Annotated in this window: 53 protein-coding genes and 1 pseudogene (2 of these 54 running past the window's edge); 25 read left to right on the plus strand and 29 right to left on the minus strand. The window is 71.9% G+C overall.

The features are described from left to right. The 3 genes from PKF00_RS11250 to PKF00_RS11260 form a co-directional block, all read left to right on the plus strand. On the plus strand, positions 1–97 hold the end of the coding sequence (locus tag PKF00_RS11250) for a DUF397 domain-containing protein (protein ID WP_271217374.1). It extends 134 nt beyond the left edge of the window; the window shows 97 of its 231 coding nt (coding positions 135–231); its start codon lies off the left edge, out of view; it ends in the stop codon at positions 95–97. A gap of 312 nt (positions 98–409) precedes the next feature. Continuing rightward, on the plus strand, positions 410–550 hold the full coding sequence (locus PKF00_RS11255; protein ID WP_271217375.1) for a hypothetical protein: 141 nt from the start codon (positions 410–412) through the stop codon (positions 548–550). Positions 551–1,073: 523 nt separating this feature from the next. Next, positions 1,074–1,541, plus strand: a complete 468-nt coding sequence (locus PKF00_RS11260) for an NUDIX hydrolase (RefSeq protein WP_271217376.1) — start codon at positions 1,074–1,076, stop codon at positions 1,539–1,541. A 38-nt stretch (positions 1,542–1,579) separates the two neighbouring features. On the opposite strand, the pseudogene PKF00_RS44650 reads toward PKF00_RS11260, so the two are convergent. Further along, positions 1,580–1,666 (minus strand): annotated as a pseudogene (locus tag PKF00_RS44650) (hypothetical protein); the annotation flags it as partial. Positions 1,667–2,312: 646 nt separating this feature from the next. Here PKF00_RS44650 and PKF00_RS11265 point away from each other — a divergent pair. After that, entirely contained in the window at positions 2,313–2,636 is a 324-nt protein-coding gene (locus tag PKF00_RS11265) for a hypothetical protein (RefSeq protein ID WP_271217377.1), read from the plus strand. A gap of 257 nt (positions 2,637–2,893) precedes the next feature. Here the strand turns inward: PKF00_RS11265 and PKF00_RS11270 are convergent, their stop codons facing one another. From PKF00_RS11270 to PKF00_RS11280, 3 genes are all read right to left on the minus strand, one after another. Then, on the minus strand, positions 2,894–3,847 hold the full coding sequence (locus tag PKF00_RS11270) for a nitroreductase/quinone reductase family protein (RefSeq protein ID WP_271217378.1): 954 nt from the start codon (positions 3,845–3,847) through the stop codon (positions 2,894–2,896). Positions 3,848–4,191: 344 nt separating this feature from the next. Further along, positions 4,192–4,986, minus strand: coding sequence for a S1 family peptidase (locus PKF00_RS11275; protein ID WP_271217379.1), 795 nt, complete (start codon positions 4,984–4,986; stop codon positions 4,192–4,194). 115 nt (positions 4,987–5,101) lie between these two features. Beyond that, the gene (locus PKF00_RS11280) at positions 5,102–5,248 is read right to left on the minus strand and encodes a hypothetical protein (protein ID WP_271217380.1); all 147 of its coding nucleotides are present in this window, start codon (positions 5,246–5,248) and stop codon (positions 5,102–5,104) included. A 181-nt stretch (positions 5,249–5,429) separates the two neighbouring features. Between PKF00_RS11280 and PKF00_RS11285 the strand changes: the two genes are divergently transcribed. Continuing rightward, positions 5,430–6,707, plus strand: coding sequence for a M20/M25/M40 family metallo-hydrolase (locus PKF00_RS11285; RefSeq protein ID WP_271217381.1), 1,278 nt, complete (start codon positions 5,430–5,432; stop codon positions 6,705–6,707). 28 nt (positions 6,708–6,735) lie between these two features. On the opposite strand, the gene PKF00_RS11290 is transcribed toward PKF00_RS11285, so the two are convergent. The 3 genes from PKF00_RS11290 to PKF00_RS11300 form a co-directional block, all read right to left on the minus strand. Further along, on the minus strand, positions 6,736–7,173 hold the full coding sequence (locus PKF00_RS11290) for an ATP-binding protein (RefSeq protein WP_271217382.1): 438 nt from the start codon (positions 7,171–7,173) through the stop codon (positions 6,736–6,738). Between the two features lie 164 nt (positions 7,174–7,337). Beyond that, positions 7,338–8,150, minus strand: a complete 813-nt coding sequence (locus PKF00_RS11295; protein WP_271217383.1) for a DUF1206 domain-containing protein — start codon at positions 8,148–8,150, stop codon at positions 7,338–7,340. A 37-nt stretch (positions 8,151–8,187) separates the two neighbouring features. Continuing rightward, positions 8,188–9,069 carry a Ppx/GppA family phosphatase gene (locus tag PKF00_RS11300; RefSeq protein WP_271217384.1) on the minus strand — a complete coding sequence of 294 codons (882 nt, stop codon included), beginning with the start codon at positions 9,067–9,069 and terminating at the stop codon, positions 8,188–8,190. Between the two features lie 279 nt (positions 9,070–9,348). On the opposite strand from PKF00_RS11300, the gene PKF00_RS11305 reads away from it, so the two are divergent. Further along, the gene (locus tag PKF00_RS11305; protein ID WP_425582150.1) at positions 9,349–10,311 is read left to right on the plus strand and encodes an NADP-dependent oxidoreductase; all 963 of its coding nucleotides are present in this window, start codon (positions 9,349–9,351) and stop codon (positions 10,309–10,311) included. 93 nt (positions 10,312–10,404) lie between these two features. Here PKF00_RS11305 and PKF00_RS11310 read toward each other — a convergent pair whose 3' ends face one another. Continuing rightward, positions 10,405–11,130, minus strand: coding sequence for a TetR/AcrR family transcriptional regulator (locus tag PKF00_RS11310; protein ID WP_271217385.1), 726 nt, complete (start codon positions 11,128–11,130; stop codon positions 10,405–10,407). A 433-nt stretch (positions 11,131–11,563) separates the two neighbouring features. Here PKF00_RS11310 and PKF00_RS11315 point away from each other — a divergent pair, with 433 nt between their 5' ends. From PKF00_RS11315 to PKF00_RS11355, 9 genes are all read left to right on the plus strand, one after another. Then, complete coding sequence (locus tag PKF00_RS11315) at positions 11,564–11,884, plus strand: hypothetical protein (protein ID WP_271217386.1); 321 nt, start codon at positions 11,564–11,566, stop codon at positions 11,882–11,884. Between the two features lie 443 nt (positions 11,885–12,327). Beyond that, positions 12,328–12,675, plus strand: a complete 348-nt coding sequence (locus tag PKF00_RS11320; RefSeq protein ID WP_271217387.1) for an NADH-quinone oxidoreductase subunit A — start codon at positions 12,328–12,330, stop codon at positions 12,673–12,675. After that, entirely contained in the window at positions 12,666–14,027 is a 1,362-nt protein-coding gene (locus PKF00_RS11325) for a hypothetical protein (protein WP_271217388.1), read from the plus strand. The genes PKF00_RS11320 and PKF00_RS11325 overlap by 10 nt, the downstream gene beginning before the upstream one ends. A 267-nt stretch (positions 14,028–14,294) precedes the next feature. Then, on the plus strand, positions 14,295–15,251 hold the full coding sequence (locus PKF00_RS11330) for a complex I subunit 1 family protein (protein ID WP_271217389.1): 957 nt from the start codon (positions 14,295–14,297) through the stop codon (positions 15,249–15,251). 47 nt (positions 15,252–15,298) lie between these two features. Further along, positions 15,299–15,832 carry an NADH-quinone oxidoreductase subunit J gene (locus PKF00_RS11335; protein ID WP_271217390.1) on the plus strand — a complete coding sequence of 178 codons (534 nt, stop codon included), beginning with the start codon at positions 15,299–15,301 and terminating at the stop codon, positions 15,830–15,832. Between the two features lies 1 nt (position 15,833). Beyond that, on the plus strand, positions 15,834–16,139 hold the full coding sequence (gene nuoK / locus PKF00_RS11340) for an NADH-quinone oxidoreductase subunit NuoK (protein ID WP_271217391.1): 306 nt from the start codon (positions 15,834–15,836) through the stop codon (positions 16,137–16,139). Beyond that, positions 16,136–18,247 carry an NADH-quinone oxidoreductase subunit 5 family protein gene (locus PKF00_RS11345; RefSeq protein WP_271217392.1) on the plus strand — a complete coding sequence of 704 codons (2,112 nt, stop codon included), beginning with the start codon at positions 16,136–16,138 and terminating at the stop codon, positions 18,245–18,247. The genes nuoK and PKF00_RS11345 overlap by 4 nt, the downstream gene beginning before the upstream one ends. Further along, on the plus strand, positions 18,244–19,740 hold the full coding sequence (locus PKF00_RS11350) for a complex I subunit 4 family protein (RefSeq protein WP_271217393.1): 1,497 nt from the start codon (positions 18,244–18,246) through the stop codon (positions 19,738–19,740). The genes PKF00_RS11345 and PKF00_RS11350 overlap by 4 nt, the downstream gene beginning before the upstream one ends. A gap of 5 nt (positions 19,741–19,745) precedes the next feature. After that, the gene (locus tag PKF00_RS11355; RefSeq protein ID WP_271217439.1) at positions 19,746–21,260 is read left to right on the plus strand and encodes an NADH-quinone oxidoreductase subunit N; all 1,515 of its coding nucleotides are present in this window, start codon (positions 19,746–19,748) and stop codon (positions 21,258–21,260) included. 193 nt (positions 21,261–21,453) lie between these two features. Here the strand turns inward: PKF00_RS11355 and PKF00_RS11360 are convergent, their stop codons facing one another. Beyond that, complete coding sequence (locus tag PKF00_RS11360) at positions 21,454–21,951, minus strand: MarR family winged helix-turn-helix transcriptional regulator (protein ID WP_271217394.1); 498 nt, start codon at positions 21,949–21,951, stop codon at positions 21,454–21,456. Between the two features lie 76 nt (positions 21,952–22,027). On the opposite strand from PKF00_RS11360, the gene PKF00_RS11365 reads away from it, so the two are divergent. Then, on the plus strand, positions 22,028–22,963 hold the full coding sequence (locus tag PKF00_RS11365; RefSeq protein ID WP_271217395.1) for an EamA family transporter: 936 nt from the start codon (positions 22,028–22,030) through the stop codon (positions 22,961–22,963). Here the strand turns inward: PKF00_RS11365 and PKF00_RS11370 are convergent. Next, positions 22,845–23,288 carry a hypothetical protein gene (locus PKF00_RS11370; RefSeq protein WP_271217396.1) on the minus strand — a complete coding sequence of 148 codons (444 nt, stop codon included), beginning with the start codon at positions 23,286–23,288 and terminating at the stop codon, positions 22,845–22,847. The two genes, PKF00_RS11365 and PKF00_RS11370, sit on opposite strands and share 119 nt — an antisense overlap. Positions 23,289–23,671: 383 nt before the next feature. Here PKF00_RS11370 and ileS point away from each other — a divergent pair, with 383 nt between their 5' ends. After that, positions 23,672–26,875 (plus strand): isoleucine--tRNA ligase, encoded by a 3,204-nt coding sequence (gene ileS, locus PKF00_RS11375; RefSeq protein WP_271217397.1) that lies wholly within the window; start codon positions 23,672–23,674, stop codon positions 26,873–26,875. Positions 26,876–27,079: 204 nt separating this feature from the next. On the opposite strand, the gene PKF00_RS11380 is transcribed toward ileS, so the two are convergent. Further along, positions 27,080–28,090 carry a coiled-coil domain-containing protein gene (locus PKF00_RS11380; protein ID WP_271217398.1) on the minus strand — a complete coding sequence of 337 codons (1,011 nt, stop codon included), beginning with the start codon at positions 28,088–28,090 and terminating at the stop codon, positions 27,080–27,082. 401 nt (positions 28,091–28,491) lie between these two features. Between PKF00_RS11380 and PKF00_RS11385 the strand changes: the two genes are divergently transcribed. Continuing rightward, the gene (locus tag PKF00_RS11385; protein ID WP_271217399.1) at positions 28,492–29,037 is read left to right on the plus strand and encodes a hypothetical protein; all 546 of its coding nucleotides are present in this window, start codon (positions 28,492–28,494) and stop codon (positions 29,035–29,037) included. Between the two features lie 88 nt (positions 29,038–29,125). Then, the gene (locus tag PKF00_RS11390) at positions 29,126–29,755 is read left to right on the plus strand and encodes a DUF305 domain-containing protein (RefSeq protein WP_271217400.1); all 630 of its coding nucleotides are present in this window, start codon (positions 29,126–29,128) and stop codon (positions 29,753–29,755) included. 203 nt (positions 29,756–29,958) lie between these two features. On the opposite strand, the gene PKF00_RS11395 is transcribed toward PKF00_RS11390, so the two are convergent. After that, entirely contained in the window at positions 29,959–30,918 is a 960-nt protein-coding gene (locus PKF00_RS11395; RefSeq protein ID WP_271217401.1) for a M56 family metallopeptidase, read from the minus strand. Continuing rightward, a complete protein-coding gene (locus PKF00_RS11400) occupies positions 30,915–31,283 on the minus strand; it encodes a BlaI/MecI/CopY family transcriptional regulator (protein WP_271217402.1) in 369 nt (122 codons plus the stop codon). Before PKF00_RS11400 ends, PKF00_RS11395 begins: the two co-directional genes overlap by 4 nt. A 179-nt stretch (positions 31,284–31,462) precedes the next feature. Between PKF00_RS11400 and PKF00_RS11405 the strand changes: the two genes are divergently transcribed. The 5 genes from PKF00_RS11405 to PKF00_RS11425 all read left to right on the plus strand — a co-directional run bounded on the left by PKF00_RS11405 (position 31,463) and on the right by PKF00_RS11425 (position 36,792). Continuing rightward, positions 31,463–31,618: a hypothetical protein gene (locus PKF00_RS11405; RefSeq protein ID WP_271217403.1), complete on the plus strand. Its 156-nt coding sequence runs from the start codon at positions 31,463–31,465 to the stop codon at positions 31,616–31,618. A gap of 715 nt (positions 31,619–32,333) precedes the next feature. Further along, a complete protein-coding gene (locus PKF00_RS11410; RefSeq protein ID WP_271217404.1) occupies positions 32,334–33,533 on the plus strand; it encodes an ABC transporter substrate-binding protein in 1,200 nt (399 codons plus the stop codon). Continuing rightward, entirely contained in the window at positions 33,526–34,383 is an 858-nt protein-coding gene (locus PKF00_RS11415) for a branched-chain amino acid ABC transporter permease (RefSeq protein ID WP_271217405.1), read from the plus strand. Before PKF00_RS11410 ends, PKF00_RS11415 begins: the two co-directional genes overlap by 8 nt. Next, on the plus strand, positions 34,370–36,082 hold the full coding sequence (locus PKF00_RS11420) for a branched-chain amino acid ABC transporter ATP-binding protein/permease (protein ID WP_271217406.1): 1,713 nt from the start codon (positions 34,370–34,372) through the stop codon (positions 36,080–36,082). Before PKF00_RS11415 ends, PKF00_RS11420 begins: the two co-directional genes overlap by 14 nt. After that, a complete protein-coding gene (locus tag PKF00_RS11425; RefSeq protein WP_271217407.1) occupies positions 36,079–36,792 on the plus strand; it encodes an ABC transporter ATP-binding protein in 714 nt (237 codons plus the stop codon). Before PKF00_RS11420 ends, PKF00_RS11425 begins: the two co-directional genes overlap by 4 nt. Positions 36,793–37,055: 263 nt before the next feature. On the opposite strand, the gene PKF00_RS11430 is transcribed toward PKF00_RS11425, so the two are convergent. Further along, complete coding sequence (locus tag PKF00_RS11430; protein WP_271217408.1) at positions 37,056–37,562, minus strand: MarR family winged helix-turn-helix transcriptional regulator; 507 nt, start codon at positions 37,560–37,562, stop codon at positions 37,056–37,058. A 483-nt stretch (positions 37,563–38,045) separates the two neighbouring features. On the opposite strand from PKF00_RS11430, the gene PKF00_RS11435 reads away from it, so the two are divergent. Further along, on the plus strand, positions 38,046–38,753 hold the full coding sequence (locus PKF00_RS11435) for an SDR family NAD(P)-dependent oxidoreductase (protein WP_271217409.1): 708 nt from the start codon (positions 38,046–38,048) through the stop codon (positions 38,751–38,753). A gap of 166 nt (positions 38,754–38,919) precedes the next feature. Here PKF00_RS11435 and PKF00_RS11440 read toward each other — a convergent pair whose 3' ends face one another. From PKF00_RS11440 to PKF00_RS11510, 15 genes are all read right to left on the minus strand, one after another. Continuing rightward, positions 38,920–39,612 (minus strand): dienelactone hydrolase family protein, encoded by a 693-nt coding sequence (locus PKF00_RS11440; protein WP_271217410.1) that lies wholly within the window; start codon positions 39,610–39,612, stop codon positions 38,920–38,922. Between the two features lie 42 nt (positions 39,613–39,654). Next, on the minus strand, positions 39,655–40,329 hold the full coding sequence (locus PKF00_RS11445; RefSeq protein WP_271217411.1) for a phosphoribosyltransferase: 675 nt from the start codon (positions 40,327–40,329) through the stop codon (positions 39,655–39,657). Positions 40,330–40,560: 231 nt separating this feature from the next. Further along, on the minus strand, positions 40,561–40,983 hold the full coding sequence (locus PKF00_RS11450; RefSeq protein ID WP_271217412.1) for a YchJ family protein: 423 nt from the start codon (positions 40,981–40,983) through the stop codon (positions 40,561–40,563). A gap of 147 nt (positions 40,984–41,130) precedes the next feature. Further along, complete coding sequence (locus PKF00_RS11455) at positions 41,131–42,387, minus strand: phenylacetate--CoA ligase family protein (RefSeq protein WP_271217413.1); 1,257 nt, start codon at positions 42,385–42,387, stop codon at positions 41,131–41,133. 62 nt (positions 42,388–42,449) lie between these two features. Further along, positions 42,450–43,802, minus strand: a complete 1,353-nt coding sequence (locus PKF00_RS11460; RefSeq protein ID WP_271217414.1) for an MFS transporter — start codon at positions 43,800–43,802, stop codon at positions 42,450–42,452. Then, positions 43,799–45,301 carry an FAD-dependent oxidoreductase gene (locus tag PKF00_RS11465; RefSeq protein WP_271217415.1) on the minus strand — a complete coding sequence of 501 codons (1,503 nt, stop codon included), beginning with the start codon at positions 45,299–45,301 and terminating at the stop codon, positions 43,799–43,801. Before PKF00_RS11465 ends, PKF00_RS11460 begins: the two co-directional genes overlap by 4 nt. Next, positions 45,298–47,382 carry a molybdopterin oxidoreductase family protein gene (locus PKF00_RS11470; RefSeq protein ID WP_271217416.1) on the minus strand — a complete coding sequence of 695 codons (2,085 nt, stop codon included), beginning with the start codon at positions 47,380–47,382 and terminating at the stop codon, positions 45,298–45,300. Before PKF00_RS11470 ends, PKF00_RS11465 begins: the two co-directional genes overlap by 4 nt. Further along, positions 47,379–47,834 carry a hydroxyphenylacetyl-CoA thioesterase PaaI gene (gene paaI, locus PKF00_RS11475; protein ID WP_271217417.1) on the minus strand — a complete coding sequence of 152 codons (456 nt, stop codon included), beginning with the start codon at positions 47,832–47,834 and terminating at the stop codon, positions 47,379–47,381. Before paaI ends, PKF00_RS11470 begins: the two co-directional genes overlap by 4 nt. Next, on the minus strand, positions 47,831–48,706 hold the full coding sequence (locus PKF00_RS11480; protein WP_271217418.1) for an SDR family NAD(P)-dependent oxidoreductase: 876 nt from the start codon (positions 48,704–48,706) through the stop codon (positions 47,831–47,833). The genes paaI and PKF00_RS11480 overlap by 4 nt, the downstream gene beginning before the upstream one ends. Further along, positions 48,703–49,971, minus strand: a complete 1,269-nt coding sequence (locus tag PKF00_RS11485; RefSeq protein WP_271217419.1) for an MFS transporter — start codon at positions 49,969–49,971, stop codon at positions 48,703–48,705. Before PKF00_RS11485 ends, PKF00_RS11480 begins: the two co-directional genes overlap by 4 nt. Then, on the minus strand, positions 49,968–51,215 hold the full coding sequence (locus PKF00_RS11490) for an AMP-binding protein (RefSeq protein ID WP_271217420.1): 1,248 nt from the start codon (positions 51,213–51,215) through the stop codon (positions 49,968–49,970). Before PKF00_RS11490 ends, PKF00_RS11485 begins: the two co-directional genes overlap by 4 nt. A 4-nt stretch (positions 51,216–51,219) precedes the next feature. Beyond that, positions 51,220–52,272, minus strand: a complete 1,053-nt coding sequence (locus tag PKF00_RS11495) for an ATP-grasp domain-containing protein (protein WP_271217421.1) — start codon at positions 52,270–52,272, stop codon at positions 51,220–51,222. Next, positions 52,269–53,651, minus strand: a complete 1,383-nt coding sequence (locus PKF00_RS11500; RefSeq protein WP_271217422.1) for a KamA family radical SAM protein — start codon at positions 53,649–53,651, stop codon at positions 52,269–52,271. The genes PKF00_RS11495 and PKF00_RS11500 overlap by 4 nt, the downstream gene beginning before the upstream one ends. After that, complete coding sequence (locus PKF00_RS11505) at positions 53,648–55,351, minus strand: class I adenylate-forming enzyme family protein (protein WP_271217423.1); 1,704 nt, start codon at positions 55,349–55,351, stop codon at positions 53,648–53,650. Before PKF00_RS11505 ends, PKF00_RS11500 begins: the two co-directional genes overlap by 4 nt. After that, positions 55,344–55,670: the 3' portion of a flavin monoamine oxidase family protein gene (locus PKF00_RS11510; protein ID WP_271217424.1), read on the minus strand. It continues 1,047 nt past the right edge of the window; only the last 327 of its 1,374 coding nucleotides appear in the window; the start codon falls outside the window, past its right edge; its stop codon occupies positions 55,344–55,346. The genes PKF00_RS11505 and PKF00_RS11510 overlap by 8 nt, the downstream gene beginning before the upstream one ends.

Here is a 55,670-nt window from a genome sequence, read left to right on the forward strand (position 1 = left end):
CGACAGCAAGGACCCCTCCGGCCCGGTGCTGTTCTTCAACGACGCCGAATGGGCCGCCTTCCTCAACGGCGTCAAAGCCCGCGAGTTCGACCGCTGACAGGCGGTGCGGGAGCCCGCGTCCTCATCGCGTGAGGACGCGGGCTCCCGGCGCTCGACCACGACCCGCCGGGACCGGCCCGAAGAGGCCGCACGCCCGGCCGGACGGCGGCGGTCAGGCCGTCCCTGAAGACCTGGGTGTCAACGATGTCTGTCAGTTTCAGACGACCTGGCTCTACCGGATCGCGACGAACGCCTGCCTGACCGGCCTGGAGGTTCGCGGCCGCCGACCGCTGCCGTCAGGACCGGTGGCCGCCCGGACCCGCTCGGGCCACTCGTCCGGGGAGAGCACGTCGCCTGGGTCGAACGCTACATGAGGGCGTTCGAGCTCGCCGACGTCGAGGGCCTCAAGCGGCTGCTCACCGAGGACGTGCTCATGGAGATGCCGCCGATGCTCAACGGGTTCTCCGGCCGCGGCGACTACGGCCTGTTCATGGAATGGGTCTTCGCCTAGCCGAGCACGGTGGGAGGGCGATTCCCGCCTCGCCGTGCTCCGGGACCTCGGAAACCACGCCCGTGTCCTACTGGGTGATGACGAGCAGGCTGTAACGGCACGATCGGAACGCCAGGAGGTTCTCACCCGCGATTCCCCTCCGTCCCCGACGTTGCGCCGCCTCATTGTCAGCGATCGTCTAATCGAGCCGGGCAACGATCACGGAATTGAGCCACTGAAGACGCTGACTTGCTTGGAGCCGATGCCCAATATATTCCGTTGTAATGGTATTCCTGTGGGTTCGGCACTGTGCTTGGGGCTTCTGCTGCCTCGGCTTGATCAGGAGAGATGAAAAGGTAAACCGTTGCCGTGCGGCCGACGAAGGAGGTCGTGCGGCGTCGATCGCCCCCAGCCCTGTCGAGAGCTGTGCCATCGCAGGGCGATCGCCGGGCGGTGCTTCGCGTGTTGAACATGGCGATGCGGGATGAATTGCTAGTGCCGTGAACCGGAAACCTTCGCCGGGTTGGCGAGTACCCTCAGACAAATGATCACGAACCGCCCCACGGCGCGCGTCATCCTCGTCGATCCCGCCGACCGCGCGCTGATGTTCCGCTTCGTCCCGCCCGACCCCTGGCCGCGCGAGCCCGCATGGCACCTTCCCGGCGGCGGGATCGAACCGGGCGAATCAGCGGTGGAAGCGGCGTGTCGAGAGGTGCACGAAGAGACCGGCTTCAACCTCACGCCCCACGACCTGGGCGAACCGGTGGCAGTCAACGCGGGAGAGTGGTCCATCCAGGGAAGGCGCTACTACACCGTGCATACGTACTTCTTCGCCCGGGTCCCATTGGGGGAAGTCTCCGGATCTGGAGATGACGGATTCGGGCACCAATGGTGGACCGCGGCCGAGCTCGACTCGACCAAGGAGCGGGTCTTTCCCCCCGGGCTGGCCGTACTGCTGAAAGACCTGCTCCAAGGAGTACGGCACGAGCGGCTCGTCACTCTCGACTGGTGAAGCCACCTGGCCACGGTGTTACGTGCCACGCCCAGGCTGTTGGCGATCTCTCTGACGGAACGGCCGGCATGCCAATGCATCAGGATCTCTGCGATGTCGACCACGTGGAACGCCTTCCGCGCCATGATCGCCCCCCTTCGGCGAGTCCTTGATGGACCACCAAAAGGATCATGGACAGGACTGACCAAGTCCAGACGACACGCACACGTCCTGACCTGGCTCAATTACGCGATCGAAGCTCCCCTGCCCGGCTCAGATCAGTGAAGTCGATCATGCTCTTCTGGCTCGATAACGTGATCGCCGACACCTCATCGACGAGGCGGTCCCGCACCGCCCTGTCGGCGACGGAAAGGCCATGCACGACCAACTTCAAAAGCCGGTGTCGGTGACCGACTCCATTCTTCAACGACGCCGAATGGGCGGCCTTCCTCAACGGTGTCAAGGCCCACGAGTTCGACCGCTGACGTTTGTGGTTTTCGCGCCGCGGTGGGCGCCCCGTTCCGCCGCGGGGAACGTCGGCGCCCGCGTCCCCCCGCACTGCCGCCTTCTTCTGGACCACGGTCGAAGCCGCGGCCTGAAGCCAGACTCGAAACCCGTGCGTTTGCGGATCAAGCCGCCTCGGAACTCTGGAAACGAGACAATCGCAACCACATGTTTACTGCCAAAAGCCACATGTTTACCGCCAAAAGCCCACCGAGAGTGTACGTCTGATCTTTTACCTGGTTACGCTCCCAGAGCTTGGTAAAACCCTTTATGAACGGAGACGTGTCTATGTCAAGACGTTTTCTCGGCATGGGGATCGCCGCGCTCATCGCAACCGCGTCACTGGCCGCACCCAGCGCGGCCTCCGCTCACACAGCCGGTGCCCGGACGGCGAACTCAGCCAGCGCCGTGTGCGCTCAGGACACCAACTGGACGACGTACGCCCAGGTGTCATGCACCGGAACGAGCCTGTCCTATCGAGTAGAAGCCCAGTACTGCCGTCCCGGCAGCTGCACATGGCACAACGGCCCCTGGGTGAGCGGCGGCGCCTGGTCGACGGTGTCGGGGTTCTCCGGCGGAGGGTTCAACACGATCCAGTACCGATTCGCGTAGTCGCGCCTGTCAGGTCCCGTCCAGGCGATCAGCGAAGGCTGAGGTAGCGCCCCGGGTCGAAGCCCGGGGCTCGGCCACCCGCCGAGCCCCGGGCGCAGCCGATGGCCCGCTGATCGGTTCTCTCCCGGATGCAGGCCCGGATCTTGCGTTAGCGGAGATGGACGCGGGTCTCGCGGTTGGAGCACGCCCTGTCAGGGGGTCTCGCGGGAGGAGGGGGCGGTGAGGCCTGCGGCGATGAAGGCGATGCCGGTGGACGGTCAGCCGAAGTCGGGAGCCGGGGCCGTGGCGTTGAGTGCCGTCACGATCGTCTCCTCCTCGTATCTGAAGTGGGACTCCAGCTGGTTCGCCAGCCGCTCCAGGTCGGCGCGCAGTCGCACGGGGTCGGTTTCACCGGGTACGAAGCCGTCGACGAGCCGCTGGATGTCCTCCTGCAGCCGCGCCACCACCTTGTGCTCCTCGCCGAGCCGCGCCAGCGCCGGAGCGAGTGCGGGGAACCGCTCGGCCAGCATCGGGAACACGGCCATGTCCTCGCCGCCGTGATGCTTCTTCAGCGCCCCGCAGAAGTTGAGGCAGTGGGTGCGCATCTGCTGGGCGAGGTCCGGCCGAGTCCGCTCGATCGTGTCCGCGCCACCCTCGACCACCTGATCCGCCTGGGCGCGGAGCGTCTGGAGCTCCTTGCGCAGCCAGTCGTGCACCTCGACGATCCAGTCGCCCATGCCCTTGACCCGCTCCTCGCCAGGCCTGGGGCCGATTCGATGCAGTACCACGACCGGGATCTCCCGGGTCGTCCTGGCCTGGTGGTCGGCGTACCCCGGCGCCTCGGCGATCACGCGGTCGAAGAGCTTGTCACGCTCCTGGGTCGGCGGGATGGCGGCGATCGCCTGATAGGTGTCGGTACCCGTCTCGACCGTCACGATCGGGTTCCTGCGGAGGTTGTGATACCACCCGGGGTGCTTGTCGGCGCCGTTCGAGGACGCGACGACGATCCCTTTCCCGTCGAATTCGAGGTATCCCAGGATGCTCTCCCGGCGCAGGCCGCTCCTGGCTCCGACGGTCGTCAGCACGGCCAACGTCCAGCCCTCGAACATGCCGCTCATCTTCCCGCTGTTCGCACGAAACTCGGCGATGACCTGCCGCTGGAACTCGTTGACGTCGTGGCCGGCCCAGGTGTCGGCCGACGCTTCCCAGGCCTCGCTCTGTTCTTCGCTCATGTACTGCCTTTCCGTGTCGGTTGCTCACGGAGAAGGGCCACGCCACCGGAAATCGACACAGAAACACCCCGCATGCCTACGCAGTGAAGATGGGCGCAGCGATCCCAGGACAGGGATCGACGAGCTGCGAGAGACGGAACGTGCCGACCTCTGCAATGGCTGAGTAGCCGCTACCTCCATGCGTAGGCCCATACGGGGCTCAGCCGGAGCTTAACACCATCCCCGCTGATCGAGCCAGTCACCGCGGCACCCACTGTGTGCTCGTCTGACGTCCCCCGAGCCACCGGTCGTGCGAGTCGGATCGCCCACGCGACCGGCGGCCGGTCCGTTGACGCGGGGGGATGTCAGGGAAGCGGGCCTGTGACGCTCTCGATCCAGGTGCGGTGGGCGGCCACGTCGGTGTAGACGCCCTTGCCGTCCTGGCAGAAGAGGTCGTTCATCCGGCTGAACGCGCCGAGCAGCCGCCAGGTGTTGATCCCCGGCACCAGCAGCGGCCCGCCGGAGTCACCACGGCAGGGGCCCGCCTGGGTGGCCGGGTTGCCGGTGCAGACCTCGATGGCCGGATCGATCGGGGTACTGGCGGAGTCGCAGTCGGTCGCCGGCCGGAGCGTGGAGTTGAGCTGCTGGAGCACGTCGGGCGGGCTGCAGAACGCCCCGGGGGACGTGCATCCCCAGCCGATGAGTCTGGTCGTGGTCCCGTCGGCGGGCCGGGTGCCGATCCGGATCGGTGCGTTGAACACCGGCTGGTCGAGCTCGATCAGTGCCAGATCGTGCGCCTCCGGGGTGCCTCCCGGGTACAGGACGATCTGCTCGACCCCTCGCTCCTGTCCGCCGCTCTGCCAGCGCAGGGAGCCGATCCGCAGCTTGAGCTCTTCGGGGGTGTGGTTGACGACGCAGTGCAACGCGGTGACGACCCACGACGACGAGATGAGGCTGCCGCCGCAGAAGTGCGTCTCCGCGTCCTGGATCGAGACCATGAACGAATAGGCCCGCGTCGCCTCCACCCCTCCGATGATGGCGGGGGATACGGTGCCGTCGCCGTTCGACTGGCCGGGATCGGCCTGCGCCGAGGGGGCGCCGGTCAGGGCGAGGGCGAGCGCCACGCCCAAGACGGCCATGATCGACTGTAACCTGCGCATGCTGTCACTCCTTTCGTGCCGAGCAGTGGCGGGAACGGACCGACGAGTGCGCGGCGCGCACCGATCGATCCGCGCCCGGAGATCTTCACAACGAAGATCATTCGTTGCCCATTCTTCAGGCGCTCATGAGACGAATGATCATCCGGCCGGTGGCGTCCGGGCCAACAACACGTGAACCGATCACCTCTCCCGTCGCCGCGGCCGAGCCGCCGATCACCCGCCTCCAGCCGATCCGGTCCAGGTCATGGGCGGTGTCGGGCACGCCGGCCTGCCGCGGTCCCGCTCTCGGTCCTCAGCGGCGACGGTCTCGCTCCGGCAGTGCCGGGATCGGTCCCTCCCGCGATCCGAAGACTCGGAAGCCGCGGGCCCGGCGTGTCGAGGTGCCGGGCCCGATCACCGTGGGTAGGCACCGATGATCAGTCGTTTTCGGGGGTCGTTCTTCCATGGGCAACGAGGTCTCGCTGATCTGCTCGGACCTGATCAGGTTCGACACCACCAACCCGGGCTCCGGGGAGCGGCACGCGGCCGAGCACGTGGCCGGGCTGCTGGCCGAGGCGGGCGTCGAGCCTGTGGTCTTCGAGTCGGCGAGGCACCGCACCAGCGTGGTCGCCAGGATCCCCGGCGACTCGCCCGAGGCCCTGCTGATCCACGGCCATCTCGACGTCGTCCCGGCCGAACCGGCCGACTGGCGGGTCCACCCGTTCTCCGGGGAGATCGCCGACGGCTGTGTCTGGGGCAGGGGCGCGGTCGACATGAAGGGCACGCTGTCCATGACGCTCGCCCTGGTCCGCGACTGGGCCAGGCGCGGCGTGCGGCCGAGGCGGGACCTCGTGCTGGCCTTCCTCGCCGACGAGGAGGCCAGCGGCGAGTACGGCGCGCACTACGCGGTGCGGCGGCACCGGGAGCTGTTCGACGGCTGCACCGAGGCGATCGGCGAGTCCGGCGGCTACAGCGTCGAGGTCCGCGGCACGCGGATCTACCCGGTCGCGGTCGGCGAGCGCGGCACCGCGTGGATGAGGCTCACCGCCCGGGGCGTCGCGGGCCACGGCTCCCGCCCGCCGGTGGACAACGCGGTCGCCGAGCTCTGCCACGCGCTGTCCAGGCTCGCCTCCCACCGCTGGCCGGTACGGCTGACGCCCGGCGTCGCGGCCCTGATCACGAGCCTGGAGGAGATCCTGGGCGAGAGCATCGACCGCGACCGCCTGGAGCAGGAGGCCGAGCGGCTCGGCAGGGCGGGCACGCTGTTCGCGGCGCAGATCCGCAACTCAGCCAACCCGACGATGCTGGAGGCCGGATACAAGGTCAACGTCGTCCCCGGCACCGCGACCGCCCACGTGGACGGCCGTTTCCTGCCCGGCCACCGGGAGGAGTTCCTGGAGACGGTCGACCGCCTGCTGGGTCCGAAGGTGACCCGGGAGTTCGTCAACCTCGAGGACGCCCCCTGGGCCCCGCTGGACTCGCCCTTCTTCGAACGGCTCCGCGCGGCGATCGTCGCCGAGGACCCGGCCGCGCGGCCGGTGCCGTACGTGATGTCGGGCGGCACCGACGCCAAGGCCTTCGCCGCCCTCGGCATCAGGGGGTACGGTTTCGCCCCCCTGATGCTCACCCCGGACCTGGACTACTTCGGCATGTTCCACGGCGTCGACGAGCGCGTCCCCGTGGAGGGCCTGGAGTTCGGCGTGCGTGTGCTCGACCGGCTGCTGACCTCGCCGGGGGCCTGACCGCGGTCTCCGCGGCGCGTCGCGCGGTTCACCTGACGGTGGCCAGCCTGCCCCTGGACAGCAGAGCGGGCTCCAGGACGAGCTCGAACCAGACCCTGTTCGTCCCCGCCTCCCGTTCGAAGCCCCAGCGGTGCGCCAGCGCCTCGAGCAGCGGCAGGCCGCGGCCCCCTGTCGCGTCGACGGAGGTGTGACAGACGCAGGGGGCCTCGACCGAGCCCTCGTCCCGGACGCTGACCCGCACCACGCCCGCCGAGCCGGAGACGGTCACGCTGAACGTTCCGCCGTCCCCCGAGCGGGAGTGGATCACCGCGTTGGTCGCGATCTCGCTGGTCAGCAGCACGCAGTCGTCGTGGAGTGGGTGGTCCCTGCCCAGAGCCGTCGAGATCAGCCGCCTGGCTCTCGCCACCTGGTCGGGGGAACCCGCCAGATGGAGAACCCGTTCGCCGCCGTCGTACTCCGAGTCCATGGGCCCCTCCGATGTTGTTCGCACCCTTGGAAGGACGCGGGGCTCGGGGAGGTAGATGTCTCGAAAAAGTAGGAATGGGATGGCTTACCAGACAGATAGGTGGGGCTTGCCAGAACGGCTTTCAGCTGCGTGTCCGCATCAACCATCCCGGCTCGCCCCACTCGTCACAGACGATGCCAGCGTGCCTGGAAAAAACAGTAGACCGCGAACAGCAGCAGGCCGATGGCGACGACGCCGAGGAGCCACGGTCCGATCGGGGTGTCGGCCAGCGCGCGCAGCGTCGAGTCGACTCCCTTGGCCTTGTCGGGGTCGTAGGTGATCGCGGCCTGGATGACGAAGACTCCGGCGGCGGCCGCGATCACGCCGCGGGCGAGGTATCCGGCCATACCGAGCTTCTCGGCGAGCTGCCGCGCCTTCGGCGGCATCTCGCCGGTGCGCAGGTCCTCCAGGAACCTCTTCTTCCATCCCTTGTGGATCCAGTAGGCGCCCAGGGCGACCAGTCCCAGGCCGAGCAGGCCGACCAGGATCTGGCCACCGGGCAGGTCCATCACCTTGGCGGTGAGATCCTTGGAGCTCTCGTCGGTCGAGCTGCCCGCGTCGCCGCGCAGCAGCAGGCTCAGCAGCGTCGCCACGACCAGCGCGTAGGCGGCCGTGTGCGCCCCCGCCTCGACGCGCTTCTTGACCTCGCCGCGGCCGATGATCGCCTCCGACAGCTGCCAGAGGGTGAGGGCGATGAAACCGACGACCATCAACCAGAGCAGCACGGTGCCGAACGGCTGCTCGGCCACCATCTCGACCGCACCGGTCTTGTCGGCCTCCTTGCCCCCGCTCCCGCCGTCGAAGGCGATCTGCAGGGCCAGGAATCCGATGAGCCCGTAGAGGACACCACGGCACGCGAGTCCGAGACGGGCGAGTCTGTCCAGCGTCTGACTGTTCGCCGCTCTTCGCGCGGCGCCTTCCACCTGAGCGGTTCTCATGTCAACCCGCTCTTACCTATTAAAGAGGAGGTAAACGTCACCTCTCCGGCATCGCGTCGAGCCTGCGCAGGATGACGCCCTCCCGCAGCGCCCACGGGCACACTTCCAGCTCCCCCACCCCGAACAGGTCCATCGTGGCGTCCGCGACGATCGCCCCCGCGGGCAGCTGCGGCGCGCGCCCGTCGGAGACCCCGGGCAGCCCGGCCCGCTCACGCGCGTCCATCCTGGCCAGCCGGTCGGTCCACTCGACCAGGTCGGTGTGCCTGAGCACCCGGCGGACCCCGTTCCCCTCGCTCGACGGCGCCGCCCCCGCGATCCTCGCCAGCTGCCTGAACGTCTTGGACGTGGCGACCGCGTGGTCGGCCTGGCCGTACCTCGCCACGTCGCCGACCACCCGGGCGATCTCGGCGCGCACGTGCCTGCGCAGCGCCCGCACCTCCTCGACCGGGGGCGGGTCGGCGGTGAAACAGTCGCGGGTGAGCCTGCCCGCCCCGAGCGGCAGCGAGACGGCCACGTCCGGCTGCTCGTCGATGCCCGAGGCGATCTCCAGGGACCCGCCGCCGATGTCGAGCACCAGCAGCCGTCCCGAGGACCATCCGAACCAGCGCCGCACGGCCAGGAACGTCAGCCTCGCCTCGTCCTGCCCGGAGAGCACCTGGACGTCCACGTCGGTCGCGGAGTTGATCCCGGCGAGCACCTCCTCGCCGTTGACCGCCTCCCTGACCGCCGAGGTCGCGAACGCCATGAGGTCCTCGACGCCCTTGTCCTCCGCCAGCCGCAGCGCCTCCTCCACGAGCTCGCGCAGCCGCGCCGCCCCATGTTCGGAGAGGCGCTCGCCGTCCTCCATGTGCTCGGCGAGCCTCAGCTCCACCTTGTGGGAGTACGCGGGCAGCGGCCGAGCGCCCCGGTGCGCGTCCATCACCAGCAGATGAACCGTATTGGAACCAATGTCTAGAACGCCCAGTCGCATGGGTCGAAGTTACTACTGATCCACAACCCCGGGCCCCGTCGTCTCGAGGCTCGAGAGAACGCTCCCCTTCGCGGACTCTCCCCGCGGCGGGCACCGGCCGGCACGGGGTTCGGCATGAAGTTCGGCATGGAAAGGACAAGTCCGCCCGCCTGACCTGCACCGGAGGGATAACCTCTGCGCCGCCACCCGCGCTGGGCGGTGGCCACGACAGGCGAGGAGACGGATCTCATGACCGCCATGCGCGCGATCAGCCAGGATGCCTTCGGCGGCCCCGAGGTGCTGCACCCCGTCCGCGTGCCGAGACCCGAGCCGCTGCCGACCGAGGTGCTGGTGCGGGTCGTCTCCGCGGGAGTGAACCCCGTCGACGCCAAGACCAGGGCGGGCGCGGGCATGGCGGGGGTCCTCGGCGAGCCGCCCTTCGTCCTCGGCTGGGACGTCTCCGGGGTGGTCGAGGAGCTCGGGTTCGGCGTGCACACCCTCGACGTCGGCGACGAGGTGTACGGCATGCCGTGGTTCCCCCGCCAGGCGGGGGCCTACGCCGAGTACGTCACCGCCCCCTCCCGGCAGTTCGCCAGCAAACCCCGTTCCCTGGACCACGACGAGGCGGCCGCCGTACCGCTGGCCGTGCTGACCGCCTGGCAGGTCCTGGTCGACACCGCGGGCGTCAGGCCGAGGCAGCGCGTGCTCGTCCACGCGGCCTCGGGCGGGGTCGGCCACTTCGCCGTCCAGATCGCCAAGCATCTGGGGGCGTACGTCATCGGCACCGCGCGCGAGGCCAAGCACGACTGGCTGCGCGAGCTGGGAGCCGACGAGGTCGTCGACTACACGGCCGTGCGCTTCGAGGACGTGGTGGGCGACGTCGACCTGGTCGTCGACCTGGTGGGAGACGGGCACGACGCCACGAGCACCCGCTCCCTGGACGTCCTGCGTCCCGGCGGCCTGCTGGTCGCCGTGCCCTCGGGGGTCTCCCCCGACCTGGTCGGACGGGCCGCCGAGCGCGGCCTGCGCGCGACCGGGTTCCTGGTCGAGCCCGACGGCGCGGCGCTGACGCGCGTCGGCGAGCTGATCGACGGCGGTCACCTCACCGTGGAGGTCGAGGAGGTGTTCCCTCTGGAGCGGGCGGCCGAGGCGCACGAACGGCTCGGCGAAGGCCGTACCAGAGGGAAGCTGGTCCTGCGCGTCGCCTCCTGATCCGTCCGGTCCGCCGACGCCTCCTGAAGCAGCAGGCCGTGTCCCGGCGGGACGCCCCTGCCGGGACACGGCGGACGCCCTGCGGATGCCCGCCTACTCGGACGACGTCGCCCGTCCGCCGACGCTCCCGATGCCGGTGTGCAGGACGTCGAGTGCTCGGCCGAGCCTGTCGGTCAGGTCGGCGGTGATCTGCTCCGGCGACCGGCCCGCGCCCCGCAGCCGTGTCGCCTCCTCGATCATGGCGGTGACGGTGGTCAGGATGAAGGCGGCGATCGCCCGCGCCGCGACGGGCCCCAGATGCACGGGCACCCGGTCGGCCAGGATCGCCGCCAGGTCCTCCTGGTAACGAGCGCCGCGCAGCCGCAACGCGTCCTGCAGCGTGGGACTGTTCTGGATGACGGCGAAGACGCCGACGAGCCGCTCGTCGACCGCGGCCCGCGGGTCCTCGTGGTCCGGCGTCTCCGGCAGCTCCGGCAGGTCGGTGAACAGGCGCGGCAGCTCCTCCTTGAGGAACTCCGGCAGCGGGGTGCTCAGCGGAAGTTGGTCGATCATGTCGATCACATCGGCCTCGACCGGGCGGTGCCAGGCGAGGAGGAGGTCCTCCTTGGCCGGGAAGTGGTTGACGACGGTCTGTTTCGCGACGTCCGCGGCTTCGGCGATCTCGGCGATGGTCACGGCGTCGTAGCCCCGCTCGACGAACAGGGTCAGTGCGGTGTTGGCGATCCGCTCCCTGGTCTGACGTCGCCGCCGTTCGTGCCGGGATCGCGTGATCTCCTCTTGCGGCTGCGACGGCTTGGCGTCGTCTGTATCGGTACTCATAAAGGTATCGTGCCATAATTAGACTCATACCAATAGTGGTACCAGACTAACTGTGTAGGCCGCGTGGACCGCCGGCAGCCCCGACGATCTTTCGGGGTCCGGGACGACACCGTGAGACCGGCCTCGTTACGACCGCCCGCCAGGCCGGGAGCGCCGACACCGGCCGATGCGGGAGTTCAGGGCGACCGTGAGCGACCGGTCACCCGGGGAGGTGGCCGGTCGTCATGGCCCGCGCGCCGCGACCTCCCGGGAGAAGGCTTCGTGACCGCGCCTCCGAATGGACCACGCCGGTTTCCTCGACGCGGAGACAGCGCGAGTGAATGAATTCGTCAGTCATTCCGAGGCTGCGATGAAGCTGGCCTGAAGCCCCGGCGAAGGCGATGGACAATATCTTTTCAGTTGTCGAAGAAACCGATCGATCTGGAGACACACGATGCGCTCAGCATTTTCCGTCCGTCGCCTGGGCGCGGGCCTCGGCGTCGCGGCCGGCCTGCTCCTCACCACCCTCTCCCCTGTCGCGGCACATGCCGCAGCGCCTTCCTCGGTCTCGGCGTCAGAGGAGGTCACGCCGCTGGGCACATGGGCTCGTGAGGGAATATTCCATGACTACTACCTGTCGAACGGGACCCTGGTGACCGCCGAATACCAGTGCAGAAGCAACGGCGAGTCAGGCCTGAACAAGGGGTCATGGAGCAATTACCACTGCGACAAGCTGACTGAGACGGCGCGCGCGCTCTGGGTTTGGCGCGTTTAGTCGGTCACGTCAGCCAGTCGGTCACGTCAGCGAAGTGGCGAACAAGCCGACTTTCGCGTGGTTCTTTCATCGTTCTTTCTTCACGGGTCAAACGACGTATCGCCCGGGACCGCCCGCACCCGGGCCGTCCCGGGCGATACGCGTGTCGGGGTGGAGCAGCCGGACAGGCGCCCTCCTACCCCTCAGGCCGCGGATCGCGAGGCGGAGCGAGGTCGTGCGTCTACGAACCCGAGGGGACGGGACCACCGGGGTACGGTCCTGAGCGGCTTCGCGAAGACGACGCGCCAATATTTACTATCTCTCATAGGAGAAATGGCCATTTCCAGTGACAGGTCAATTGCCTGTCGCAAGATCTCCGACATGGGAGAACACGAATCCTGATCGCGGTTGACGGGCACCCCACTGGGAACTACGGATCTTAGTAAATTCGTTGGGAGAGATCCATGGAACCCTGGGCCGCCGTGCTCGGCCTGCTGGGCGTGCTCGCGGCAGGGGTGCTCGCCGTCTATGCGGCCTCGTTCCTTCTCGCGCCGTCGGACACCCTGGAGGCGGGGCCGTTCCTGTCCGGCGCCCGGCCGAGGGAGCACGCCCTGTCCCGCTTCCATGTGCGCTGGTACACCGTCACGCTGCTGTTTCTGGCCTTCGACATGGAGATGGTCTTCATGTACCCGTGGGCGCTGGTCGTCGCCGAGGTCGGCGTCAGCGCGGTGGTGGAGATGTTCGCCTTCCTCGGGCTGCTCATGGTGGGGGTCGTCCACGCCTGGCGTGAGGGGGCACTGCGATGGGCCTGAGCGCGTGGCTCACGCGGTACGCCGCCGCCCGCCCCCGGCCGCTCGTCGTCACGGCCCCCCACGCGACCCGCCTGCGGCTGCTCGCCGAGGCCGAACTGGCCCGGCGAGGCTGGCGCGGCGCGCGCTCCCCCGCGGGTGCCGACCTGCTCGTCGTCTGCGGCACGCCCGCGGCCGCCCTGTCCAGGGCCGTCGAGGTGGTCTGGACCGATGTCCCCGCCCCCAGGACACTGGTCGAGCTGCGTGGAGACCCGCGTCCCGAGCTGGTGACGACCGCGCTGGACGGCGCGGTCGACCGCCTGGCCGACGTGCGGTCGCAACGACTCGACGCGGCCGGACGCGCGGGCGCGCGGGACGGGCGGCACGGCCCGGCGCAGCCGTACGACGAACACGACGGCGAGCACGACGACGGCGAACACCACGCCGAGCACGGCAGGCACGGTGAACAGGGCGGGCAAGAACACCACGGCGGGCACGGCGGGCAGCACGATCAGCACAGCGAGCACGGCGGGCACGGCAGGCACGGTGAACAGGGCGGGCAAGAACACCACGGCGGGCACGGCGGGCAGCACGATCGACACGGCGGGCACGGGCATCACATGGGTAACCCCGGCGGGGTGCCGATGGCGGAAAGAGGCCGGGACCGCGACGGTCTCACCCTCGACCGGCTGCACGTCCCGCTGGGCCCCGTGCTCTCCGACTGGCCCGCCGGGCTCGTCGTGGAGACCGTCCTGCAAGGCGACGTGATCCAACAGGCCCGGGTCGAGGTCGCGGGCGGACTGGGCACGGAACGGTTCTGGGACGCCCCCTGGCTGGCGGCGCTCGAAGGGCGGCGTGTGACCCGGGGCGAGGCCGCCCGTCGCGGCGCGGCCTCCCGCCTGGACAGCGTCGGGCGGCTGCTGGCCGTCGCGGGGTGGGGCGGGGCCGCCACGGAGGCGCGGCGGCTGCGCGACCGTCTGCTCTGGGAGCGGCGGGACGAGGGGGTCCCCGAAGAGTTCGCCGGGTTCGCCCGCCGGGTGCGGCGCTCATGGCTGCTTCACTGGATGCTGCGCGGCCTGGGCACGCCGGGCCTCTCCCCCGGCCGCTCTCGCCCCGGTCGAGACGGTGTGGCCGCCAGGCTGGACGCATGGCTCGACGAGACGGGCCGCGCCCTGAACGCCTTGGACGACGGGTCGCCGCTCGACGACGACGCGGGCCCCCGCGGCCCTGTCGGCGACAGGCCGTCCGAGGCGCTGCTGTCCGCGCTTCCCGGGCTGCTCACCGGGACCGAGCTGGCGGCGGCACGACTCGTCGTCGCGGGCCTCGACCCCGACCTGGACCAGGTACGGCCCGCGCGCGAGGCCTCCCATGCCTGAGACGGAACCCGCGGACGTCCCGAGTCCGGAACGGCTCTCCCCGCCGCCCGGCCAGCGGGGAGCGGAGGGCGGAGATCGCTCCGGGCGGGAACCGGACGTCCAGGAGACCCGGCCCGGGACGGGGAAGGAGGCTCCGACGGCACGACGGCCACCCGGACCGGAGGTCCAGGAGACCCGGCATGGGTGAGGCGACGTCCCCGGGGGCTCCGATCGCGCTGCTCGGGGCGCTCTGCGCGCCGGCGCCGACCGCCGTCCAAGAGGCCCGGCATGGGTGAGGCGACGCCCCTGTGGGCTCCGATCGCGCTGCTCGGGGCGCTCTGCGCGCTGGGGCTGGCCGCCGCCGTCCTCGACGCGGTCCTGAGCGGGCTTCCCACGGCCTCGCATCCCGGCGACGCCGTGGAGAGCCCGCTCAGAAGCGGCCCGTTGAGTGCCGCGGGAGATCCGTTCAGGGAGGCGGCGCGGCTGCTGGTCCAGCAGAGACGGCGCACCTCTCTCGCGGACACCCTGCTGGTCCGCGTCGGTGTGTGCGGCCTCCTCGTCGTCGCGGTGCTGGCCGGGGTCGTGCTGCCGCTCGGGGACAGGCCGGTCGCCGACCTCGCAGCGGGCGTCGTGTGGTTCAACGCCATGGAGGTCGGCGCGTGGGGGGCGCTCTGGCTGACGGGGTGGGGCGCGAACTCCGTCTACCCGCTGGTCGGCGGGTACCGGTTCCTGGCGCAGGGGATGGCCTACGAGCTCCCGCACATGTTCGCCCTGATCACGGCGGCTCTCGGGGCGGGTTCTCTGCGCGTGGGCGACGTGGTGGCGGCGCAGCGGGGGCTGTGGTTCGCCGTCTGGATGCCCGTCGCCTTCGCGGTCTATCTCGTCTCGGCCCTGGCGATGGCCTTCTGGGGGCCGATGCGCGGGCCCGTCGGCCCGGACATCGCGGGAGGAGTGCGGGCCGAGTTGTCCGGGCCCGACCGACTGCTCTTCCAGGCCGGACGCCACCTCCTGCTGGCGGTCGTCGCCGCGGCGGCCGTTCCTCTCTTCCTCGGCGGCGGGGCGGGCCCCCTGCTGCCGCCGTGGCTGTGGACGTCGCTCAAGACCGCCGCGGTGCTCGCCCTGCTGGTGTGGAGCGGGCGCGGGCTGCCCACCGTGCGGATGGACCGCTTCATGTGGCTGTCGTGGCTGGTGCTGATCCCCGCCGCGCTCGCGCAGTTGCTCGTCGTCGCGGTCGTGGTGGGGTGACGGGGCGGTGGCAGAGTGGTGACGGGGCGGTGACAGGACACGGCGCGGTGACGGCCCCGCCTGCCGCGTTCTGGGCTTCCGCGGCGTTCTGGGGGCTCGCCGCGGTCGCGGTCGCGTGCGGCGTCGCGGTGTTCGTCGTCGACTCCATGGCGCGGGCGACGTTCGCGCTGCTGGCGTCACTGATCGCCGTCGGCCTCTCCCTCCTGCTGATCGACCTGGAGTATCTCGGCCTCGTGGTGATCCTCATGATGATCATGGAGATGCTCGTCATGGCCGTCTTCATGATCATGTACATGATGAACCCCGCCGGGCTGATGCCCATGAAGATGGTGCACAACAACCGCGGGGCCGCGCTCATCGCGGGCACGGTCTTCGTCCTGCTCGCCTCGGGGGTGTTCCTCGTCCCGTGGCCCGAGCGCACGGGCACGACACCCGCGGATCCCGCCCACGCGCTCGGCCTGTCGATCATGGGGCCGAAGATGCTCGTGATGATGATCGTCGGCGTGGCCATCCTCGCCACGATGGTCTCCACGACGGTGCTGGCGACGGACCGGGGACGCCGCCGCGGGAAGGGGCCCTGACATGGGACTCCAGGCCTTCCTGCTGCTCGCGTGCGCGCTGTTCTCCGTCGGCCTGTACGGCGTGCTGTCCCAGCAGTCGATCGTCATGCTGATGATGGGCCTCGAACTCATGATCAACGGCCTGATCGCGGCAGGCGGGGCCTTCTGGTACCACGTGGCCCCCGCGGCCGCGGACGGTCAGGTGCTCGTCCTGGTCGCCGTGACCGTCATGGCGCTGGAGATGGCCATGGGGTTCGCCGTCACGACCGCCATCTTCAGGGCCCGCGAGGTCGACATCACCGACGAGGCCGGTGACCTGCGAGGATGAGCGCGCTCGCGTGGCTGCTGCCGGGCCTGCCCGGCGTGACCGGCGTCCTGCTGGTGCTCGCGGGCGGCCTGAGGCGCGGCGGAACGGGCCACGGGGCGGGGCTCGGGAGGGACGGGCACGGCGGAACGAGGCCTGCGGGGACCGGTCACGTCAGAACAGGCCAGGGGGCGGGGCGCGAGGAGACCGGTCACGTCAGGACGGGCCACGGGGCGGGGCATGGGAGGAGCGGTCGTGGCGGCGGGGCTGGAGGCCTCGCCGGGAGGGCCGCCCCCGTGGGGGCCGTCGCGGTCGCGGCCGCCACCCTCGTGCTCGCCGTGCTCGCCGCGTTCACCCGCCCCGCCTCCTCGGTCCCGCTGTTCGCCGGGCTGCGGGCGGGGGTCGAGGTCGACGGGCTCTCCGCGGTGCTGGTCGTCACCGTCTCCGCAGTCGCGCTGGCGGTGCTCGTCTTCTCCGCGGGGGACACCCGCGAGCTCTCCGCCGAGAACACCCGCGGGCCCTCCACCGGGGGCACCCGCGAGCTCCCCGCCGGGGGCACCGGGGAGGCGGGGCGCGCCCGGTGCCGGTTCTTCGGGCTGATGCTGCTGTTCACCGCCGCCATGCTGGTCACCGTCACGGCCGTCGACCTGGCACTGCTGCTGATGGGCTGGGAGGTCATGGGCGCCATGTCGTACGCGCTGATCGGCTTCCTGTGGCGCGACGACGCCAGGGTGCGGTCGGCGGGCATCGCCTTCGTCACGACGCGCGCCGGGGACGCCGGCCTGTACGTCGCCGCGGGCTGCGCCCTGGCCGGGACCGGGTCGCTGGAGCTGGCCGGGCTCGCGGCGGGCGCGCGGCCGTGGCACGACCTGGTCGCCGCCGGGATCGTCGTCGCCGCGCTGGGCAAGTCCGCCCAGCTGCCGCTGTCGTTCTGGCTGTCGCACGCCATGGCGGGGCCGAGCCCGGTCTCGGCGCTGCTCCACTCCGCCACCATGGTCGCCGCCGGGGCCTACCTGCTGCTCCGCGCGCAGCCGCTGCTCGCCGTGACGGGCTGGGCCGCCCAGGCCGCGGCCTGGGCCGGGGCGCTGACGGCGCTGCTGCTCGGCGCGGTCGCCCTCGCCCAGCGGGACCTGAAGCAGTTGCTGGCCGCCTCGACCTGCGCCCAGCTCGGCTTCATGGTCCTGGCGGCGGGCACGGGCGCCCTCGCGGGCGGGACCGCCCACCTGGTCGCGCACGCGGCGGTCAAGAGCCTGCTGTTCCTGGGCGCGGGGGCGTGGCTGGCGGCGCTCGGCACGAAGGACCTGCGGGAGCTTCGCGGCGCTGCGCGGCGTCACCGGCTCGTCGGGGTGACGTTCGGCGTGGGCGCCCTGGCGCTCGGCGGGGTGCCGCCGCTGTCGCTGTGGGTGACCAAGGAGTCCATCCTGTCCGTGGTCGCGGAACGGTCGCCGGCGCTGTACCTCCTGTCGCTGGTCGCGGCCCTGCTGGCCGCCGCCTACTCCGCCAAGGCGGTGACGGCGGTGTGGCGTCCCCGGGACCCGTGGACGCGCGACGACTCGGAGCGGCGGGGAACGGGCCGGGTCGGCCGCCTGGAAGGGCTGCCGCTGCCCGTGCTGGCCCTGGCGGCCGCGACGCTCGGCGTGGTCGGGCTGCCTCCGGTCTTCGAGGCCTGGCGGCGGCTGCTGGGGGCGGGCGGGGAGCCCGGCCCCGGCGGTGACGGGCTGCTCGCCACCGGGATCACGGCGATCGCGGTCACCGTCGCCGTGCCGCTCGCCGTACGACGCCGCGCGCCCGAGGCCCCTCCCCTCCTGCGCGACTGGCTGGGGCTCGAACGGGTCGCGGTCGCCCTGGTCTGGCGGCCCGTCATGGCGTTGGCGCGGTCGCTGGCCCGTTTCGACGACCGGGTGCTCGACGGCGTGGTGAGAAGCGTCCCGAGGGCCGGGACGGCGGCGGCCAGGCTGGCGCGGGGACGGGCCGAGGCCGGGGTCGACGGCCTCGTGCGCGACGTCGGGACGGTGACGGCCAGGCTCGCCGGGCTGGCCCGCAGGCCGCAGACGGGCCAGGTGCACACCTACTTCGCCCAGGCGGCCGTGGGGCTCCTCCTGCTGGCCGTCGTGGTCGCGCTGGCGAGGTGAGCGTGCTCACTGTCGTGATCTTCCTGCCCCTGGTCGTGGCCGGGGGGCTGGCGGTCGTGCCGGGACTCGGCGACCGCGTGGTCGTCGGGGTGTGGATCGCCGCCTCCGCCGCCGACCTGCTGCTGACGGCGGTGATGTGGCTCGGGTACGGAGGCGGGATCGGCTACGAGGCGCGGGCACGCTGGATCCCCTCCCTGGGCGCCGGGTACCACGTGGGGGTCGACGGCCTCTCGCTGCCGCTGATCGCGATGACCGCGCTGCTGTTCCTGGTGTGCGCGGTCTACTCGTCGGGGCGGACCGAGCGGGTCCGGCAGTACGCGGCGCTGTTCCTGGCGCTGCAGACCGTGTGCACCGGCCTGTTCGCCGCCCTGGACCTGCTGCTGTTCTTCGTCTTCTTCGACCTGTCGATCGTCGGCATGTACTTCGTGATCGTCGGCTGGGGGCACGGCGACCGGGCCCGCTCGGCGCTGAGGTTCTTCCTCTACACCTTCCTCGGCTCGCTGGCGCTGCTGCTGGGCTTCATCGGGCTCTACCTCGGCGGCGGGGCCCGCACCTTCGACATGGTCGACCTGACCCGCGATCCGCCCTTCGCCGACGCCCAGGGAGTCTCGGGGCTCGTGCTGCTGGCGGTCGGCGTGGGACTGGCGATCAAGACGCCGACGGTCCCGTTCCACACCTGGCTCCCTCCGGCGCACACCGACGCGCCCGCCGCGGGATCCGCCGTCCTGGCGGGCGTCATGCTGAAGATGGGCGCCTACGGCCTCGCCAGGATCGCGATGCCGATGCTGCCCGGCGCCTGGCAGCGCCACGCCTGGGCGGTCGTCGTGGTCGGCGTGGTGAGCGTCCTGTACGGCGCGCTGGTCGCCCTGGCCCAGGAGAACGTCAAACGGCTGGTCGCCTACACCTCGATCAACCACATGGGCTACGTCGTGCTCGCGCTGGGCGCGGCGGGCCTGACGGCGGGGGACGTCCAGGCCAGAAGGCTGGCCGTCAGCGGGGCCGTCACCCAGATGGTCAGCCACGGGCTGATCACCGGGGCGCTCTTCCTGATCACCGGGGTGCTGTGGGACCGCGCGCGCAGCTACGACCTCGGCCGGTTCGGCGGGATCGCCGCGGTCGCGCCGGTCCTCACCGGGCTGACGGCGGTGGCGGCGTTCGCCTCCCTCGGCCTGCCGGGGCTGTCCGGTTTCATCGCCGAGTTCCAGATCCTCGCCGGGGTCGTCGGCGTCGGACTGCCCGGCTCCGTGATCGCGGGCGTGCTCTCCGTCTGCGGCATCCTCATCACCGCCGCGCTGCTGCTGCGGATGCTGCACAGGGTGTTCCTCGGCGGCCCCGGGGAGCTGACGCCCCGCGTTCTCGACGTGCGCCCGCGCGAGCTGGCCGCGATCGCGCCGCTCCTCGCCCTGTCGGCGGCCGTCGGCGTCGCGCCCCGGTGGCTGCTGGACCTCGTCGAACCGGCCGCCGCCGCGATCGTGTCGCTGGTGAGCCGGTGAACGGCATGCGGGACGACCCGCTTGACCTGCTGCCCGAGCTGTTCCTGCTCGGCGGGGCGGTCCTGGGGCTTCTGGCCTGCGCGTTCCTGCCGCGTGGGCGCGGACGGCCGGTGGCGTGGATCTGCGCCCTGGGCCTGGCGGGCGGGCTGGCCGCCGCCTCGGTCGCGGCGGCCGGGCCCGGCGGGACGGTCTTCGCCTCCTACGCCCTCGACCCGCTCACCCACGTCACCCGGGTCGCGGTCGCGGCGGCGACCCTGGTCGTGGTGGTCCTGGCGGCCGGCGGGACGGCGGGTGGGAGGTCGGGCGGGGCGGGCGGGCGGCGGCTCGAGGCCGAGGTTCACGTCCTGCTGCTGCTGGCCGCCCTGGGCACGATCGTCATGGCGGGTGCCGAGGACCTGCTGGTCTTCGTCGCCGCCTACCTGCTGGCGAGCGTTCCCGGCTACGCGCTGGCCGGGCTGGGCGAGGACTCGGCGGGCACGGAGGCGGCGCTCAAGTACTACCTGATGGGCGCCTTCCTCGGCGTCCTGACGCTGACCGGGGTGACGCTGCTGTACGGCCTGGCCGGGACGACCGCCTACGGAGGGCTCGGCGGGCGGCTCCCCTCCGCCCCCTCGGCGGCGGTCGCCTGCGCCCTGGTCACGCTGCTCGCCGGGGTGCTGTTCAAGGCCGGAGGCGTGCCCGGCCACTTCTGGGTCCCGGACGTGACCGAGGGCGCTCCGGCGGCCGTGGCCGCGTTCGTCACGACGGTTCCCAAGATCGGTGCGTTCGCCGCGCTGTTCCGCATGGCGGGCGGGTTCTTCACGGCCTCGACGGCCGACTGGCGGCTCCTGCTGGCCCTGGTGTCCGTCGCGACGATGACGCTCGGCAACCTCGCCGCGTTCTTCCAGGACAACGTGCGCAGGCTGCTGGCCTACTCGACGATCAGCCAGGCCGGGTATCTCCTGCTGCCCGTCGTCGTGGCGGGTCGCGGAGACCTCGCCGAGCCCGCGCTGCTGTTCTACCTCGGCGCGTACGCCGTGACGAACCTGGGGGCCTTCGCGGTGGTCGTCGCCGTGGGAGGCGACCGCCTCCGCGACCACACCGGCCTGGCCGGGCGCTCCCCGTGGCTGGCCTGCGCCCTGGCCGTCTGCCTGCTCGGACTGGTCGGCACCCCGCCGACCGCCGTCTTCTTCGGCAAGCTGACGGCCTTCGCCGCCGCGTGGAGCGGCGGCTACGCGTGGCTCGCCGTGGTCGCGGCGGCGAACACCGTCGCCAGCGTCTTCTACTACCTCCGGTGGATCGTCCCGGTGTTCCGTCCGGGAGAGACGGTCGTCGCCGCGCCGCCCGGCGACGCCGTGCCGAGTGAGGGCGCCGCCTCACCGGGTGTCGCCGTCCCGCGTGAGGGCGTCCCTTCGCCCGGCGGCGTCGCGGCGCGGAAGGGCCTCGCGCGGGGCGCGGTCGCAGTGGCCTGCGTCGCGGCCGCGGCCTCGGTCGCCCTGGGCCTCGCGAGCGGCGTGGCGCTCACCCTCGGCGGGCCGTAGCGACGCGCGGCCGCTCCCGCCACCGCGACCGCTCCCGCCACCACTCCCGCCACCGCGACCGCGCTCGACGCCGTGACCTCCCCGACACGGGTGAGATCTCACCCGTTCCTCGGTGGTCGCGCGTCTCCGGGGGATTCGTCGTCCAGAGCACGGGCGCGGCGAGCGTGAGTCGGAGTCCTCGGTCAGTCCACGGTCAGTCCACGGTGTCGCCGAGAGACTCCAGGAGGCTCCTGAGCTCGTCGGCGAGAGCGTCGCGCCGGGCCGGCGTCAGCGCGGCGAGCAGCCGGTTCTCGGTGTCGACGTGGTCGGGAAGCGCCCGGTCGATGAGCGCGCGGCCCTCATCGGTGAGGGCGACGTGCACCACGCGGCCGTCCGTCTCGCTGGGGGTGCGCGTCACCAGGCCACGGGCCTGGAGGCGGTCCAGGCGCTGGGTGACGGCCCCCGAGGTGACCATCGAGGCGCGCATCAGCTCGGCGGGCGTCAGGGAGTGCCGGGGGCCGCTGCGGCGCAGGGTGGCCAGGACGTCGAACGACGCGGCGTCGAGGTCGTGCGCGCTGAACGTCTGACGCAGCTCCGCGCCGATCAGCCGCGAGAGCCTCGACAGGCGGCCGATCACCGCCATCGGCGAGACGTCCAGATCGGGGCGCTGCGCGGCCCACTGCTCCAGCACCCGGTCGACGTGATCTGCCATCGCCCCAGCCTAGCCGATTCCTTAGTGGTGAGATATCTCACTCCAAAATCCCTTAGCGGTGAGATACATTGCCTTAGTGCTAAGTAAACGAAGCGGAATCCTCGCGGTGACCGCGCTGGCGCCCGCCGTATGGGGGACCACCTATCTCGTCACCACGGAACTGCTGCCCCCGGGCCGCACGCTCCTGGCCGCGACGGTGCGCGCCCTCCCGGCGGGCCTCCTGCTGCTCCTCCTCACCCGCCGCCTGCCGCACGGGGTGTGGTGGTGGCGCGCGCCGGTGCTCGGCGTCCTGAACATCGGGGCGTTCTTCGCGCTGCTGTTCGTCGCCGCCTACCGGCTGCCCGGCGGGGTGGCCGCGACCGCCGGGGCGATCCAGCCCCTCCTGGTCGCCGTCCTCGCGTCCGGTCTGCTCGGCGAGCGCCTGTCCCCGCGCGTCGCGATCGCCGCGGTCGCGGGTGTGGCGGGCGTCAGCCTGCTCGTCCTGCGAGCCGACGCGCGGCTGGACGCCCTCGGCGTCGCCGCCGCGGTGGGCGGCGCGGCCGTCATGGCCACCGGGGTCGTCCTCAGCAAACGGTGGCCCTCGCCCGCTCCCCTGCTCGCGACCACCGGCTGGCAGCTCGTCGCGGGCGGCCTGCTGCTGCTGCCGGTCGCGCTCGTCGTCGAGGGGCCGCCGCCCGCGACGCTGAGCCTCGCGAACGTGGCCGGTTACGGCTATCTCACGATCATCGGATCCGCCCTCGCCTACACCCTCTGGTTCCGGGGCATCCGAGAGCTCTCCCCCACCGGCGTCGCCTTCCTCGGCCTGCTCAGCCCGCTGGTCGCCACCGCACTGGGCTGGCTCCTCCTCGGCCAGGAGCTCACCGCGGCGCAGATCCTGGGCGCGCTCGTCGTCCTCACCTCCCTCGTGGTGGCGCAGACCCGGGGCGCGCGCGGACGTAGCGCGCACGCCACTGCGGCAGGCAGTCGCGAAGATAGAGCGCGAAGGGAATCCACCAGATCAGGTCGTTGGTGACGAGGATGACCCCCGAGGCGAGGGGCCACTGCCCGGTGAGGACGAGCCACAGCCATCCCAGCGGTCCGAGGAGCTTTCCCGCCAGCCCGACCGCCGCGACGACGAAGCCCTCCGCGGGACGCAGGGCGACGTCCAGGTAGAGCACGCCGTACAGGCCGAGCACCATGCCGAGGGTCATGAAGATCTGCGGGTGGTTCTGCGGCGTCATGCCGGCGCTCCGGAACAGCCACTGCGGGTCGACGGCCGCGTAACAGCCCCAGGCGACGTTGTAGAGGGCGGCTGCCATGAAGACGCGGCGGTGCAGCCGCTGACGAGGTATCGGCACGCCCGCATTATGCTCCCGACGGCCTTCGGCGGCATTCGGCGGCATTCGAGCTGAACGGAACTCCCAATGGAGCCGTCGTGAGACCCGGTTTTCCGTATTCCCGGCCCGGGACGACGAAGCGGAATTCCCGGAACCGGTTGCCGATCCCTACGCTAAGCTCGCCGTACAGGCGATGATCCGGCCATCATCGGGGAGCCTCCGGAAGAAATGGGCGCCTTCTACGGCATCCGGAGTAGAACCGGACGGGATCGGCCCGTCACAGCCGACCAACGAGAGGTCGTCCGCCTGCGGACGGCAAGCGGGGTGGTACCGCGGCGCTCGCTCCGATGGGCTGTCGTCCCCGTGCAGGCAGAGCTCGATTCCGCAGCACGAGGAGTACCCCGATGGCCGACCAGCCCGGCGCAGCCGCCTATCCTCCCGTCCCGGCCCAGCCGTCCTTCCCCGCGCTCGAGCACGAGGTGCTGGGTTTCTGGGAGGCCGACGGCACTTTCACCGCGTCGGTCGAGAACCGGCCGACGGGAGAGCGCGGGGACAACGAATACGTCTTCTATGACGGCCCGCCGTTCGCCAACGGGCTGCCCCACTACGGGCACCTGTTGACCGGATACGTCAAAGACGCCGTTCCGCGTTATCAGACGATGCGCGGCAAGCGTGTCGAGCGTCGATTCGGATGGGACACGCACGGACTGCCCGCCGAGGTCGAGGCCGAACGGCAGCTCGGAATCAAGCACAAGTCCGAGATCGAGAAGATGGGCATCGGGGAGTTCAACGAGGCCTGCCGTTCCTCGGTGCTCCGCTATACGTCGGAATGGCGTGACTATGTCACCCGGCAGGCACGCTGGGTGGACTTCGACAACAGCTACATGACCCTGGATCTCTCCTTCATGGAGTCCGTGATCTGGGCGTTCAAGCAGCTCTGGGAGAAAGGGCTGGTTTACTCCGGATTCCGAGTCCTCTGGTATTGCTGGCGCTGCGAGACCCCGCTGTCGAGCACCGAGACCAAGATGGACGACGTCTACCTCAACCGGCAGGATCCCGCGGTCACGGTCGGAGTGCGGCTGTCCGCCGCGAACACCGGAGAGAATCCGGAGAACGCCGCGGCCGAACCACGAGACGATCTCCACGGAGCCCTGGCGCTGGTCTGGACGACCACTCCGTGGACGCTCCCGTCGAACCTCGCGGTGGCGGTGCACCCGGACCTGGACTACGTCCTTCTGGAGACCGACGCCGACCACGGCGGCGAGCGGTACGTCATCGCCGAGGCTCGGATGCCGCACTACGCCCGCGAGCTGGGCGAAACCCCGACGATACTGCGGCGGCTCAAAGGGACCGACCTGCTGGGGCTGACCTACACCCCTCCCTTCGACTTCTTCGCCGGTCACGAGAACGCGCACCGCGTGCTGGCCGCCGACTACGTGACCGTCGACGACGGCACCGGGCTGGTTCATCTGGCGCCGGCGTTCGGCGAAGAGGACAAGGCCGCCACCGACGCCGCCGGGATCGAGGTTGTGATTCCGGTCGACGCGCGTGGCCGGTTCACCGCCGAGGTGCCGCCGTATGCCGGAACGCAGGTGTTCGAGGCCAACCGGGTCATCATCAGGGACCTGCGCCACGGCGCCCCGCACACGGCCGGCGTCCTTCTCCGGAACGAGAGCCACGATCATCCCTATCCGCACTGCTGGCGCTGCGGAAGCCCGCTCATGCAGCGCGCCGTCGACTCCTGGTTCGTGCGGGTCACCGCGTTCCGGGACCGGATGGTCGAGCTGAACCAGGGCATCGCCTGGGTTCCGGGCAACATCCGGGACGGTCAGTTCGGCAAGTGGCTGGAGGGCGCGCGAGACTGGAACATCTCACGCAACCGCTACTGGGGCTCGCCGATCCCCGTCTGGGTCTCCGACGATCCGCGTTACCCCCGTACCGACGTCTACGGCTCGCTCGACGAGCTGGAGCGCGACTTCGGCGTGCGCCCCACCAACCTGCACCGCCCGTACATCGACGAACTCACCCGGCCGAATCCGGACGACCCCACCGGTCAGTCGACGATGCGCCGAGTGCCGGAAGTGCTGGACTGCTGGTTCGAGTCCGGTTCGATGCCTTTCGCGCAGGTGCACTATCCGTTCGAGAACACCGAATGGTTCGACCATCACCACCCGGGTGACTTCATCGTCGAGTACAACGGGCAGACCCGCGGCTGGTTCTACACGCTGCACGTGCTCGCCACGGCGTTGTTCGACCGCCCGGCGTTCTCCTCGGCCCTTGTCCACGGCATCGTCCTGGGGGACGACGGACAGAAGATGTCGAAGTCGCTGCGTAACTATCCCGACGTCAACGAGGTGTTCGAACGCGACGGCTCCGACGCCATGCGCTGGTTCCTCTTCGTGTCCTCGGTTCTGCGCGGCGGAAACCTGGTCGTCACCGAACAGGGCATCAAGGAGGGGGTGCGGCAGGCGATCCTGCCGCTGTGGAACACCTGGTACTTCCTGTCGCTCTACGCGGAAGGGGCCGGGCGGCGCGGAGTGCGGCGGACCGACAGCCAACACGTCCTGGACCGCTACATGCTGGCCCGGACGGCTTCGCTCGTCGACGAGGTCACGGCGGCGATGGACGCCCTCGACCTCGCGGGCGCGTGCGAGCGGATCCGAGACCACGCCGAGGTCCTCACCAACTGGTATGTCCGGCGTTCCCGGAGGCGGTTCTGGGAGGGCGACGTCGACGCCGTCGACACCCTCCACACCGTGCTGGAGGTCACCACTCGGGTCGCGGCACCGCTGCTGCCCCTCACGATGGAGCACATCTGGCAGGGGCTCACCGGCGGGCGTTCGGTGCACCTGACGAACTGGCCCTCCTCCGACGGACTGCCCGACGATCCCGATCTGGTGGCCACGATGGACCGGATCCGCCAGGTGGCGTCGGCGGCGCTTTCCCTGCGAAAGGCACGTGGCCTCCGAGTCCGGCTGCCGCTTGCCAGGCTCACCGTGGCGGCGCCGGACGCCGCCTCCCTGGAGCCGTTCTCCGACATCCTGCGTGACGAGGTGAACGTCAAGAAGATCGAGCTGACCACCGACGTGACCGCCCACGGCCGCTTCGACCTCGTGGTCAACCCGGCGGCCTGCGGCCCCCGTCTGGGCCCCGACACCCAGAAGGCGATCCGCGCGGTCAAGGCGGGAGAGTACAGCCGCGGCGCCGACGGCGGGGTGACGGCGGCGGGGATCGAGTTGCTGCCCGGCGAGTTCACCGAGCGGCTGGTCGCCACCGATCCGGACGAGACCATCGCGTTGCCGGGGAACACCGGACTGGTGGTGCTGGACACGGCGGCGACGCCCGAGCTCATGGCCGAGGGGCTCGCGAAGGACGTCGTCCGGCTCGTGCAGCAGGCGCGCCGTGACGCGGGCTTCGAGCTGTCGGAGCGGATCGAGCTGACCCTGGACGCTCCGGACGCGGTGCTCGACGCGGTGCGCGCGCACGAGAGGCTCGTCGCCGGTGAGGTGCTGGCGACATCGGTGATCTACGCCGAGGTCGCCGCCCCCACCCTGGTCGGCGCCGTGGCCGACGGCGCCCGGGTGGGTGTGCGGGTCCACCGCGTCTGATCACGCGGACGGGTCGCGCCGCCGGTTCCCTCGGCGCCGCGGCGCGACCCGGGACATGGCGCTCACCCGTCCCCGTCGGTGACGGTCCTCAGAGCTCCTCTTCCGTTTCCGGAGAGATCCGATTCCGGAGAGATCCGACCGTCGCTCCCCCGGAGCCCGTCGCCGGACGACTCGCCGGGCTGATCTCCCCATGACCAGGCCCCGCTAGTACATCGAGATGTGGACGTGGTCGTAGTGGTTGGCGGTGACGCCGCCGCGGTTGGACATCATCCGCCACGAACCGCTGCGGACGTGCCAGATGCGCTGGCGGTAGATGATGTACATGATGCCGAGGCGCTGGGCGTTCTTGATCGCCCAGGCCGCGATCTCGTCTCCCCTGGCCGTCTCGGCCGCCGAGGGCATGCTCCCTCCCTGGCTGAGCATGAAGTCGCAGGCGCGGCCCAGCGGGTGCTCTCCGCCGCCCGCGATGCCCCCGTCGACACGGTAGCAACCGATGCCGAAGTGCGGGCCGAAGCGTTGCGCGATCAGCTGCCTGACCAGGCGCGTCCTGGGCGTGATGTTGTCGGGGCCGCCGGGCAGCTGGGGGACCCACGTCCCGTCCGCCCTCCTGAGCCCGGGAGTCGGGTAGATCCGGTCGATCCTGTCCTTGATCCTGGCGATCAGCGCCGTGGTCCGCTTCTTCTGGGCGTCCAGCTTCTCCAGCGACGCGCGGAGCTCGGCGGCGCGTTCCTGCGCCGCGCTCCGCGCGTCGCGGAAGGCGTCGCGGACCTCCGCGAACCCCTGGAGCCTGGCGTCCTGCTCGTTCACGATCTGCTCGGTGAGGGCCATGTGGTTCAGCATGGTCGCCGGGTCCGTGCCGCCCATCAGCGCGGGAAGCGTCCCGAGGCCGCCGCTTCGGTATCGCTGGGCCGCCAGCAGACGGATCTCCCGAGAGGCCTGCTCGAAGTCCTGCTGGGCCCGTCGCAGGTTGTCCCGGGAGACCTTCTCGACCTTCTCCGCCTTCTGCAGGGCGACCCGCCCCTTGTAGTACTCGGCGATCATGGTCTCGGACTGCTTCTGGAGCTGCGCCAGCTCCTTGCGGAGCTGCTTGGCGGTCGGCTTCGGCGCGGTGTGGCCGGCGGACGCCACACCGACGCACATCACCACGGCCGTGATCGACGCGGTCAGCATGCGGAGCACGCCCCGCCGACGGTCATCGCGGGACAGAGCCGCCACGTCTCTCCTTCTCGCCGACCTTTCGCCGAGGGGAGAGGCTCTTGCGATCTCTCCCGAGGGCATGGGACGCCGACCGACCGGGACGGTTACGCCTCCCGTCCGATGGACGATAGTAGGAGATGGTGCACTGAACACGGGGACCATGCCAAATCGGGCAATACCCGCTTAAGTAAACGACTTTCCCGGCAGATCGTCGCCCCCAGGTCGGCTCGCTCTCCTAAAAAGGATCGTTGCCTGCCCAAGTGGAGTTATCCTCGCCGTCCGTGGAGGAAGGGGAGACACCCTGCCCTGCCGGGCAGAGTGCACCAATCACCGCAGATCAGCATCTGACGGTCGGCCACATCTGAACGTCCGCCCTCGACACACCCCACTCGCCTCTTTCTACTACTGTAGGTCGTAGGGTGTTCGCATCCGGGAACCCGGAGCGCAGAGGACGGGAGACGATGGACGGCTGGATGCGCAGACGCCTCCCCCGGGCGTCCCACTGCCTCCTGCTCGTCGTGCTCGCCCTGGGAATCGCCGGAATGCACACCCTGGGGCACGCCCGCCACGGGTCGGCGCACAAGGGTGCCCCCGCGGCCTCGACGGGCGCGGATCCGGTCTCCGCCGGCCCGGCCGCCACGGGCGCGAGCCCCACGGGCGCGGATCCGGTCTCCACCCGGGCCCCGGGCACGGGAGGCGGGCGGCCGGAGGACCGGGACACGACCGTCGCGACCGCCCGGGTCCCGGGCGTGGGAGGCGGGCTTCCCGATCTCGATCCGGCATCGGTCTGCCTGGCCGTGCTGACCGGGTTCCTCATTCCGCTGACGGCCGTCGCGTCGGCCCTCGTACGGCGGCGCCCACCGCACGCCTCGGCGACGATCGCCGCCCCGGCGTCGCGCGTCACCCGCCCCCCTCCCAGGAGGACGGCTTCACGCCTGGCCTGCCTCTCGGTTCTGCGCATATAGACCGTCCGATTCGGCGGACGGTCTCCGAGACCCGCCCGCGAACGGCCGGCAAGCAGACACCACGAACCGAAGAAGAGATCGAACAGCCATGTTCAGCAACGAATCCACCACCCGCGGGCTCGCTCTGGCGGTCACCGCCGCGGCGGGCGCGCTCGCGCTGCTCACCGGGTGCGCGGGGACCGAGGGCTCGACGTCCGCGCTCACCGGCGCGACCGGGGCGCCCAGCGAGCCTCCCGCCGCGAGCGAGCGCCCCTCCGCGCCCTTCAACGGCGCGGACGTCGAGTTCGCGCAGATGATGATCCCGCACCACCGGCAGGCCGTGGAGATGGCCGAGCTCGCCGAGAGCCGGGCCTCGGATCCACGGGTGAGGAAGCTCGCCGCGCGGATCAAGGCCGCCCAGGATCCGGAGATCGCCACCATGACCGGCTGGCTGACGGCGTGGGGCAGACCCGCCACGCCCGAGGGAGGCCACGGCGGGCATGACATGTCCGGGATGATGAGCGAGGAGGAGATGGCCAAGCTCGAGAAGGCGAAGGGCGCGGCGTTCGACCGGATGTTCCTGGAGCTGATGATCGCCCATCACCGGGGGGCCGTCGAGATGGCCGAGACGGAGCTCGCGAAGGGCGCAGACCCCCAGGCCAAGCAGCTGGCCAGGGCCATCGAGAGCGCGCAGCGAGCCGAGATCGAGCAGATGCGGCAGATGCTCGGCCAGTCCTGAGGCGCCCGCCCGAGGCGCCCCTCGCCCTACCCGCGCGACAGACCGCCGGCCGCCCTCCACCGGTGCGGCAGACGACCGGCCGCTCCCCGTCGGTGCGAGGGGCGGCCGGCCGCGCCGCGGAAGGCGCGTGGCCGTCGCCCGCCGTACCCGCGCGACGGCCGCCCGCGGCCCGGCGAGGGCGGGGCGAGGACGCCGACGGCCCGTCAGAAGATCGAGATCGTGTGGCAGTGGTGGGCGAGGAACGAGCTCACGCCCGGAACCGCGACCACGGCCGCGGGGCCCGCCAGGAGGGCTCCCAGGGCGGCCAGACCGGCGAGGCGTTCCCCGCGCCCGAGCGGGTGGGCCGGGCCGAGCATGCGCCTGACCCGGATGAGCGCCGTCTCACCGCCCGCGCCCAGCGCCGAGGCGGGCGCGGGCCCGGTGGCGAGCCGCACGAGGGCGGCGGCGATGTGGGCGCGCGAGTGCCCGCGGGCGGCGACGTCGTCGGCGAGGAGCTCGACCAGGCGCGCGATCTCGCTCCTCGCCCTGGCGAAGAGCGGCAGGCGGAAGAACGCCCTGGAGAGGGCCTCCGCGGCGGCCAGCGCGAGATGGTGGCGGCCCCGCAGGTGGGCGCGCTCGTGGGCGAGCACCGCGGCCACCTGCTCCGGGGCCAGCGAGCGGAGCGCGCCGGTGGTGATGACCGCCCTGCCGCGCCGCCCCGGCACGCAGTAGGCGACCGCCTCCCCGTGGTCGAGCACGACGGCGCCCAGCTCGCCGTCGTGACGGCCCAGGATGTCGAGCATCTCCTTGTGACGCCGTCGCTCCCTGCCCGCCTCGACCAGCACGGCCGCCCCGCACCAGACGACCCTGGCCACGACCAGCCCGGCGAACGACAGGGCCGCCCACGCGCCCGGCGACGAGGGAGCCCGCCAGCCGGACAGCAGCATCGCGCACACCTCGAAGAACTCGGCCAGCCGGTGTCCGACCACGGGGGCGGGGACCGCGACGGCGAACGCGGCGAGAAGGGTGGAGGCGACGACGGAGGCGCATGCGGCCAGCCACACGGCGATCGCCAGGCGGGGGGCGCGCTCGGCCCATCGGGACCGGCCCGCGCCCCCGCCCGGCCCGCGCGGCGCCGTCGTCGCGACGGCGGCGTACAGGACCAGGACGGCGGCGGCCGTCACGCGCGTCCCCCCGGGGGGTATACCTTGAGCGCCGCCTCGAGCGCCGTGGACTCCTCGGGGGTCAGCCGCTCCAGGAAGTGCACCAGGGTGGCCGCCTGGTTGCCGCCCGAGGCGAGGGTGCTGCGCATGAGCTCGGCGGTGTAGGCCTCCTTGCTGGCGACCGTCTCGTAGACGTACGCCCTGCCGACCGCCTTCCTGCGGAGCAGGCCCTTGGTGTGCAGCTTGTCCATCACGGTCATGACGGTGGTGTAGGCGATCTCCCGCTCACGGCGGAGGTCCTCGAGCACGTCCCTGACCGACGCGGGCCTGCGGTACGACCACAGGCGCTCCATGATCGCGGATTCCAGGTCTCCCAGACCACGCATCCCGTCAGACTCCCATCTACCTGCGGCTCGTTTGATGCTACCCGGCGTCGTAGACAACCGGCCAGGCCGAACCCAGCCCCTCTGGAGACCGCCGCCGTCCGCGCCGCGCGCGCCGATCACGCGTAGTAGAAATCCCGATTTCCGGACACCCCTTTGCCTATACCCCTCAGGGGTATAGCGTGGAACGTGTCGGCGACGGACCGATGACCAAGGAGGCGGCGATGACCGACTCGATGCGGCACACGGACCACGGCGGACACGGGGAAGGCCACGCGCCCGACCACCACGCGCACACCGACCATCACGCGCACACCGGTCACCACACAGGCCACTGACGGCCACCACCGACGGCCATCTTCACGGCGGACGTCGCCGACGCCGACGACCGGCGCCCCCGCAAGGCCCCCGCGCGAGAGCGGGGGCCTTCACCAGGTTCAGGACCGGATCCAGCCCCGGCTCCACCGCCTCCGGCACCGATCCCCCGCCGCCGGGACAGGCCTTCGCCGCCGTCGAGACCAAATCGCAACAGGCCGACGCCGAAGCGATCCGCGCGGCGCATCCCCACGCGCCCCGCGCGCCCGCGACGCCGACCGGACTCCGCCAGGTCACAGGAACCGCCGCTCAGCCCCGTCCACCCCCACGGGGAACCCGAAGATCGAAAAGGTGGCTCCACGGTCCCGCCGTCCCCGAAAGATCGTACGGGACCAAAATAAATCATCACTCTTTACATTGATGTGACTTGTTCACGGGGGGTGAGCGCCATATGTTTTGGGACCAAACATTGAGCATGCCTCGCTGTAGGAGTCCTCGATGCGTACCACCCCGGATCTCCTGGTGCCCGGCACCACGGCATCGGCGGCCGATCCTGCCCTGGCTCGTGGAGGGCATGCGACGGGCGACGGTGACCTGCGCCTTCGCCCGCGACCAGACCCCGATCCGGGCGAACCAGCCGGGTGCTGCGACGTGCCCACCACCTTGACGATCCCAGGTGTCCGACTCCCTCGCCACCGTTGATCGTCAGCCCCCCAACCTCATGAAAGGCACCGTCCCATGAGAAAGATCTCCAAGGGCCTCGCGGCGGGAGCGGTCGCGCTTCTCGCCGTCAGCGTCACCGCATGCGGGTCGGGCGAGACCAAGGGCTCCGGCGGCGGCGCCACGTCGGCCGACCCCATCGTCGTGGGGGCGATCAGCTCTCTGAGCGGTCCCGCCGCCTTCCCTGAGGCGTCCCAGGCGGCCAAGGCCGTCTTCGACCGCGTCAACGCCGCGGGAGGGATCAACGGCCGCAAGATCTCCTACGTCAGCGTGGACGACAAGGGCGACCCCAGCACCGCCGCCCAGGTCTCCCGGGACCTCATCCAGAACAAGGGCGCCGTCGCGCTCGCCGGCGGCGCCAGCCTGCTGGACTGCCAGGTCAACGGGGCCTTCTACAGCCAGTCGGGGATCTCCTCGATCTCCGGCACCGGCATCGACCCCGGCTGCTTCACCTCCCCCGCCATCTCCCCGGTGAACACCGGCCCCTTCCTCGGTACGACCGTCAGCCTCTACCACGCCTCCGAGGTGCTGAAGATAGACAAGCTGTGCGGCTTCTTCGTCATCCTCGGCGGCACGTCCGAGGCCTACAAGGGCGCCGTCGACCAGTGGTCGAAGATCACCGGCAAGCAGCTCCTCATCAACGACCGGAGCCTGTCGGGCAACACCACCGACTACACCCCCTACATCCTGCGGGCGCGTGACGCCGGCTGTAAGGGCGTCGTCTTCAACGGCACCGAGCCCATGTCCGTCGGCTGGGTGAAGGCCGCCCAGGCGCAGGGCATCACCGGCATCAAGTGGCTGGTGCTCACCTCGACGTACACCGACGCCGCGGTCAAGGCCTTCGGCGACGCGGGCAAGGACGTCGTGGCCCTGTCCGAGTTCGAGCCCTACTCGGACGCCTCGTCGACCGCGACGAAGGACTGGCGGGAGCTCATGACCCAGAGCAAGGTGCCGCTCACCTCCTTCGCCCAGGGCGGATACCAGGCCGCGACGAACCTGGTGACCGTGCTCAAGGGCATCAAGGGCGACATCACCCGCGAGTCGGTGACCGCGGCGCTGAAGGCGCTCCAGCCCATCGAGTCGGGCATGGTGGGCACGCCGTACACCTTCGGCCCCGAGCAGGCGCACGCCTCCAACAGGGCGGCCAAGTTCGTCCAGCCGGACAACGGCTCCTGGAAGGTCATGACCCCGGACTGGATCCGGCTGCCCAATGCTTGAGGGCGCCATCGCAGGCCTGACCGCGGGCGGCGCCTACGCCGTCCTCGGTCTGTGCCTGACTCTGATGTATCGCCTGGGCCGGGTGGTCAACCTCGCCCAGGCGGCGATCGGCGTCGTCGGCGTCTACACGATGTCGGTCCTGGCCGACGGCGGCATGCCGTACGCGCTGGCGGTCCTGGTCGGCCTCGCCGGTTCGGCGCTGGTCGCCGCCGCGCTGGGCTACATGATGGGCCGCTGGTTCGCCGAGGCCGGGACCGACCAGCGCTCCGCGATCGCCATCGCCTACCTCGTAGGCCTGCTCGCCGCCGAGTACCTCGCCTTCGGCACCGACCCCCGCCAGATTCCCGGCGTCCTGAGCGGCCCGCTGACGACGGTCGGCGGTGTCACCATCACCCAGGCGGCCGCGGTCTGCGTGGCCGCGGCGGTGCTCATCACCGCGGGCGTCTCGGTGTTCCTGGCCAGGACCGCGGTCGGACTGCGGCTGCGCGCGTTGTCGCAGCGGCCGACCACGGCCGAGCTGATGGGCATTCCGAGCCGCCGCCTGGGCGTCGGGCTGTGGGCCGTGACCGGCCTGCTGGCCACCGCCGTGCTGCTGGTCGTGGCCCCGCAGCAGAACAGCGACCAGCTCTCCCTCGGCCTCATGGTGATCCCGGCCTGCGCCGCGGCACTGGTGGGAGGGTTCAGGAGCCTGATCGGCACCGCCGTCGGCGGGCTCGCGCTCGGCGCCCTGCAGGGGGCGCTCGCGCATGTCAGTCAGTTGCAGGAGTTCCGCGACGTGGTCCCCTTCGTGGCGATCCTCGCGATCCTGCTCTGGTCCCAGCGTGGGGAGGTGTGGGATGCGGCGCGTTGAGGCGACCGGACCCGCGGCACAGCTCGTCGGCGCGCTCGCCGTGATCGCCGTGCTGGCCGCGGTCGTACCGCAGTACTGGCTCTTCCTGGGGACCTCGGCCCTGGTGGCGGCGATCTCGCTGAGCGGGCTCGGCGTCGTCACGGGACGGGCGGGGATGATCTCGCTGTGCCAGATGTCGTTCATGGCGCTGGGCGCCTGGGTCGTCTGCGAGCTGAACGTCCTGGGCGCGCCCGGCGGCCTCATCGTCTGGGTGCTGGTCGGCGGCCTCGCCGCCGTTCCGCTCGGCGTCCTCCTCGGGCTGCCCGCGCTGCGGCTGCGGGGCGTGCACCTGGCGGTGGTCACCCTGGGGTTCGCCGCCGCGGCCGACGTGATCATCGCGGCCGCCGGCTTCCCCGGCGCGACCACCTTCCAGCCGGTGCTCAGGCCCTCGCTGATCGCCGGCGACACCGCCTACTTCGTGTTCGCCGCCCTGGTCTTCGTGGCCGGAGCGGTCGCGATGCGGCTGCTCGGCCGCACCCGGTACGGCACGGCCTGGCGGGCGCTGCGTTTCTCCGAGCGCGCCACGGCCGCGGCGGGCATGAGCGTGCCGCGCGCCAAGCTGGCGGCGTTCGCGCTGAGCGCCTTCTTCGGCGGCCTGGCGGGAGGCGTCCTGTCCGGCCAGATCGGCGTGGTGACCGCGCAGAACTTCGACACCATCGACTCCCTCATCCTGCTGGTCGTGGCCGTGATGGCGGGCAGCGAGTACGCGGGCGGGGCGATCGCCGGAGGCGTCCTGATGGTGTTCGTCCCGGAGATCTTCCGGGGCCTCGGCATCCCGCAGGACTGGGGCAGCCTGGTGTTCGCCGTGGGCGCCGTGCAGACCCTGACGACCGGGCTCAGCATGAGCGAGGACCTGGTGCGCCGGTTCCGCCGCCGCAGGGCCGTTCCCGCCCAGGCCCCGCGGCGCACGGACGAGCCGGGCCCCGCCGTGACGCCCGTGAAGGGAGAGCGGCCCGTCCTGGTGGTCGAGGGACTGTCCGTCGCCTACGGGCGGATCACCGCGCTCGCCGAGGTCGACCTGGTCGTCCCCGAGCGGACCGTGATGGGGCTGATCGGGCCCAACGGCGCGGGCAAGTCGACGTTCACCGACGCGGTGACCGGTTTCATCCCCGGCGCGACCGGCTCGGTCACGCTCGACGGACGCAAGCTGGACGGCCTGCCCGTCCACCGCAGGGCGGCGGCGGGCCTGCGCCGCACCTTCCAGCAGGACCGCGTTCCTCCGGGTCTCACCGTCGCCGGGTTCCTGCGCTTCTCCGCGCACCGCAGGGTGAGCGCGGCCGAGTTGGAGGAGATGGCAGACTTCCTGAACCTGGGCACGCTGGAGCGGCACGTCAGCGAGCTCGACGTGGGCAGCAGGCGGCTGCTGGAGGTGGCGGGCGCGCTGCTGTCGCGCCCCAAGGTGATCATCCTGGACGAGCCCGCCGCGGGTCTCGCCCACGCCGAGTCCATGGAGCTCGCCGAACGCCTGACCGAGGTGCCCGGCCGCTTCGGGACCTCGGTCCTGCTGATCGAACACGATCTGGAAATGGTGCGGCGCGCCTGCGCCGAGGTCGTGGTGCTGGACTTCGGCCAGGTGATCGCGGCGGGGCCGCCGGCGACGACGCTGGCCAGGCCGGAGGTCGCCCGCGCGTATCTGGGAGACGAGGTGGCGCTGGCATGACGTCCCAACTGGTGCTTCAGGACGTGACCGTCGCGCGCGGCGGCGCCCCGGTCGTCCGGGGGGTCTCGCTCACCGCGCCCGCCGGCGAGGTGACCGCGCTGCTCGGGCCGAACGGCGCGGGCAAGACCACGCTCCTGGAGTCGATCTCGGGGGTGATCCCGGTCACGAGCGGAACCGTCTCGCTCAACGGCACGAACCTGACGGGCCTCGACCGGGTCGCCCGTGCCAGGGCGGGAGTCGCCCACGTCGAGCAGGGCCGCACGGTCTTCCCCGACCTGACGGTCGCGGAGAACATCCTCGTGGTGCGGCGCGGCCCCGGCGTGATCGACCAGGCCCTCGAGCTGTTCCCCGAGCTGCACAAGAGGCTCGACGTCGCCGCCTCGCTGCTGTCGGGAGGAGAACAGCAGATGCTCGTGCTCGCCAGGGCGCTGGCGAGCAGGCCGACGGCGTTGCTGATCGACGAGATGTCGCTCGGCCTCGCGCCGGTGATCGTCCAGCGGCTGCTGCCCGTGGTGCGGGACCTGGCGAAGTCCGGGGTGGCGGTGCTGCTCGTCGAGCAGTTCGCGACCCTGGCCCTGAAGATCGCGGACACCGCGCACGTGCTCGCGAGCGGCGCGCTGACCTATTCGGGGTCCGCCGAGGAGCTGCGCTCGACTCCGGGCAAGCTGCACGCGGCCTACCTCGGGGAGACGGCCGCCCAGGCCGGGTGAGGCGGCGCGGGGTCCAGCCACCCCGCGCCCCCGCCCCCCTGCCCCGCGCCGCCTCGCCGGGGCGCCCGTGGACGCCCGGTCCTGACGCCTGAAGGAGGTCAGGACCGGGTACGGCCCCGCCCGGCCAGATGCGTCCTGGCCGGGCGGGGCCGACGGGCGCGGCACGGGAGACCCGGAGCACGGGGTTCGCGGCCCGGAGACCGGAGCGAGCGCCCTCGGCCGGGTCGGGCGGTTTTCCGGAGCGGGAGGCCCGCGGCCGGGGGTCAGGCTCGCTCGGCGCGCTCCAGGTGCTGGACGACCAGGCGCAGGCTGGAGGCGAGATCGCGGCGTCGCTCGCTGTCGAGCTCCCTGACGACGAAGGCCTCCTCCTGGTTGAACTGGGGGAAGAGCGTCCGCATCAGGCGCTCGCCGGACAGGGTCAGGGTCACCATCACGCGACGCCTGTCGGCGGGGTTGGGCATCCGCTGGACGTACCGGTAGGACTCCAGGGTCTTGAGGACGCCGGTGAGGGTGCCCTTGGCGATCCCCGCCTCCTCGGCGACGTGCCGGGTCTCGCTCTCTCCCCAGATCCACACGACCCACATGACGACGAAGCCGGTCCAGGTGAGACCGGTGTCGCGGAGCACGGTCTGTTCGAGATGGTTGCGGATCGCCGCCGACGCCCGGTAAATGTTGGACACCGCCCACATCGCCTCGAAGTCGAGGTTGAGACCGCCGAGCCGGTCGCCGACGGCCTCCTCGGTGCTGCGCAGAGTGTGGTGTCCCGTCATCTCGGTGCGGCGCTCCCTCACTGTTTTGCCTTCACCCTACGATCACATTCGCCGGGATCGCGCGAGGAACTCCGCGCCGCGACCGGTCCGCCCGTGGCGTGCCGCACGGGCGCGACGCCCGGCGAACCGGGCACGGAGAGCACAGGCGAGCCGAGGGGACACCTCGCGCGGGACGCGTCGGCCGGGCACGCGGGCAGGTGTCTCCGGAATGAGGGAGCCGAATGCCCGGCGGGCCCGCGAGAGCCCCGGAACAACGAGTGTTTGGTCCCGAACAATATTTCAGGCGCATACCGGGGAGCAAGGTGTTTCACCGAAAGGTTTTCTCGTGAAACAGCATGTGACCAAGGCTCCGCGACCGCACTCCGCCTTGTGCCACCCCCTCGTTCCCCTTATCGTACGGAAGCAAATGAATTGCTCGTCATTCGGTTTCCCGTCAGCCGTACGGAGCCATCTGACGTTCCATCTCACGACGAGGAGCCCGTGATGGATCTCGGACTGTCCGGCCGTTCGGTCCTGGTCACCGGTGGGGCCAGCGGGATAGGCCGCGCCACCGTTGACGCCTTTCTCGCGGAGGGCGCCGTGGTGACCGTCCTCGACCGTGCGCGGAAACCCGCGGACCTGGACGTCGCCTGGGTGCAGGGAGACGTGACCGACGAGGAGGCCGTACGCTCCGCGGTCCCGCCGAGGCTGGACGTCGCCGTCGGATGCGCGGGCATCTCGGGCCCCATGGGGAAGAACGCGCGGGAGATCGACCAGGCCGACTTCGCCAGGACCGTGGAGGTCAACCTCACCGGACAGTTCCTGCTGGCCAAGCACGCCGCGCCCGCGCTCGCCGCGAGCACGGCCCCCTCGATCGTGTTCGTCGCCTCCGACTCCAGCTTCGTCGCCGCCCCCGGCATGGCCGCCTACTGCGCCTCCAAGGGCGGCGTCCTGATGCTCACCAAGGCGCTGGCGGTGGACTTCCAGCCGGACGGCATCCGGGTGAACTGCGTCTGCCCGAGCATCGTCGACACCCCCATGGCCAGGGGCGACCTGGGCGACGCCTTCGACGAGCTGGACTGTCCGGTGCTGCGTCCCGAGGACGTCGCCCGCTCGATCCTCTACCTGGCCTCGCCGGCGTCCAGGGGCGTCAACGGCACCGCACAGGTCCTGGACTTCGGCGGCCTGGCCACCTCCACCTTTCCCGCCTGAACCCCCACCTGCACCCGCGGCCGCCTCTCCCCCGAGGCGTCCCGCCCGACGCTCCGCCCGGCCTCCCGCCCGAACCGGCGTCACCGCCTCGTCGCGGGGCGCGGGGCGCGGGGCCTCGGCCGCGTCCCGCGCCGGCTCTCCGGAAGGGACGGCTTCGCCCCTCCCCTCACCGATCCGCGTCGTCCTCCCCGTCCCGCGTCCGCGGCAGATGGCGCAGGAACCACTCCGCGGCCAGCCGGGCCACCTCCTCCAGCGCGCCCGGCTCCTCGAAGAGGTGGGAGGCTCCCGGGACGACCTCCAGGCGCGTCTCCCCCGGCAGCCTCCCCATCGCCTCACGGTTGAGCGCGACGACGACGGGGTCGCACTCCCCGACGACCAGCAGCGTGGGCGCGCGGACCGAGCTGAGCGCCTCGCCCGCGAGGTCGGGACGCCCGCCACGGGAGACGACCGCCTTGACGACGGCGGGCCTGGCCGCGGCCGCGACGAGCGCGGCGGCCGCCCCCGTGCTGGCCCCGAAGAGCCCGACGCGCAGACCCGCCGTGGGCTCGTGCCTCACCAGCCATCGGGCCAGCCCCGCCAGCCGTACGGCCAGCCTGCCGATGTCGAAGCGGAACTCGGCCGTCCGGAGGTCGACCCGCTCCTCGGACGGCGTGAGCAGGTCGACGAGCACCGTGGCCAGACCCGCCCTCTGGAGCTCGCCCGCGACGTGCCGGTTGCGCGGACTGTGCCTGCTGCTGCCGCTGCCGTGCGCGAAAAGCACCACCCCGCCCGCGGGACGCGGCACCACGACGTCGGCCTCCAGGACGACGTCCGCGGCCGGGATCTCCAGGCGCTCCAGGTTCATCCGAACGGCGTTCATCGCCTCCCCCTCGGCTGAGGACCGTCCCCCTCGCCCACGAGGTCAGGACGGTCGAACCGCTCCTGTGGACACGCGCGCGGCACGGCGGAGAAGATCCCGTACCTCCCTGTCGGTCGTCTGGGCGAAATCCCAGTAGGACAGCCCGACGGCCAGGAAGGGGGACGGCGTGACGACGCAGACCGTCTCGTCCGCCTCGGCGCGAAGCTCACGGCAGGTCGACGCGGGCGCGGTGGGAACCGCCACGACGATCGCGGCGGTCCGGTGACGGCGCAGGGCCTTGACGGCCGCGCGCATGCTCGCGCCCGTCGCCAGCCCGTCGTCGACCACGATGACGGTCCTGCCGGTGAGCTCCAGCGCGGGACGTCCCTCCCGGTAGACCTCCTCCCGCCTGAGAAGCTCGCGCCTCTCACGCTCGGCCGCCTCCTGGATCGTCCGCTGCGAGATGCCCAGCCCCCGGACGACGTCCTCGTTGAGCACGACCACCCCGCCGCCCGCGATCGCCCCCATCGCGAGTTCCTCCCTGCCGGGAACACCCAGTTTGCGAACCAGGAAGACGTCCAACGGGACGCGAAGCGCCGTGGCGACCTCGTACGCCACGGGAACCCCGCCCCGGGGAAGCCCGACCACGACGACGTCCCGCCTGCCCCGGTAGCGTTCCAGGTGACCTGCGAGGGCACGCCCCGCGTCCTGCCGGTCCTCGAACGGATGGTCCGACATACCCGCCACCCCCGATTGGCGTAGCCTGCCCCATCCTTTGAGATATGCCCGAACTCCGGCGGCTGTTTTTTGAATACCGGGGATGTGTCGGGAGTTTTACCCGAAACAGCGGTCGCCTTTACGGGGCCGGGCGAGCACACCCGCACGTCGACCGTGCGCGGGCCCGCCCCGCGCGCCGGAAACGCGCCACCCTGTTCCGCCGGCGCCGGCGGGTGGGCGGGAGGCGTCCGATCAGCTCGTGACGACGCCGTCCAGATAGACCCAGGCGCCTTCGTGCCGGGTGAACCGGCTCCGCTCACGCAGCTCGCCGGGCTGCCCCCGGTGGGCGTAGTGGGCGCGGAAGGCGACGACGCCCTCGGTGTGGAAGGGGCTCCCGCCGGAGACGTCCTCGATCTCCAGCCCGGTCCACCGCGTGCCCCGCTCGAACTCGACGCGTGCGGGGCGGGTGGTGGGATGCCAGGTGCGCAGCAGGTAGGCCTCGTCCTCGACCGCGAACGCGGCGAAGCGCGAGCGCATGAGCGCCTCCGCGGTCGGCGCGGCCTGTCCGCCGTGGAAGCGGCCGCAGCACTCGCCGTAGGCGGCGGGCAGCCCGCAGGGGCAGGGGCGCGCGTCGGCGCGCGCCGACGGACGACGGGGGCGGGAGACACCGTTCACCCTGCGAGGCTATCCGGTTCCCGGCCCGTCACCCCCGTCGGCCGTCCCGGGCGTGCCCCTCGCCCTCCCCGGGCGGCCCCTCCCGGCCGGCGAAAGCCTCCTCGGCGGCCCCTTCCCCGCCGACGGAAGCCTTCCGGCCGGGCAGGGTCAGGAGTGCGAGCGTTCGTCCACCACCTGCACCAGCTTGCCGGTGCGCGGATGGGTCACCAGCTCCGACGGGCGCACCCATTCGACGGCCAGGGGGTGGATGAGCCCCTGGGCCACGGACTCGGGATACAGCGGGCGGGCCGCGTACACGGCGTCGACGAACCTGCGGGCCAGGTCCTCCGGGGGTTCCTCGACGTAGGCCAGCCGCAGCAGCAGGCCGTCCTTGCCGTCCCAGCGGCGCTGCACCATCTGCATCCCGGACATGACCCGGTCCTCGTCCGCCGAGATGAGCACCGCGCGGATGTCCTCGGTCCGCATCGTCACCGTCTCCACCCTGGCGCCCTCGGTCGTCCTGCCGACCAGCCGGAACCGCCGGCACCCGGCGTCCACCCACTCGGCCCGGTCGCCGACCGGATACCGGATGATCGGCATCAGGGTCCGGAACAGGTTGGTGACCACCAGGCGTCCGGGCACGCCGGGCACGGTGATCGGCTCGCCGGTCGCGTCGTCGACCAGCTCGACCAGCGTCCGGTCGGGGAAGGCCTCGTGCACCCGCACGTCGTCGCCCGGCACCGGGGCGCCGACCAGTCCGGCGTCCACGGAGGCGTACCCGAGCGAGGCGATCGCGGCGCCGGGAAACGCCCTGGCGAGCCGCGGTCTCAGGTCGTCGAAGAGGAGGTCTCCGCCGAACAGCAGCAACTCCACCGAGTCGGCCGTCCGCCCCCGGGCGCTCACCGCGTCGGCCACCTTGCCGAGCCTCATCGGCTCGCCCGCCAGCACGTTGACGCCGAAGCTCGCGATCAGGTCGGCGACGTACTCGTCCGACGCGGCGCCCCCGACGGGCAGCCGCACGTTCTCCACCGGCGCGTGGTGCAGGGCGTTCTCGATGTAGAGGAAACCTCCGTACAGCTCGCCGGCGAAGAAGAGGTTCGCCACCCGGTGCCCCGGCCTCAGGCCGGCCCGGACCATGCCCGCCCCGAACGCGGTCACCGAGTCGGCGTGCTCGACGCGGGTCCACGGGGAGAACTTCGGCGCGCCGGTGGTGCCGCCGGAGGTGTACACCCCGGCGTCGCTCAGCGGTCCGGTCAGCAACCGGTTGTCCGGCCAGGCGTTCGCGTCCCAGAAGGCCTTCTGGTCGATGATCGGCAGCTGAGCGAGGTCCGAGACGTCCTGGGGCACGTCACGGTACAGCTCCGCGTAGAACGGCGAGTTCCGCCGGGCGAAGTCGACCAGGTCTCGCAGTGGTTTGGCGGGCATGTGCCCTCCCTGTCTGATTGATGGGTCCGGTTTGGTTGATGAGACGCCGGGCCGAGGCGACGTCAGATCCGGCCGTGGGCCAGGCTGGGGATCCTGGTCAGCAACACCCGGCGGCGGTAGAACCACCAGTTGGTCGCCAGGAACACGCCGTAGGCGCCGAGGAACGCATACAGCGCGAGGTCGACGGACCCGGTCCGTCCGAGGGACACGGCGAAGCCGCGCGGGATGAGGAAGCCGCCGAACGCGCCGATCGCCGAGGCGATGCCGATGGCCGCCGCGGCCTCCCGCTTCGCACGCAGCCGGGCGTCCGCCCGCGTCGCCCCGCCGGCCTCCTCCTGTTCCGCCTGGGCGGCGAAGATCGCGGGGATCATCCGGTAGGTGGAGCCGTTGCCCGTCCCCGAGGCGACGAACAGCAGCGCGAACGCGCCCAGGAAGAGCGGGAAACTGTGCCGCCCCAGCCCGGCCAGGACGCCGAGGACGCCTGCCGCCATGGTCGCGAAGGACCACGCGGTGACCCTGGCCCCGCCCCACCGGTCGGCCAGCCACCCGCCGACCGGTCGCGCCAGCGAGCCCGCCAGAGCTCCCAGGAAGGTGACGTACGCGGCCCTGGACTCGGGGAACGTCGCGTTGACGAGCAGCGGGAACGCCGCGGAGTAGCCGATGAAGGAGCCGAAGGTGCCGATGTAGAGAAAGGACATGACCCAGGTGTGCCTGCGGCGGAACGCCCTGCTCTGTGTGCCGAAATCGGTCTTCGCCACAGCCAGGTTGTCCATGAAGAGGTACGCGCAGACCGCGGCCGCCACGATCGGCGCGATCCACACCAGGCCGGCGTTCGCCAGACCGGAGACCGCCACGAGCGGGACCGCCAGCTGCACGACGGCCACCCCCAGGTTGCCGCCGGCCGCGTTCACGCCCAGCGCGAACCCCTTGCGCCGCTCCGGATAGAAGTAGGAGACGTTGGCCATGGAGGAGGCGAAGTTCCCGCCGCCGAGGCCGGCCGTCGCCGCGGCGACCAGGAACATCCAGTACGGGGTGCGGGCGTCGGCGACCATCCAGGCGAGCAGCCCCACCGGAGCCAGCAGCAGCAGCGCGCTGGCCACGTTCCAGTTGCGGCCGCCGAAGGCCGAGACCGCGAATGTGTACGGCAGGCGCAGCGTGGCCCCGACCAGGTTCGGCACCGCCACGAGCCAGAAGAGCTGGTCGACGGTGAACGGGAAGCCCGCTCGGGGAAGGAGGACGACGACCGCGCTCCACAGCAGCCACACCGTGAAGCCGAGATGCTCCACGACGATGGAGAAGATCAGGTTCCGGGTGGCGACGCGGCGGCCGGTGGCCGCCCAGAAGGCGGGGTCCTCCGGATCCCAGTGATCGATCCAGCGTCCGGTCCACCGGGTCGCCGGTCGGCGCTCGCTCATGTTCCCGTCCCTTCGGTCGTGTTCCCCGAGTCGTCTTCCAGCCGCTCCGCGAGGCGTCGAACCGTCCGCAGGCAGTCGCCGCATCCGGTGGCGGCCCTGGTCGCGCCCATCAGGGCGCCCAGGTCGCCGCCCACGGATCGGGCTGCGCGCACCAGGTCGGCCTTGGTCACCGAGTTGCAGCGGCAGACCGTCGCCGAATCAGGCAGCCGGGCCGGGTCGTCCGCGACCGCCTGCGGCAGCGCCCGTCCGAACAGCAGGGCCGGCCGGTCGCCGGGCGCGGGCCCGCCCGTGTCGTGGAGCTGTGTCAGCGTCGCGGCGGCGTCGGGCAGGCCGAGCACGATCGCCCCGATCACGCGGTCGTCGGCCAGCGCGAGCTTGGCGTACGTCCCCCGGGCCGGGTCGACGTAGCTGAGCACCTCGGCCCGCGGGCTGTCCGATTCCAGGTGTGTCTCGCCGAGTGCGGTGAGGTCGGCTTCCAGGTGTGTCTCGCCGAACGCGGTGAGGTCGACGTCGCCTGCGCGCAGCCGGGTGACCACCGGGCCCGCCCGGTAGCGTGCCGTGCCGTCGGCTCCGGTGAGCAGGTCGGCCAGCACCGCCGCCTGTTCCCACGCGGGCTGGACCAGGCCCTGCGGCGCCCGCCCGGCCCGGGCGCAGTCGCCGATGGCGTGGATCAGCGGATCGGCGGTGCGCAACCGGTCGTCCACCACGATCCCGGCGTCCACCGCCAGGCCCGCGTCGGCGGCCAGCCCGGTCTCGGGCCTGACACCGGCGGTCACCACCGTCACCGCCGCCGGAACGAACGCGCCGTCCTCGAGTTTGACGCCCTCGCCGGGGTAGTACCTGACCGCGGCCCGTCCGGTCACCGCCCGCACCCCGGCGGCGCGGCACAGGGCCGCCAGGATCATCCCGGCGGTCCGGTCCAGGTGCCGCTCCATCAGGTGGTCCGCCGGGTGGATCAGGGTGACCCCGGCACCGCGCCGGGCCAGTCCCAGCGCGGTCTCCACGCCGAGCACCCCGCCGCCGAGCACCGCCACCGGCACACCGGGACGGGCCTGGTCCACGATCCGCAGGCAGTCGTCCAGATCGCGCAGCGTGGCCACGCCCTCGGCGGGCTCGCCGCGGTCGTCGGCCAGCCCTTCGACCGGCGGCAGCCACGGCCTGCTGCCCGTGGCCAGGACCAGGGCGTCGTAACCGATCGAGGCGCCGTCCGCCAGCCGGACCGTGCGCGCCGCCCGGTCCAGCCTGACGGCCCGCGCGCCCAGGCGCAGCCGGACCCGGTTTCCGCGCGCCCACGCCGGATCGTGCAGGGCGATGTCGGCCGCGGTCATCGTGCCGGCCAGCACGCCGGACAGCAGCACCCGGTTGTACGCGGGCCAGGGCTCGGCCCCCACGACGGTGAGCGCGACCCGGCCGCCCTCGGGGTCACGTGCGCGGACCTGTTCGGCCAGGCGAGCTCCGGCCATGCCGTACCCCACGATCACCACCCTGCGGGGCCTCACGGGCGCTCTCCGTTCGCCGGGGCCAGCCGGACCGCGCACGCCTTGAACTCGGGCATCCCGCTGGTCGGGTCCAGCGCCGGGTTGCTGATCAGGTTGGCCCGTTCGTCGCCGGGAAAATGGAACGGCAGGAACACGGTGTCCAGCCTGATCGTCGGCACGCAGCGCACCTCGACCTCGACCGTGCCGCGGCGGGAGACGACGCGGGCCCGGTCGCCGTCGGCCAGCCCGGCCCGCCGCGCCGTGTCCGGGTGGACCTCGACGTACGCCGCGGGGGCCGCCCGGAGCAGGTCGGCCACCCGGCGGGTCTGCGCGCCGGACTGGTAGTGCGCGAGGATCCGTCCGGTCGTCGCGATCAGGGGGTAGTCCGGATCGGGACGCTCGGCGGGCCCCCGGTGGTCCACCGGGACGAACCGCGCGCGCCCGTCGGCGTGCGCGAAGCGGTCCAGGAACAGGCGCGGCGTCCCCGGATGGCGGCGGTCGGGGCACGGCCAGTGCAGGACCTCCCCTGCCCGCAGACGCCGGTGGCTGATCCCCGCGTAGTCCGCGGGGCCGCCGGCCGAGGCCCGCCCGAGCTCGTCGAACACCTCCTCGGGGTCGTCGGGGAAGCGGGAGGCGGGTTGGCCGAGGCGTACCGCCAGCTCCCGCAGGACGGTCAGGTCCGTGCGGGTTCCCTGAGGCGGTGAGAGCGCGCGCCGCCTCAGCAGCACCCTCCCCTCCAGGTTCGTCATCGTGCCGTCCTCCTCGGCCCACTGGGTGACGGGCAGCACCACGTCGGCCAGCCGCGCGGTCTCCGACGGCACGGTGTCGGCCACCACCAGCAGGTCGAGGGCGGCCAGCCTGCGCGCGACGTGCCCGGCGCGGGGGGCCGACACCACGGGATTGCTGCCGAAGACCAGCAGTGCCCGCGGTCCCGTGCCGGCCCCCAGCGCGTCCAGCAGCTCGTACGCCGACCGGCCCGCCGCGGGGAGCTCCTCTGGCGCGACGCCCCACACGGCGGCCACGTGCCGTCGCGCGGCCTCGTCGTCGAGGCGCCGGTATCCGGGCAGCTGGTCGGCCTTCTGCCCGTGTTCGCGGCCTCCCTGACCGTTGCCCTGGCCGGTCAGGCATCCGTAGCCGGATCCCGCCCGGCCCGGCAGGCCCAGGGCGAGGGCCAGGTTGATCCAGCCCGACACGGTGTCCACGCCGGACGAGTGCTGCTCGGTCCCCCGCCCGGTGAGGAGGTAGGCGTTGCGGGCTCCGGCCAGCAGCTCGACGGCGTCCCGCAGGCAGGCGCCGGCCACCCCGGTGACCCGTTCGGCCTCCTCGGGACGCCAGCGGGCGGCGATCCGCCACGCCTGCGCGAGTCCCGTGGTCCGCGCGTCGGCGTAGTCGCGCCGGAGGTGGCCTCCGGCGACGACCGCGTGCAGCATGCCGAGCGCCAGGGCCAGGTCCGTGCCGGGGCGGGGGGCCAGGTGCAGTGCCGCCTGCTCGGCGGTGGCGGTGCGCCGGGGGTCCACGACGATGAGGCCGCCGCGGTCGCGGGCCCGGCGCAGGTGCCGCACGAGCGGCGGCATCGTCTCGGCGACGTTGGCCCCCACCAGCATGATCACGTCCGCGTCGCGAAGGTCGGTGACCGGGAACGGCAGTCCCCGGTCAAGGCCGAAGGCCCGGGTCCCCGCTGCCGCGGCGGACGACATGCAGAACCGGCCGTTGTAGTCGATCTGCGAGGTGCGCAGGGCGACCCTGGCGAACTTGCCCAGGAGGTAGGCCTTCTCGTTGGTGAGCCCGCCGCCGCCGAAGACGGCGACCGCGTCCGGTCCGTGCCTGTCCTGCAGTTCCCTGATCCGCCCCGCCACCAGGTCCAGGGCCTCGTCCCAGCCCGCGGGGCGCAGCGGCTCCCCGCGGCGGCGGCGTACCAGTGGTTCCCTGAGCCGGTCCGGGGTGTCGAGCAGCGATGCCGCCGTCCACCCCTTCTGGCACAGCGCGCCCTCGTTCACCGGGAAGTCCCGCGGGCCCACCAGCGCCCCGGGCTCCCGCGGGGTCAGCGTCATCCCGCACTGCAGGGCGCAGTACGGGCAGTGGGCGGCGACGGCCGTGTTCATCGCGTCGTCTCCCTCGGCCTGCCGGAGACCGTCTCCACAGGCCTGCCGGAGACCGTCACGCTCTGGCCGCGGAACTCCGCGACGATCTCGCCCGCGGGGCGTCGCACGGTCACGTCGTAGACGCCGTGCCTGCCGTACCGGGCGCGTTCCACCGCCTCGGCCACCAGTTCGTCCCCGGCCGCGGCCGGGCGCAGGAACGTCACCTGCGCGCTCTGCGCCACCGCGACCGGGCCGTGGGCGTTGCAGGCGTACGCGAACGCGGCGTCGGCGAGGAGGAACAGATATCCGCCGTGGGCGGTGCCGTGCCCGTTCAGCATGTCCTCGGAGATCCGCATCCGCAGCCGTGCCCGCCCTGCGGCGACCTCCTCCAGGGCGATGCCGAGCGACCGGCAGACCGGGTCCGCCACGGCCGCCGGGTTCACTGCCCGGGCCGGGTCCGCCTTCACGCTCATGTCGCGCTCCGTTCCCGGCCCGCGACCCAGGTCCTGGCCAGGGTCTGGACGGCCGTGCCGTCCGGGTCGGCGAGCTTGCGCGCCAGGTACTCGCGCACCCAGTCGCCGGTGGGGATCCGGAACGGCGGATCCTCGGCGGTCAGCGCCCGCACGACCACCTCGGCCACGTCCCACTTCGACTGGCCCGCTCCCTCCCAGCCCTGGCCGGCCACCCAGTCGAGGTAGTCGGTGAACGTCCGCGCGTACGGCCCGGAGGCGGCCCGGATGGTCTCCCGGTCGACGTCCGGGAAGACGCCGAACCGGGTGTCCGGCACGAAGCCGGGCACCACCACGCCCACTCTCACCCCGTGCTCGGCCGCGACCGGGGCCAGGCTCTCCATGAAGCCCTCGACGGCGAACTTCGCCGCCGCGTACGCCTCGTTGAAGGGCTGGCCGACGACGCCGTGCACGCTGCCGACGGTCAGCAGGCGGCCCCGGCTGGCGCGCAGCAGCGGCATCGCGACCCGGCTCACGGCGACGACCCCGAAGAAGTTCACCTCCAGGTTGGCCCGCAGGGCCTCCATGGTCGACATCTCCATCGTGGGGTCACAGTTGGAGATCCCGGCGTTGTTGACCACCGCGTCCAGCCGCCCGTGCTCGTCCCGCACGCCCTGGACGCACGAGGCGACGGACTCGGCGTCGGTGACGTCGAGACGGCGGACGTCCAGTGTGACCCCGGCCAGGTCCGCCGCCTCGCGCAGAGCGTGGTCCCCGCCCGGGTCGCGCATCGTCGCCACCACGGTGAACCCCGCCTTCGCCGCGGTGACCGCGGCCGCCAGGCCGATGCCCGACGACGTCCCCGTGATCAGAACCGTCCGGCGTCGCCCCGTCATGACGCGCTCCCCGAGAGCATCGGCTCCTCCTGTCGTCTCGCCCGGTCGAGCAGCCGCTGGATCCCCGACGCGGGCAGGAACGAGAACGCGGCCAGCAGCGTGCCGCCGGCCATGACCGCCTTGGCCGCGCCGAGCACGCCCAGCTCGCCGGTCAGCAGGGTGACCGCCAGTCCGCCCACGAGGGCGGCCAGCGGAATCACCCCCCATGTCACGGTGCGGAACGCCGCGTGCGTGACGCCCTGGTTGTCGGCGGTCATCCGCGACTGGCGGATCGGGGCGCCGCAGACGTTGATGCACGACATGAAGAAGCCGTAGAACGCGAACGTCACGCCGATCACGGGCGCGGCGGGCAGCGTGGGCGCGGCGAGGACGCCCAGGCCGACCAGGCAGTGGAGCAGGAGCGCCCACGCCATGGTCCGGCCGAGGCCGAGCCGGTCGCTGATCCTGGGCGCGGCCAGCGCGCCGAGCACCGCGCCGACCGCCGCCGCCGACATCGCCGCCCCGAACACGCCCACCGAGACGCCCAGGCCCTGGTAGGCCAGCACCGGCAGGACCGTGACGAAGACGGGTCCGCCCGAGTTCAGGATCACGGCGGCCGCGACCACCCGGCGCAGGACCGGGTCGGCCCAGTTCAGCCGGAACCCCAGGGCCAGCCGCGACCACACCGCCCCCTGCTGGGGCGTCCTGTTCCCCCAGGGGCGCATGTGGCGGAAACAGGCGGCGGAGATCAGGTAGCTGGCCGCGTCGACGAGCAGCGCGGCCACCCCGAGCGCGTGGTACAGCCCCGCGGCGATCGAGGGCCCGGCCACCTCGGACACCGTGCTGCTGCCCTCCAGGCGCGAGTACGCCCGGACCAGCCGGTCCTCCGGGACCGTGGCGGGCACGGCGACGAGGTAGCCGACGTTGAAGAAGATCGTCGCTCCGCTGACCAGCGCCACGCAGACGAACAGCAGCGGCGTCGACAGCACGCCGCACCAGTAGGCCACCGGAATGGCCGCCACCGCGGCCAGCCGTACGACGTCGCACGTCAGCAGGGTCAGGCGTTTGTCCCATCGGTCGACCAGCACTCCGGCGACCGGCCCCAGCAGGGGGATGCCGAGGTACTGGGCCATGGCCACGACGCCCACCTCGAACGGCGAGGCGTGCAGCGCGAAGATCATCAGGGTGGGCACCACGAACACCGTGATCCGGTCCCCGACGAGACTCACCGTCTGACCGCCCCAGAACAGGTTGAACTCCCGGCCCAGGGACTTCGGCGGCCTCACGACTCCTCCTGCGGGGACGTCTCTTCCCTGACGAGGAAGGCGGCGGTCTTGCCGGTGCGCTCGTTGGTGATCAGCGAGTCGGCGACCGTCACCCTGAACGACCCCGGGTCGTGCTGGAAGGCCGTGCTGATCGTGAACGTCGAGGACATGAGGTCGCCGCGCAGCCGCTCGGCCAGGTCCAGCGGCGCGTCCTGGCCGGTCAGCAGCAGCACCTCCACCGTGGAGACCCTGCCCCGCCGCTCCGTGATCAGGATCTGCGCCCGCGAGACCCCCGGCTCCTGTTCGGCCCGTGCGACGATGTCGTCCACGTGCAGTCCCAGCCCGCGCACCTGCACCACCGAGTCGCGGCGGCCCAGGATCCGCAGCGCCCTGTCCTGTCTGCCGCAGTCGCACGTCACGAAGCGGCCCGCGTCGCCGGTCCGGTACCGCAGCACCGGGTTGAGCGTGTCGGGGTTGAGGGTGGTGAAGTCCAGCAGCTCGTCCGCGCCCACGTGCACCAGCTGCTCCGGGAGCGGGTGGAAGACGTCCGGCGGGCACTGGGGGGTGTTGGTGCCGACGACCCAGGTCTCCGTGCTTCCGAACATGCCCCAGCGGCGCGCGTCCGGCGCCACCTCGGCGATGTCCTCGTCGAGCTGCGGGTGCCAGGCCTCCCCGAGCCAGAGCACCTTGCGCAGCGTGGGAAGACGGATCCCCGCCTCACGCGCGTGCGCGAACCACAGCCGCAGCACGCTCGGCGTGCCGCCGAACGCGGTCACGCCCCTGGCGGCGAGGAAGGCCAGCCAGTCGCCGTACTCCTCCCTGGTGACCGAGCCGAGCGCGATGACCTCGCAGCCGGACAGGTCGGCGAAGGCGGCGGCCAGGAAGTGGGCTCCCCACATGCGACCGGCGCCCCACGCGTTGACGAAGACGTCGTCCCGGTCGAGCGGCCGCCACTGCTCGTACACGCCGTCCATGTAGAACCCGGTGGGGGCGTGTCCGACCTTGGGCGCGCCGGTGCTGCCGCCGCTCTGGAAGAGCCAGGTGGCGCCGCGCTCCGCCTTCGGCCTCAGGTGCGCCAGGGCCGTGTTCAGGTCGTCCTTCACCAGCGTGGGAAGGTCGGCGACGTCCTCCAGTGTGAGCGCCTTCTCGTGGCCCGCGTACCGCGGCGCGAGCTCGGGCACGCTCCTCAGCCGTTCCAGCGATCGCCGCACGACGCTCAGGCGCGGCTCGGCCGCCTCGGGGCGCAGCGAAAACGATTCGGTCATGTCGTCACCGGTTCTCGAAGAGGGTCGTGTCGGCGGCGTCTCTCGCCAGCCACCGGGTGTGCGCGTCCCGATAGGCGTTCCAGCGCGCCCGGGTGATGTCCCGCTGGAGCGCCCTGGCCGGATCGCCGAAGTCGGGGGCGATCACGCCGTCGGGCTCGAGCTCGGAGAACCAGAACCGTTCGCCGTCGAACAGGAAGTCGACGCAGAAGAACGGAATGGGCAGTTTCCGATAGAAGTACGCCGTCGCCTCCGCCAGTTCGGGCGGGACGGGCGGGAAGTCCATCGCGCCGCCGCGGCTGGCGTTGGCGACCGGTGAGCCGGCCTCGGGGGTCCGCTTCAGGACGGCGTACGGCTTGCCGTCGACGACGTAGACCCGGTAGTCGACCGTGCCGTCGCCCAGATAGGGCTGGAGCACGAGGGTGGTGTCGCCGCCCTGTGCCAGGCTGGCCATTCCCCGGACGTCCTCGGCGTCGCGGGCCAGGTTGACCCCGCCGCCGCCGCACCATCCGGCGGGCTTGACGATCGCCGGGTAGGTGAGGTTCGCCAACGCCACCTCGTACAGGTGTTTGCCCACGTCCCGCCCGGTGCCGACGCGGACGGTGGGGATCGGGGGGACGGGCGAGTCCCTCAGGTACAGGACCGTGGCCAGCTTGTCGTTGGCGACGGACGACAGGCCCGGCGGGAACGGCAGGTAGAAGCCGGCCTGCTCCAGCACGGCGTACAGGGCGTACTGGTTGAACACGTCCATGGACTGGTACGGCAGCGAGTACAGCGCGGTGATGAAGAGCGTGTCCTCCGGGGTGACGGGTTCCTCGTCCACGTAGACGCGCGGTTTGCCGGGGTCCAGGCTGTCGACCGTCACCGCGTCGGGCGAGTGCCTGGTCCAGCTCAGGCCGAGTTCCGCGGCCACTTCGGCGTACATGTCCCAGAAGTAGTGACGCCACATCGCGGCGGTCCTGGTCGACTCCCGGTCGGGGAAGATCCAGCACATGCGGCGCAGCGTGCTCGGGGCGGCGGGGGGCGGCGGGGTCTGTGAGGTCTCTGGGATCGGGGTCATGGTCGTCCCTCTCCGTCGGCCCACCAGCGGCGGCCCGACTCGGGCAAGGTGTCGATCGGGTCGTAGAAGGGGAAGCGGCGTTCCGGGTCGACCGGCTCGTTGGGCTCGAACCCGGTCCCGTGGTTCCTGGTCCAGTACGAGATGCCGCGTTCCCGGTCGTACTCGGCCACCTGGTGCACCCAGCGCTTGCCGGCGTACGGCACGTCGCACACGATCCGCGGCGTCGCGTAGCCGGGCAGGTAGCCCATGATCGCTTCCTGGAGCCGCTGCGCCTGGTGGACCGGGGTCCGCCAGTGTTCGGCGTTGGGGATCATGTCGCAGAGGTAGAGGTAGTAGGGCAGGATCCCGGCCTCGCCCTGCAGGGCGAAACACAGGTCCAGCAGGTCGCCCTGGGTGGTGTTCACCCCCCGCAGGAGCACGCCCTGGTTGCGCACGTCCCGCACCCCGGCGTCCAGCAGCGCCCTGGCCGCCTCGGCGACCAGCGGCGTCACCGACCGCACGTGGTTGGCGTGGGTGTGCACGGCCAGGTTCACCCCGCGCCGGCGGGCGACGGAGGCCACCCTGGCCACCCCTTCGGTCACGTCGGGCTGGAGCCAGTGCTGCGGCAGGCCGACCAGCGCCTTGGTGGCCAGGCGGACGTCCCGCACGGACTCCAGTTCCAGCAGCCGCAGCAGGAACGACTCCAGCCGCGGCCAGGGCACGTTGGCCACGTCGCCGCCCGAGACCACCACGTCCCGCACGCCGGGCGTGCGCTTCAGGTAGTCCAGCATCAGCTCCTGCCGGTCGACCGGCTTGAGGGCGAGCCTGGCCTTGACGACCTGCGGGGTCGAGGCGCCGACCAGATCCATCCGGGTGCAGTGGCCGCAGTACTGCGGGCAGGTGGACAGCAGTTCGGCCAGCACCTTGGTCGGGTAGCGGTGGGTCAGCCCCTCGACCGCCCACATCTCCGCCTCGTGCAGCGAGTCGCGTTGCGCGCGCGGGTGGCTGGGCCAGTCCGGGTGACGGTCCGAGCCCACCGGCAGCATGTACCGGCGGACCGGATTGGCCAGGAAGGCCTCCGTGAAGGAGGCGGGATCGCCCTCGGCGTCCGGCGCCATCACGTTGACCAGCTGCGGCGGGATCAGCATGGACATGGTCGCGAACCGCTCCGCGTCGACGGCCAGGTCGGCGTAGAAGGACTCCTGGAGCAGGCCGCCCATCACCGCGCGCAGCTGTCCGGCGTTCTTCACGCAGTGGGCGCGCTGCCACTGGGCGTCGCGCCACTGCGCGTCGCTGACGCCGCGCCAGCCGGGCAGCCGTCGCCAGTCGGGCTCCACGAGCGGCCGGCGCGCGTAGGCGTACGGCCTGCGGGAGGCGTCGGCGTTCGTCTGGTCGCTCATCCGGTGAACAGCGCCGCGTGCCGGGTGCGTAGCTCGCGCTTGAGCACCTTGCCGGTGGGGCCGAGCGGGAGGTCCTCGTCGGTCCGCGCGATGATCACCTCGGCGAGCGTGGCGAGCCCCGCGCCCGCGAGGGCCTTGTTCGCCTTCTCCCGCACGTCGTCGGCGGTGGCGTTCAGGGCGTCTGCCTGCAGCCGTACCACGGCGATCGGGCGCTGCCCCTCCCCCGCCCTCCCGGGGACGCCGACGACCGAGCAGTCCTGGACGAGGTCGGCGCAGTCGGCGATGAGGATCTCCTCGACGGGCAGGCTGTAGACCGGCCCGGCGGCGGTGTCGATGACGTCCACGGTCCGGTCGAGGTGGTAGAAGTTGCCCTCGCCGTCCCTGCGGGCCACGTCGCCGGTGAGCCAGTAGCCGTTGAGCTCGAAGCTGCTGGTCAGCCGCGGATCGTTCCAGTAGCCCGGCGTGCGGGAGGGGGTGATCACCGCCAGCAGGCCCACGGTGCCGTCGGGCACCTCCTCGCCGTTCTCGTCCAGCACCGCGGCCCTGGTCACCGCCTCCTGCGCCTTTCCCACGCAGCGGTCGTCGCGCGGTGTCTCCGGCGCGGTCACCTGGCCGAAGAGCGCCATCCCCATCTCCGAGGAGCCGAGGCCGTCGACGAACTGGGAGCCGGGCAGCGGCCCGTCTGCGGCGGCGCCGCTCGGGAGCAGCCATGACTTGATCAGACCGGCGGGCCGCTCGCCGAGCTGCACCAGCCGTCTGATGTGCCCGTAGTGCGCGCTGTCTCCGGTGTTGAACCAGGAGTGCACCCTCGCCGCGCCCCTGACCGGGAGCTCCCCGGTGGCGAGCTCGACGAACGTCCTCGGGAACGAGGCCACCATGGTCGGCTGGAAGGCCTCCATGACCGGTTCCACGACCGCGCGCCGCCAGTCGGACATGACCACGGTCGGCAGTCCGAGCAGCACCGCGGTGAGGAAGTAGCTGAGCCCGCCGGCGTGGGTGTGCGGCATGAGCGACATCAGCCTGTCGTACGGCTCGGCGGGGAAGCGCAGCATGCGCGGCTGCTTGCCGTCCCAGAACTGCCGGTGGCCGAGCATCGTCGACTTGGGCGTGCCGGTGGTGCCGGAGGAGTGGATCAAGGCCACGACGTCGTCCGGGGCGTGCCGGTAGGGGTATTGGTCCGGGAGCGAGGCGGAGTCGGCGTCGTGGGCCCGCACCTCGGCGGCCAGCGCGATGAACCGGGGCCTGTTCCGCGGGTCGTTGCGGTAGGCCGCCTGCAGCCGGGTCGAGTCGTCGGCGACGATGCCGACGGCGCCCACGTGCTCGAGGTAGCGGACCATGACGTCGGGCCGCATCGCGTCGTTGATCATCGCCGGGACGGCGCCGAGCGCCGTGAGCGCCAGGAAGTGCACCAGGGGCTCGAGGCCTTCGCCCACCACGACGCCCACCGGCTCGCCGGGGCGTACGCCGTTGGCCCGGTACCACGTGGCGTAACGGTCCCGCAGCGCCGCGAGGTCGACCAGGCTGTGGCCGCGCAGCACCACCTGGCCGCGGTGGTCGTTGTGGTGGCTGTAGACGAACGGCACCGCCCTGTTGGGGTTGGCCGCCAGGGCGTGGTCCAGGAAGTTGCCCGCGCCGAGCTCCGGCTCGGTCATCAGCCGCCGCCGGACAGGCAGCGGCGCGATCGAAGTGGTGTCAGACATGGTTGTCCCTCCATCCGTGCGTTGTGACGATCTCCGCGCCGTACGTTGTGACGATCTCCGCGGCCACCCGGCGCCCCGATCGGATCGCGCCCTCCATCAGGCCGAAGAACTCCGTGCTCGTCTCGGTGCCGGCCCAGTGCACCCGCCGGTGCGGGGTCACCAGCCGCGGGCCGAGCCGCAGCCAGTCCCCCGGCCCGAAGAGCGCCGCGTAGCACCCCCTGCTGTAGTCCTCGTTGACCCAGTCGGTGGCGTGGAACCCGATCGGCCGCGGCAGCCCGGGGAACAGCCGGGCGGCCTGGGCGACCGCCCGCTCGCGCTG

Origin of the sequence: Streptosporangium carneum (assembly GCF_027922005.1) — a bacterium.
Lineage (GTDB): Bacteria > Actinomycetota > Actinomycetes > Streptosporangiales > Streptosporangiaceae > Streptosporangium > Streptosporangium carneum.

Bases quoted from the DNA above. Each gene is read 5' to 3' on its own strand.
- PKF00_RS11255 (WP_271217375.1), top strand. From the start codon at position 410: ATGAGGGCGTTCGAGCTCGCCGACGTCGAGGGCCTCAAGCGGCTGCTC.
- PKF00_RS11260 (WP_271217376.1), top strand. From the start codon at position 1,074: ATGATCACGAACCGCCCCACGGCGCGCGTCATCCTCGTCGATCCCGCC.
- PKF00_RS11265 (WP_271217377.1), top strand. From the start codon at position 2,313: ATGTCAAGACGTTTTCTCGGCATGGGGATCGCCGCGCTCATCGCAACC.
- PKF00_RS11270 (WP_271217378.1), bottom strand. From the start codon at position 3,847: ATGAGCGAAGAACAGAGCGAGGCCTGGGAAGCGTCGGCCGACACCTGG.
- PKF00_RS11275 (WP_271217379.1), bottom strand. From the start codon at position 4,986: ATGCGCAGGTTACAGTCGATCATGGCCGTCTTGGGCGTGGCGCTCGCC.
- PKF00_RS11285 (WP_271217381.1), top strand. From the start codon at position 5,430: ATGGGCAACGAGGTCTCGCTGATCTGCTCGGACCTGATCAGGTTCGAC.
- PKF00_RS11290 (WP_271217382.1), bottom strand. From the start codon at position 7,173: ATGGACTCGGAGTACGACGGCGGCGAACGGGTTCTCCATCTGGCGGGT.
- PKF00_RS11295 (WP_271217383.1), bottom strand. From the start codon at position 8,150: ATGAGAACCGCTCAGGTGGAAGGCGCCGCGCGAAGAGCGGCGAACAGT.
- PKF00_RS11300 (WP_271217384.1), bottom strand. From the start codon at position 9,069: ATGGACGCGCACCGGGGCGCTCGGCCGCTGCCCGCGTACTCCCACAAG.
- PKF00_RS11305 (WP_425582150.1), top strand. From the start codon at position 9,349: ATGACCGCCATGCGCGCGATCAGCCAGGATGCCTTCGGCGGCCCCGAG.
- PKF00_RS11310 (WP_271217385.1), bottom strand. From the start codon at position 11,130: ATGAGTACCGATACAGACGACGCCAAGCCGTCGCAGCCGCAAGAGGAG.
- PKF00_RS11315 (WP_271217386.1), top strand. From the start codon at position 11,564: ATGCGCTCAGCATTTTCCGTCCGTCGCCTGGGCGCGGGCCTCGGCGTC.
- PKF00_RS11320 (WP_271217387.1), top strand. From the start codon at position 12,328: ATGGAACCCTGGGCCGCCGTGCTCGGCCTGCTGGGCGTGCTCGCGGCA.
- PKF00_RS11325 (WP_271217388.1), top strand. From the start codon at position 12,666: ATGGGCCTGAGCGCGTGGCTCACGCGGTACGCCGCCGCCCGCCCCCGG.
- PKF00_RS11330 (WP_271217389.1), top strand. From the start codon at position 14,295: ATGGGTGAGGCGACGCCCCTGTGGGCTCCGATCGCGCTGCTCGGGGCG.
- nuoK (WP_271217391.1), top strand. From the start codon at position 15,834: ATGGGACTCCAGGCCTTCCTGCTGCTCGCGTGCGCGCTGTTCTCCGTC.
- PKF00_RS11345 (WP_271217392.1), top strand. From the start codon at position 16,136: ATGAGCGCGCTCGCGTGGCTGCTGCCGGGCCTGCCCGGCGTGACCGGC.
- PKF00_RS11355 (WP_271217439.1), top strand. From the start codon at position 19,746: ATGCGGGACGACCCGCTTGACCTGCTGCCCGAGCTGTTCCTGCTCGGC.
- PKF00_RS11360 (WP_271217394.1), bottom strand. From the start codon at position 21,951: ATGGCAGATCACGTCGACCGGGTGCTGGAGCAGTGGGCCGCGCAGCGC.
- ileS (WP_271217397.1), top strand. From the start codon at position 23,672: ATGGCCGACCAGCCCGGCGCAGCCGCCTATCCTCCCGTCCCGGCCCAG.
- PKF00_RS11390 (WP_271217400.1), top strand. From the start codon at position 29,126: ATGTTCAGCAACGAATCCACCACCCGCGGGCTCGCTCTGGCGGTCACC.
- PKF00_RS11400 (WP_271217402.1), bottom strand. From the start codon at position 31,283: ATGCGTGGTCTGGGAGACCTGGAATCCGCGATCATGGAGCGCCTGTGG.
- PKF00_RS11410 (WP_271217404.1), top strand. From the start codon at position 32,334: ATGAGAAAGATCTCCAAGGGCCTCGCGGCGGGAGCGGTCGCGCTTCTC.
- PKF00_RS11415 (WP_271217405.1), top strand. From the start codon at position 33,526: ATGCTTGAGGGCGCCATCGCAGGCCTGACCGCGGGCGGCGCCTACGCC.
- PKF00_RS11420 (WP_271217406.1), top strand. From the start codon at position 34,370: ATGCGGCGCGTTGAGGCGACCGGACCCGCGGCACAGCTCGTCGGCGCG.
- PKF00_RS11425 (WP_271217407.1), top strand. From the start codon at position 36,079: ATGACGTCCCAACTGGTGCTTCAGGACGTGACCGTCGCGCGCGGCGGC.
- PKF00_RS11430 (WP_271217408.1), bottom strand. From the start codon at position 37,562: ATGACGGGACACCACACTCTGCGCAGCACCGAGGAGGCCGTCGGCGAC.
- PKF00_RS11435 (WP_271217409.1), top strand. From the start codon at position 38,046: ATGGATCTCGGACTGTCCGGCCGTTCGGTCCTGGTCACCGGTGGGGCC.
- PKF00_RS11440 (WP_271217410.1), bottom strand. From the start codon at position 39,612: ATGAACGCCGTTCGGATGAACCTGGAGCGCCTGGAGATCCCGGCCGCG.
- PKF00_RS11445 (WP_271217411.1), bottom strand. From the start codon at position 40,329: ATGTCGGACCATCCGTTCGAGGACCGGCAGGACGCGGGGCGTGCCCTC.
- PKF00_RS11455 (WP_271217413.1), bottom strand. From the start codon at position 42,387: ATGCCCGCCAAACCACTGCGAGACCTGGTCGACTTCGCCCGGCGGAAC.
- PKF00_RS11460 (WP_271217414.1), bottom strand. From the start codon at position 43,802: ATGAGCGAGCGCCGACCGGCGACCCGGTGGACCGGACGCTGGATCGAT.
- PKF00_RS11470 (WP_271217416.1), bottom strand. From the start codon at position 47,382: ATGAACACGGCCGTCGCCGCCCACTGCCCGTACTGCGCCCTGCAGTGC.
- paaI (WP_271217417.1), bottom strand. From the start codon at position 47,834: ATGAGCGTGAAGGCGGACCCGGCCCGGGCAGTGAACCCGGCGGCCGTG.
- PKF00_RS11480 (WP_271217418.1), bottom strand. From the start codon at position 48,706: ATGACGGGGCGACGCCGGACGGTTCTGATCACGGGGACGTCGTCGGGC.
- PKF00_RS11490 (WP_271217420.1), bottom strand. From the start codon at position 51,215: ATGACCGAATCGTTTTCGCTGCGCCCCGAGGCGGCCGAGCCGCGCCTG.
- PKF00_RS11495 (WP_271217421.1), bottom strand. From the start codon at position 52,272: ATGACCCCGATCCCAGAGACCTCACAGACCCCGCCGCCCCCCGCCGCC.
- PKF00_RS11500 (WP_271217422.1), bottom strand. From the start codon at position 53,651: ATGAGCGACCAGACGAACGCCGACGCCTCCCGCAGGCCGTACGCCTAC.
- PKF00_RS11505 (WP_271217423.1), bottom strand. From the start codon at position 55,351: ATGTCTGACACCACTTCGATCGCGCCGCTGCCTGTCCGGCGGCGGCTG.